Raw genomic sequence first — 57,671 nt, 5'->3', positions numbered from 1 at the left:
ACGGCGGTGCAAACCACGGAAAAACCAGCACGTGCCGTGCCCAGTCCCTGCATTGGAAAATGCGAACTCGACCCGCATCGGTCGTGCACCGGCTGCCTGCGCAGCATCGATGAAATCGCGCGGTGGTCGTCGATGAGCGAGCGCGAACGGCATCACGTCATGCACCACCGCCTGCCGCTGCGGGAACAGCTCCGATCTTCATTGGAAGGCTCGCTGGCCGATCATCAACGCCTGATGCGCGCGCTGCACCCGCTGGACGTGCCGCCGTTGGGGGATGGCTGGAACCGCAGCGAGCTGGAGGATCTGCTGCCGCCCGGACCGCTTGTCGAAGCGGCGGTGCTGGCCGGTATCGTGCCGCGTGCCACCGGCGCGCAGGTGATCCTGACCCGTCGCACCGAAGCGCTGCGCCAGCATGGGGGGCAGGTGGGTTTCCCCGGTGGCCGCACCGAAGCCGACGACGCCGATGCGGTTGCCGCGGCACTGCGCGAAAGCAACGAAGAGATCGCGCTGGCGGCCGGCCAGGTGCAGGCCCTCGGTTACCTGGACCCGTTCGTGACCATTACCGGGTACCGCGTGACGCCGGTGGTGGCGGTGGTCGATCCCGGCTTCAAGCCCATTCCATCACCTGATGAAGTGGCCGACGTGTTCGAGGTGCCGCTGGATTTCCTGATGTCACCGGACAACCTGCACCACGTCGAGATCATCCATCGTGGACGCGTGCGCCATGTCCTGGAATACAGCTGGCCGGGCCAGCGTATATGGGGCGCCACCGCGGCCATCCTGTACAACCTGCGCCGCCGCCTGGAGCAAGTGCAATGAACCATCTTGAAGCACGTTGGAACCCCCTTGTGGATGCCGCATCATTGGCCGCGATGCTCGATGCCGATGCCGATGCGCTGCGCGTGGTGGACGTGCGCGCCACGGCCAGCACCGCAGTGCGCGTGGTCGATGCGCGTTTTTCGCTGGCCGATGCGCAGGCCGGGGCAGCGCAGTATGCCGCCGGGCATATTCCCGGTGCGGTGTATGCCGACCTGGATCAGGATCTGTCGGACAAGCGCAAGGTCGGCCACGGCCGGCATCCGCTGCCGGACAGCGCGACCTTCGCGGCCACCGTCGGTCACTGGGGCATCGGCCCGGACACGCAGGTCGTGGTCTATGACGCGGCCGAAGGCAGCATGGCCGCCGCACGCTTGTGGTGGCTGCTGCGTCTGATGGGGCACACCCGCGTGGCCGTGCTGGATGGCGGCTTCGCAGCATGGCAGCAGGCGGGTCTGCCGGTGAGCACGGAGCTCGCCCGGCCTGCCGCCCTGCCACCGTATCCCGGCCAGCTGGAGGGTCGCCAGGTGGCCACCGCGGACGAGGTTTCGATGCGGCTGAAACATGCGCCCGGCTGGCTGGTCGATGCGCGCGCCAACGAACGTTTCCGCGGTGAAGTGGAGCCGCTGGATCCCGTGGCGGGCCACGTACCCGGCGCGGTCAACCGTCCGTTCGCGTTGAACGTGGTGGACGGCAGGATGCGCCCGGCCGATGAGCTGCGCGCCGAACTGCAGCAGGTGATCGGCGCGCACGACCCTGCGCAGGTGGTGCTGATGTGCGGATCGGGCGTGACCGCCTGCCATCTGTTGCTGGCGATGGAATCTGCCGGCCTGCATGGCGCACGCGTTTATGCCGATTCGTGGAGCGGCTGGATCAGCGACCCGGGCCGGCCGGTGGCGAGCGGCGCATAGCTCCCTGACCCGTAGTAGCGAGCTTGCTCGCTACGCGGTGACCTTGCTCGCTACGCGGTGGCGAGCAAGCTCGCCACTACGGCACGGCGTGCTGCAGCGGCACGGCGGCCAGCACCTGCTGCCAGGGAAACAGCGGGCCCGGATCGCGTTTGCGCGGCACCGTGATCGCGGGATCGTCGCTGGCCGGGACCCGCTCCAGGTCCAGCTCGTCGTGGCCCACGATGTGGCGCAACGACGGGTGGCGCGCTGCCAACGCGCGCACCAGGACCAGCAGCGCAGCGATCTGTGCCTCGGGGTAGGTTTCCTGCATAGACTGGCACCGGCTGTCGAACCAGTCCGGATAGCGGCCGATGTTGACCAGCTCGATGCCGATCGACGTCTCGTTCATGCCCCGCACGTGGTGGGCGATGCGGTCCGTGGCCACGTACTGGTACACGCTGCCATCGCGGTCGATGTAGAAGTGGCCGCTGTTGCCGGTCCCGCTTTCATACAGCGGCTTCTCACCGTACTGGCGTGCCGTGGCCAGGTCGGGCAGTTCGGTGCAATGCACCACCACCGTCTGCAGGGCGTGCGTTGCACGCAGTGGCAGCAGGTCGTGGTACGGCAGCGGCTGGATCTGCAGCCCGGGAATCAGCGGTTTCGGCATGTGCCGATGCTAGCATTGCGCGATGAACTGCATTCCCGAAATCATCCCTGCGCGCCACCGGCCGGTGCCCGCATGAGCCGTGGCCACTGCATCCTGTCGCATGGCTTCGAAAGCGGTCCGGAGGCCATCAAGGTGACCGCGCTTGCCGACGTGGCCGCGCGCCTTGGCTGGACCCACGAACGGCCCGACTTCATGGACCTGGATGCCAAAGCGGACGTAAGCCGGCTCGGCGATGTGCCGGCTCGGCTGCAGCGGCTGATCGTGCTGGCCACGGCCGCCGTGGCACGCGGCCCGGTGGTGCTGGCCGGTTCCAGCCTGGGCGCCTACATCTCCGCCATTGCCTCGCTGCAGGTACCGGTGGCCGGCCTGTTCCTGATGGTGCCGCCGACCACCATGGGCCCCATGCCGGCCCTGGATGCGGCGGCCGTTCCGACCAGCGTGGTGCATGCCTGGCATGACGAACTGATCCCCGCGGCGGGTGTCATCGAGTGGGCGCGCAAGCGCTCCGCTTCGCTGCTGCTGGTCAACGACGGCCATCGCCTGAACGACCACGTGGCCGAATCCGCGGCCGCCTTCGAAGCGCTGCTGCGCCGCCTGTAAAGCGTGGCGACCAACGGTCGCCACCCACCAAGGCCTGAAGGTGGGTGACGACCGTTCCCCACGGTGGGTGACGACCGTTGGTCGTCACGCTCTTTCCGGCCCCCTGACACCCTTCAGGGCGGGCCGGCCCACCAGCGATTACAATGGGGCCCCCGTGCCGCCGGCATGGGCGCGGGCCCGTTGCCAGGGCCTGCCCGATCCTGCGCCGCGCAAGCGGCCGCCCCACCTGCGAAACCGATCCCGTGAATTTCTTCGTCTCCTGCGCCAAGGGCCTGGAATACCTGCTTGCCGACGAGCTGTCGGCCCTGGGCCTTGCCAAGGCGACCGCCACCATTGCCGGCGCCAACGCCGAAGGCGACCTGGCCCAGGCGCAGCGCGTGGTGCTGTGGTCGCGCCTGGCCAGCCGCGTGCTGTGGCCGCTGGCCGAGTTCGACTGCCCCGACGAACAGGCCCTGTATGACGGCGTGCACATGATGCCGTGGCAGGACCACATGAAGCCGGAGATGACCCTGGCCGTGGATGCCCACGTGTCCGGCGACAAGATCACCCATGCGCGGTTTGCCGCGCAGCGGATCAAGGACGCGGTGGTCGACCGCATGCGCAGCGAGGGGCTGGAGCGCCCGTCGGTGAATACCGATCTGCCCGACATCCGCATCAACCTGTCGCTGCGCAAGGGCCGGGCCACGATCTCCATCGACCTCGGTGGCGGCCCGCTGCACCGCCGCGGCTGGCGTGGCGCCGCCCATGATGCGCCGCTGCGCGAGAATCTGGCCGCCGCCGTGCTGCTGCGTGGCCAGTGGCCGCGCCTGCACGCTGCCGGGGGTGGCCTGCTGGACCCGATGTGCGGCAGCGGCACGCTGCTGATCGAAGGCGCCTTGATGGCTGCCGACGTGGCGCCCGGCCTGATGCGCCATGGCAGCCTGCCGCCGAGCCGTTGGCTGGGCTTCGACAAGGACAGCTGGAAAGCCCTGTTGGCCGAGGCGCGCGAGCGCGAGACCGCCGGCCTGGCCGCGCTGAAGCCGGTGGTGTTCGGCAGCGATATCGATCCGCTGGCGATTGCCGCGGCGCGCGAAAATGCCGAAGTGGCCGGCGTCGCGCATGCGATCACCTTCACCCGCGCCGATATCGATGACCTGCCGGCGCCGCCGCTGGAGATCGGCACGGTGGTCTGCAACCCGCCCTATGACGAACGGCTGGCGGCCGATCCGGCGCTGTACCGCCGGCTCGGCGATGCGCTGCAGAAGGCGGTACCGCAGTGGCGCGCCAGCCTGCTGTGTGGCGATGACGAACTGTCCTTCGCCACCGGCCTGCGTGCCGGCAAGAAGTACCAGATGTTCAACGGTGCACTGGAGTGCGCGCTGATCGTGTGTGATCCGGTTGCCGTGCCCAAGCGCGACCCGGCCGTGCCACGCGAATTGAGCGAAGGCGCGCAGATGGTGGCCAACCGCATCCGCAAGAACCTGAAGAAGTTCAAGACCTGGCGTGCGCGCGAGCAGGTGACCTGCTTCCGTGCCTACGATGCCGACCTGCCCGAATACGCGGCGGCCATCGACGTGTACCAGGAAGACGGCGGCAAGGGCCGCACCTTCCTGCACGTGCAGGAATACGCCCCGCCGGCGACCATCCCCGAGAACGACGTGCGCCGCCGCCGCAACGAACTGCTGTCGGCTGCGCGCGAGGTGTTCCAGGTGCCGCCGGAGCAGGTGGCGCTGAAGTCGCGCGAGCGCGGCAAGGGCGGCAGCAAGTACGGTCGCTTCGAGCGGCGCGATGAGTTCCTCGTCGTGCGCGAGAACAACGCGCTGCTGCGGGTGAACCTGTTCGACTACCTGGATACCGGCCTGTTCCTGGACCACCGTCCGCTGCGCCGGACGATGGCCGAACAGATACGAGGCAAGCATTTCCTCAACCTGTTCTGCTACACCGGTGTGGCCAGTGTGCAGGCGGCGGTGGCGGGGGCGGCCAGCACCACCAGCGTGGACCTGTCGGCGACCTACCTGCAGTGGTGCTATGACAACCTGGCCTTGAACGGGCAGGGCGGCAACCAGCACCTGCTGGTGCAGGCCGATGCGATGGCCTGGCTGGAGGCCGATGAAGGCCTGTACGACGTGATCTTCTGCGATCCGCCGACCTTCTCCAACTCCGCGCGTGCCGAGGATTTCGACGTGCAGCGCGAGCAGCTGCGGCTGTTGCGTGCGGCCGTGGCGCGGCTTGCACCGGGCGGCGTGCTGTACTTCTCCAACAACTTCCGCCGCTTCAAGCTGGAAGAAAACGCGATCGCCGGGTTCGCCACGTGCCGCGAGATCAGCCCACGCACCATCGGGCCGGATTTCGAACGCAACGCGCGCATCCATCGCGCGTGGGAACTGCGCGCGCTGTGATCGCATCAGATGGGTCGCGCCCCGCGCGACCCCGGTAGTGACGGCCGCTGGCCGTCCTGCTTTGCGCACCCCGCCGAGCTTGGCTCGGCGCTCCCCCCGCGCCCGCCGTTCCCCGGTCGCGCCGAGCCAGGCTCGGCGAGCGCAGCGGTAGAAGCGTGACGACCAACGGTCGTCACCCCCCAAACGCGGTTCACACCAACGCGGCAACCAGCCCCAGCACCGAGAACGCCAGCGCCAGCGGCGCGATCCAGCGCGGCTTCCACGGATACAGCCCGAAGGCCAGCAGCAGCCCGGCGATGGTCATCGTGCCCAGCCACAGCACCGGCCCCATCGCCCAGCCGTGGTCCACCACGCTCAGGCCGAATGCCACACCCAGCAGCGCCCAGCCCAGCACCGACCATTGCCGGCGCCGCGACAGCGGCGCGGCCTGCTTGCCATGCAGCTCCAGCTGGTGCTTTTCCATCGCCAGCGACAGTGCGGTGAATGCGCTGAAGGACAGGCCCAAGGCCAACAGCATCATGCCTTCGCCTCCATCGGCACCGCACTGCCCCCGGTTGCCGCGGCCGCGCGCTTTTTCTTCTCTGCCGCGCTCAACGGTGGCGTCCAGCGCTGCATCCGCCAGCCGCACATCGCCAGCATCGCGCCGAAGGCCAGCATCACCAGGTCGAAGCCGGCCAGCACCCAGTCGCCGGCCGGAATGGTCACGCCAAGATGGGCGTGGGTGGTCAGCGCATTGAGCAGCGGCAACAGCGCGAACAGGGCGGCGCCGAGGTACAGCTGCCAGGTCCACATCATCCGCTTCGGCCAGATGAACGCTGCCAGCAGCGCCGCCCCCCAGGCGTAGAAGAACACGCTTACCTCCGCATCGGCGCGATCGGGCAGCTGCAACGGCAGCAGCCGGTTGGCCCAGAAGTACGATGCGAAGGCGATCGGCAGGCCGGCCACCGCGCCGATGTTCAGCGCGTCCACCAAGCGCAGGCCGAAGCCGATCCGGCCACTTCTGGCGTGCTTGGGCCGTTCCTTCACTGCCCACAGCACCACGCCGCTGGCAACCATCAGGCAGCCGGTCAGGCCGGACAGGAAGAACAACGCACGCAGTCCCCAGTCGGCGAAGCGGGCCAGGTGCAGCCCGTACATCACCCCGCGGGTCGCGGTGGCTGCGCCGGAGGCCGGTGATTCCATCAGCAGCGTGCCGGTCACCATGTCGTAGCGCAGCGCCGGCGTATCGACGGACAGGCGGCGGCCATCGCGCTGGCGGATGTCGATCACCGCATTGGCCGCGCCCGGGTGGGCGACGGTGAAGCCGGACACATCCACGCCTTTCCAGTGCGTGCGCGCGCTGTCCAGCAACTGCTGGATCGGCAGCGGTGCAACGCGCCCTTCGGCCGGTGCACTGACCTCGGGCATGCCGCCGAACGCCTCGCTGAAGAACGCATCTTCATCGGTCGGGTAGGCCGCCTTGATGCCCCACGGCAGGTACATCACCATCAGGGTGACGATGCCGGTGTAGGTGATCATCGCGTGGTACGGCAGCGCCATCACCGCGCTGACGTTGTGGAAATCCAGCCAGGAACGCAGGCCCTTGTCCTTGCGGAAGGTGAAGAAGTCCTTGAAGATCTTCTTGTGGGTGATCACCCCGGTGATGATCGCCACCAGCATGAACATCGCGCAGAAGCCCACCAGGTAACGCGCCCACAGCACCGGGATGTAGTGCAGGTCGAAGTGCAGGCGGTAGAAGAATTCGCCGCCCCGGGTGTCGCGGGCTTCCAGCTTTTCGCCGGTGTTCGGATCTACCGTGGCATCGCCGAAGCGTCCGCCACCGCGGCGGCGCCGCTCGCCTTCCACCGGCGGTTTGACCATCGATTCCGGATTGCGCCAGAACATCCGCATGGCCGGGTTGCGCGGGTCGGGCAGGGTGACAAACCAGGTCTCGGCGTGGCCGGCATGTTGCTGCAGGTAGTGCACCGCGCGCTCGGCGGCGACATCGGTACTGACCGTGGTGGCCGGCAGCTCCGGGCGCATCCAGCGGCTGATTTCCTCGCGGTAATAGCTGGCGGTGCCGGCCATGAAGATCAGCAGCAGCAGCCAGCCCACCAGCAGGCCGGTCCAGGTATGCAGCCAGGCCATCGACTGGCGGAATCCGTTCTTCATGCCCACGCTCCCAGCGCCCGCGCAACCGCAGCCATCACCACGGTGGGCAGCAGAATGCCGATCCACGCGCGCAACGCCGTGCGCGTGGCAAAGGCCCACAGCGCCGCGCAGGCACACACCACGATCGCCAGCAGCATGCCGGTCAGCACGCTCTGGCCGCGCGCGCCGGGCAACGCCAGCGCGCAGAACACGCTGGTCACCGCGGCCAGCGCGTAGCCACCGAGGATGGCGGCCATGCTGCGCGAAAACACCCCCCAGCCGGGGCGGGCGAAGAACGTGGCCAGGCGGGTGCTGGCGGTCGTGCTGGCAGTAGTAGGCGAGCGGTCCACGGTGATCCTGCGGTTGCGTTTGATGGCATCGCTGCCAGTGGAAAAGGGGGCCATCCGTGGCCGGCCACCGGCACATCGCCGGCGGCATCCGTCAGATCGTCAGAGCTTCCAGCGCAGCGTCATGGTCACGTTGCGCGGTTCGCCCCAGTACACGCCCTGGTAGAAGCCGACATTGTTGTAGTACGCCTTGTCCAGCACGTTGTTGATGTTGAGCTGCGCACTGAAGTTCTGATTGAAGCGGTAACCGGCCGACAGGTTCACCAGGTAGAACGCATCCTGTTGGATGCGCGCACTTTCGGTGCGGCCGCTGCTCAGGTAGTCCGCGCGCGGCCTGGTGCTGTTGTTCCAGATGCCGCTCTGCCACGTCGCGCCACCGCCCAGCCAGAACCGGCCGTCGATGCCGCCCGGGCGCCAGCTGGCGTTGAGCCGGAAGGTGTCCTGCGGGTTGGTGGTCTTCTGCAGCACGCCGGCACGGTTGCGGATGGTGGTGTGGGCAAAGCCGGCAGAGAGGTTCCAGTGCTCGCCGATGCTGCCCTGGGTTTCCAGCTCCCAGCCTTTCACCTTGTTGCCCTTGCCGGTGGAACGGTAGGCCTGGCTGCCATCGGGCAGCGACGACGGCGGGACCGAATCATCGATCTCGGCCACGTTGTCCTGCTCGCCTTCGAAGATCGCCGCGGAGGCATTGAGCAGGCCGCCGAAGAACTCGGCCTTCAGGCCGCCTTCCCACATCGTGCCGACCACCGGTTCCAGATGATCGCCATTGCGGTCGCGGTAGTTCTGCGGCTGGAAGATATCGGCGTAGCTGACGTAGCCGCTGAAGATCGCGTTGAAGTCGTACACCAGACCCAGGTACGGGGTCAGCGAATCGTCGGGCTTGTAGCCGGTGCGGGTGGTGGCGGTCAGGTTGCCGGCGGTGTCATGGGTATGACGCCAGGTCTTGGTTTCCCAGCTGCCATAACGGGCACCGACCACGGCCAGCAGCGGATCAGCCAGCTGCAACCGTGCGGCCACGTAGGCGGCGCGCTGCTTCAGCTCGTTTTCCGACGCCAGGTAGCCCAGCCGGGTGACCGGCAAGCGCGGCACATCGCCGCTCCAGTTGCGCCAGTCCGGCACCACCGCATAGGCGGCGGTGTAGTCGAAGTCGAGCGCATCGGATTCGCCCTTGCGCACCGACTGGCCCAGCCCGAACACCAGTTCGTGGTTGCGCCCGAACAGCTTGAACGGACCGCTGACGTTGAGGTCGACCACCTCCATCGTGCTCTGTTCGTTGAAGTGCGACACATAGGCCGACACGCCGGTGCCATCCGCGCGCGGATAGCCCTGGGCGCCGTACCAGACGCTGCCATCGGTATCGCGGTCGGCGTGGGTCAGGTTGGCCTTGGCCGACCAGCCGTTGCCGAGCTGCTGCTCCAGCCGCACGAAGCTGGTCTTTTCAATGATCGGCCAGGCACTCCACGATGCCGACAGGTTGGTCGAGCGCGGCAGGTTCGCCGGCTTGCCATCGGCGCCCCAGTACGGCACCACGCCCCAGGTCACCCCGGAGGTGTGCGGCGACTGGTATTCATAGCCCAGTTCCAGCAGGGTGCTGTCGGTGACGTCGGCCTGCACGATGCCGTAGAACACGTCCTTGTCCAGTTGGTACACATCGCGGAAGGAATCGCTCTGCTGCTTGGCCGCCACCACGCGCGCCCGGATGCGCCCGTCCAGCGCCACCGGACCGCCGAGGTCGGCTTCCAGTCGCTGGTTGCCCCAGCGGCCCACGGTCAGGTTGGCACCGGCCTGGAAGGTATCGGTCGGGCGCTTGCGAACGAAGCTGATGGTGCCCGATGGATCGCCGGCGCCGGTGGTCAGGCCGGTGGCCCCGCGGATCACTTCGATACGCTCGTAGATCACGCTGTCGGTGTTGGTCTTGATCGACCCGCCGAAGGTATTGAGCATGCCATCGACCTGGAAATTGGTGATGTTGTAGCCGCGCGACACATAGTTGATGCGCTCGCTGTCGGTGACCGAAACGTGCACGCCGGTGACCTGGCCCATGACATCGGACAACGCGAACAGGCCCATGTCGTCCAGCCGCTGGCGGGTGATCACGGTGACCGACTGCGGCGTTTCGCGCAGCGACAGGTCCAGCCTGGTGGCGGTGTTGGCGTGCTTCACCGTGTAGCCGTTCCTGATCTCCCCATCGGCGGTGACCTGCACTGCATCCAGGGTGCGCGCAGAGGCATCGGCCGGGGTGTCGGCGTGGGCGGTGGAAGCGAGCAACAAGCTGGTGATGGCAAGTGCGAGCAGCGAACGGGAGGGGAAGTTGAACAGCGACGACATGAGGGATGCGATTCCATGCAGGTAAAAAAGCCGGCGATGGAAGCGGCCGCGCAGGCGCGCAGGCTCAGCGAGGATGCAGCGCCCGCTCCCATCGTCGCCGCACCGGCTGGGGCGGCGAACGTTGCTGGTACACGGGGCGGCAACGGCGGAACGGGTCCGCGACTGACTGGCTGGGCGTACGTCGATGACTAAATGATAAGTATTCGCATTTAGTTAAGCAAGCGTTTTCAGTACGGTCATGCGCGTGTCCGCACGGGAGTTCAGCGGATGGCGCAGGCCCGGTGGATTTCCTGGTCAACCCGCTGTGGTGCGCTGCGGCCGGTGAACACTTCGGCCATTTCCTTGCGCAGGCGAGCGTCTTCACAGGCTTCGGGATCAACCACGTTGTCGATGACCGTGCCGCGCACGTCCGGCTGGTCGTAGCCAGCCCCCTCGCGGACCCAGCGACGCGCCTGCGACGACTCCTGCGCCACGCGCACGCGATCGGCGCTGGTCAGGTTCGGATCGCGCACCACCGGCCGGCTGACGCCGGTGTCCTGCTCCTTCGGGCAGGGCACCGACTGATAGGCCACCTGCTTGCCATCGCTGCATTTGTACACGCGTTGCGCGTGCGCCTGCGTTGCCAGCGCACACAGCGCCAGCGTCATCAACATCCTGGTCATTGATCCCCCCGGCGCACCGCCTTGGCGCGCGATGCGCGGGAGAATACCGTATTCAGGGAGCGTCGACACCTATGTTGGTGTAGAACCCGGAACAGTAGCGCTGCCCCTTGCGGCTCAGATTGAATCGCTGGCAGTTGGTGTCGTAGCTGGTACCTGTCGCGGTGATCAGGTAGCTGGACAACGTAACGCCGTTCAGGTGGTGCTGGCTGCCGTTGGATTTCAGCGACCAATGCTCATGCGGACCGGTCGAGGCGCCGCCATTGCACAACGCCTGGCCGCGGGTACTGGCCGGATTGGCAATCGGTTCATTGGCGGCCACCGTGGCGCCGGTGGCCTGGCGGATGTTCATCAGGTGGTAATAGGTCGTGGACCAGCCGCCTTCATGCACGACTTCGGCCATGCACGACGAATGGCGCTTGAACGTGCCCGCTGCGGATGACGAGACCCAGTTGTTGTTCTGGTTGCTGCCCCATCCTCCCCCTACCGACATGTCCAGCGATGACATCGGGAAGCGTCCGCTGCCGGAATTGGTATGGGCCCCGCCGACGTGCCATCGCGCGTTGAGGGGATACGGGAACTGCAGCAGATTGGTCGGAGGGGTATCGGCGCGAGGCTGAGGGAGGATCGTGCGCGAGCGCAGCGCCACCTGCCGGGGGCTTGTGAACAGCCGCCGGTAGACATCGTTGAATCCGACGTCGGCCAGCGCGGTCGCGCGCGTATCGTCCATGCCTGACAAGGCGTACAGGGTACGCAGCGGGTTGTCCGCGGACAGCGCCACCGGTCCCATGGTGCTGGTGTCATCGGCGTCGTACATCGCATCGCGCAGGGACTCGGCCACTTCACGCAGTTGCGGCCCGAAACCCGTGGTGGCGACCAGCGCCCCGAACGGCCGTTCCAGGCTGGCAGGCGACGCATCCAGATTGCCCACCACGCCGGTCTGCAATTCCATCAGGGCAAGCAGCACGCGCGGACTGATGCCGCTGTAGCCTGCCCAGTGCGAAAGTGTTTCGGCCTGGGGGCTGAGCTGGGGCGCGTGCCCGGCCAGCCACGTGGCGATATCGAAATCAAACATTTCGTCGTACTGGTACACCAGGTCCCGGCTTTGCAGGGAATGTGCGTCGGCGTATGCCGTGGACACTGTCGATGCCGCGCAGAGCACCGCGAGAAGCACCGGTTTCATCAATCGACGTGCAGGAGAGATCATGATTCGGATTCCAGGAGGGAGCTGAGCGGCAGGGGGATTTCAGGCCGCAACCTTCCCTGGACCCATGCACAAGGGACCATGTCGGGATGTCAGGGACGCTGGCTCGCTGCTGCCGCTATCGGCGGGCGGGCAAGGCCAATGCTAGGCAGGTGCGCCGCCGCCGGGTTTGTCGGCAATCACATAGTTGCCGGCGTTGGAAAGATCCATCGGTGCGCTTGGCCAGCGCTGCGCCATCAATGGGTTACCTCGCGACCACGCCTGCGCTCACGCCGGTAGCAACGTCGTGGCCGCATGCAGCAACAGCCCGATCAGCCCGCCGACCAGCGTGCCGTTGAAGCGGATGAACTGCAGGTCGCGGCCGACGCTCAGTTCCAGCTGTTCCACCAGATGGCGTTCGTCCCAGCCCTTCACCGTCTGCGCGATATGCGCGGTGACGCCATCGCGCAGGCGCGAGGTCAGCCGCTGCGCGCCCTCCAGCAGATGCTGGTTCAGCGCATCGCGCAGCGCCGGGTCCGACGACAGGCTGCGACCCAGCGCGGCCATGCTGCGTTCCAGGTGCCCGGCCAGTGCGGAATCTTCGCTCTGCAGGTCCGCACGCAGGCTGGCGTGGATGCGCGACCACAGGCCCTGCACGTACTCCTGCAGGGCCGGGTGGTCGATCATTTCCTGCTTCAGCTGTTCAATGCGGGTGGCCAGCGCCGGGTCTTCGCGCAGGCGCTGCACATAGCTGCCCAGCCACTGTTCGTAATCCTGCCGCAGCGGGTGCATCGGGTCGGCCAGCACCTGCTGCATTTCCTCCAGCACCGCACCGGCCAAGCGCTCGGCCAGGCTGTCGCCGATCTCGTCGATCGGCTTGATCCAGTTGACCGTGCTGGACAGGGTGGGCCACTCGCGCTGGATGTAGCGCACGATCAGCTGCGATGCCCGTTCCTTGACCTCCGGCTGTTCCAGCCAGCGCGCCAGCCGCTGCAGGCCTTCGTCCAGCACGCGCTGGTGGCGGCCATCGGCGGTCAGCAGGGCCAGCAGTTCACCGGCGGTGGAGGCCGCGTTCCACTGTCGCAGCTGCTGCACCACGAAGCCGTGCAGCTGCCTGCGCACGGCCGCTTCGTCGAAGAAATCCAGCGCCCGCAAGGCCCAGCTGCGCGCCATGTCGGCCAGCATGCGCACCTGCTCGGGCGCGGACAGCCAGCTGCCCAGGCGGGCGGCCGGATCGAACACTTTCAATCGCGCCAGCAGCATGTCCGGCGCCAGGAACTGGTCGCGCACGAAGACCGCCAGGCTGTCGCCGATGCGTTCTTTGCTGCGCGGGATGATCGCCGTATGCGGGATGGGCAGGCCCATCGGCCGGCGGAACAGCGCCACCACCGCGAACCAGTCGGCCATGGCACCCACCGCGGCGGCTTCGCAGAACGCGGCGACCCAGGCCCACACGCCGCGCTCGCCCTGCCAGTGGCTGACCGCGAAACCGGCCAGCATCACCAGCAGCATGCCGAAGGCGATGGCTTTCAGGCGCCGCAGCTGGGCGCGGCGTGGATCATCGGGAGTCGTGGTCATGCGGGCAGTCTACCGGGGCCGGTGTTGGGCCCCGTTGACGGGCAAGTGCATGCGGTAGCGCCGAGCCGTCCTCGGCGAGCGCAGCGGCAGCGTGATGCACGCCGCCCCACGTCCGCATTACGCGCTGAGCTGCGCGCGCAGCGCCGCCAGCTGCTGGCGCAGCGCATCGTTTTCGCGGGTCAGGCTGACGATGCGGGCGCGCAGCGCCGGGGCACCTTCGCCCAGCTGTTCCAGGGCGTGCATCACCTCGGCATCGCGCAGCGCCTGCTCGTCCTCGCTGACCGCTTCAGCCTGCACCGCCACGTCCGGCTTGGCCGCACGCGGCTTGCGGTTGGCTTCGCGGGCACGCTTGGCGGCCTGCTTCAGTTCGTCCTTGCCACCGGTGGCGGCCGCGCGCTGCTCGTCTTCCGGCAGCGATGCCACGGCTGCCGCCGCGCTGATCGACAGCTGGCCGTTCTTCACCGCCTCCACCACTTCCGGCGCCGCCTGCGCACGGATGCGTTCGATCATGCTGATCTGGTTGCTGCTCAGCTTCGCCTCACGGGCCAGTTCGGCGCGGCTGAAGCTCGGTGCCGGATCCCACGGCGGGCTGTCCTGGTCCTCGTCCTGGCCGTCGGCGGTGCCGTCGCTTTCGCGCTGCAGCTTTTCCTGCTCGATGCGCTTGCGCTGGGCCAGGATCTCGCGCTTGCGCAGCGCCAGTTCGCCCCGCTGGAAGTCCGACACGCTGCGCCGGCCAAGGTGCTGTTCGATCATCCACAGGTGGACATCGTCCATGCTCTGGAAGCGGGTGTTCTGCACCGTGTTGAACGGCAGATCATGCTTCTGGCAGATGCCATGCCGGTTGTGTCCGTCCACCAGCACATCGCCCCACAGCACCAGCGCATCGCGGCAGCCTTCGGCCAGGATGCTGCGCTCCAGCGCTTCGTACTCGTCCGCGGTGAGCGGGTCGATGTAGGCCTTCAGTTCTTCTTTGACGACGATGTTCATGGGCAACGGGCAGTCGTGGAGCGGAACCGCCCATTGTACCGGCTCGGGCTGGCGCGTCCCGGCTCAGGCGGTGGCGCGGATCATCGCGCCGAGAACGTCGGCGATCTGGTCGATCTGCGCCGGTTCCACGATCAGCGGCGGCGACAACGCGATGGTATCGCCGGTCTGCCGCACCAGCAGGTTGCCGTCGTGGAAGCAGCGCCGGAACACCTCGTAACCGCGGCTGCCCGGGGCATCGCGGCGCGGGGCCAGCTCCACCGCGCCGACCAGCCCGAAGTTGCGGATGTCCACCACGTTGGGCAGGCCCTGCAGGCCGTGCAGGGCACGCTGCCAGTGCTCGCCCAGTTCGATGGCGCGCTCGAACAGGCGCTCTTCGGCATACACATCCAAGGTAGCCAGCGCGGCGGCGCAGGCCAGCGGATGGCCGGAATACGTATAACCGTGGAAGAGGTCGATGGCCTGCGCCGGCCCCTGCTGCAGGCTGGAATGGATGGCATCAGCCACCAGTACGCCGCCCAGCGGCACCGCGCCGTTGCTGGCGCCCTTGGCAAACGTGATCAGGTCCGGGGTGACGCCGAAACGCTGCGCGGCGAAGGGCATGCCGACGCGGCCGAAGCCGGTGATGACCTCATCGAACACCAGCACGATGCCGTGGTGGTCGCAGATTTCGCGCAGGCGCTGCAGGTAGCCCGGCGCCGGCAGGATGACCCCGGCCGATCCGGCGATGGGTTCCACGAACACCGCCGCGATGGTGGACGCATCGTGCAGCGCGATCAGCCGCTCCAGCGCATCGGCCAACTCCGCCCCGTGCCGCGGCAGGCCCTGGCTGAAGGCATTGCGCTGCAGGTCCAGCGTATGCGGAAGATGCGCACTGCCGCCCAACTGCAGGCCGAACTGACGCCGGTTGTTGGGCAGGCCGCCGATCGCCATGCCACCGAAGCCGACGCCGTGGTAGGCCTTCTCGCGCCCGATGAAGCGGGTGCGCTGGCCTTCGCCGCGGGCACGATGGTGGGCCAGCACGATCTTCATCGCCGTATCCACCGCCTCGGAACCGGAGTTGGTGAAGAACACATGGTTCAGTCCGGCCGGGGCCAGCGCGGCCAGGCGCTGCGCCAGCACGAACGGCAGCGGCGAGCCCATCTGGAAGGTGGGCGCGAAATCCAGCGTGCCCGCCTGTTCGGCGATGGCCTGCACGATCTTTTTGCGGCCATGACCGGCATTGCAGCACCACAGCCCGGCGGTGCCATCGAGGACCTGCCGGCCCTCCACGTCCTCGTAGTACATGCCCTGTGCACGGACCAAAAGGCGCGGTGCGCCCTTGAACTGCGCGTTGGCAGTGAAGGGCATCCAGAAGGCGTCGAGGGTGTCCGGCTGCGTGGTGGCCAGGACGTGGAGCGGCGGGGTCGGGGAGGGCATGGCGGGCTCCGGAACGGCGGCGGTTTTTCTGACTGTAGCGTAGGGCTAAATCGCGCTGGCGTGACTTTAGGCGGGGAATGAGCGGTACGTGCAAGTGACACTCTGCGGTCCGCGCAAGCATCGGCACACCGAGCCCAACGTCGGACTTGACTCAGTCTGAACCAGCGATGACTATCAGCTGGCCGATAACAGGGGTGCAAGGATGCAGATCGTGAAGCAGGGCCGCTTACATGCGGCCGTGGCATGTGCGCGCGCAGGCGCGTGGGCAGGGACAGCGATGGTGTGGGCCGGCATGGCGGCAACGGCGTCTGCCCAGCCCATGCAGCCCTATCAGGAGTACGACAAGCGACTACGGACTGCAGAACAGGTGGGGGCCTTGACCTCGGATCTGTTCGGTGACGCCGTCAACGTCTACGACCAGAGCACCACCTTCAACCAGACCGATATCGATCTGCCGGGAACCAACGCGCTGCCGGTGCGGCTGAGCCGGTCGCTCAACATCCGCCCCATCCCGGCTGTCGGCCTTGCACCCAAGACTTATGCGGGTGCGGCAGACTGGAATATCGATGTTCCCTATATCTCCGGCGTATTCGACTCGGCGTTCCGCTGGAACGTGACCGTCACTGGCGACACGCCTCGCTGCAGTACGAATTTCTACCCCCGCACGGACGTCCCCAACAAGCTCGAAGACGTCTGGTCAGGCTACAACGTCAATCTTCCGGGCCAAGGTGCGCGCTCCTTGGTGGCCATGCCGCCGGACGAGTTCAAGCGCCCCGACGGGCAGGCCCATGCCTGGACCACCACCTCGTTGGATTCAATTACCTGTACCGCAATGGCAGGTGGATACCCCGGCGAAGGGTTTGTGCTGCAGACCACCGATGGCATCACCTATACCTTCAACGTGGCTACCGAGCGCGCGATGGGGCTCATGGCGCGGGATTCCGGAGGCGCCGGTCGCCAGCGTGTGGAGATCTTCCTGATGGCAAGCCGCATCCAGGATCGTTTCGGCAACTTCGTCGACATCAGCTACAACGGTAACGGGCATCCAACGGCCTTCAGCGCCAGCGATGGGCGCCAGATAACCCTCCAGTATTCGGGTGATCGGCTGGTCAGCGCCTCCGCCCATGGGCGCACCTGGACCTACGCCTACAGCGGCGAAACTCTGCAACGGGTAACCCAGCCTGACCAGGCCGCGTGGGAGTTCACGCATCTGGAAGATCGCCGGATCAACTATGAAATCTGGCGCGAAGATATCGGGCCGGGCTGCGGCAACGTCGCACCGATGGCCGACAAGCTTTACCGCCTGCAGATGCGCCACCCATCGGGTGCCTTGGCCACTTTCCGCTTCGACCATCAGCGGCTTGCGCGCTCCGGCGTGCCTGGCATCCTGTGCCAAGGCGAGGCGCAAGGAGGCAGTATCGGCACGGGGTTCCCGATCGTGCATTACACCCCGGTACCGACCTGGTTCGACGTGCTGGGCCTGACCGAGAAAACCATCGAAGGCCCAGGTTTGTCCTCCCCGCTGCGCTGGTACTACACCGACCTTGGTCAAAACTACGGCTCCTGGAGTGGCAACGTTCCGCCGTGCACCACCTGCGTGCAGTCCAAGGTGGTACGCATCACCCAGCCGGATGGCAGCAGTGTCGAGGAGACCTACGGTGTGGTGTATTCGAACAACGAAGGCAAGATGCTGGCGCGCAGTACCGTAGCCGCCAGCGGGACGACTCTGGAAAGCGAAACGCTGAGCTACGTCAGCAGCGTGCAGGTTCCGTCCATGCCATTCCCTGCGCGTTATGGCTCACGCTGGGGCGGTAGCGACGAGTCCTCGGTGCTGGTGCGTCCGCTTGCCAAGAAGGTCATCGTCCGCGACGGCACCACGCTGACCTGGGAGGCTACCGTCTTTGATGCCAAGGCGCGGCCGGTGAAGGTCACCCGCAGCAGCACGCTGGGCCACAGCCGGACTGATACCACTACCTACCACGACAACACTTCTGCCTGGCTGCTGGGCCAGACCGCCAGCGTGACCAACAACGATACCGGCCTGGTGGAATCCCAGACCAGTTTCAACGGGATGGCGCTTCCCGTGGAGCAGCGTCAATTCGGCAAGCTGGTGCAGACGCTGAACTATCATGCCGATGGCGCGGTGGCCAGTTTTGCCGATGGTCGTGGCAACACCACCACGCTCAACAACTGGAAACGCGGCACGCCGCAGACCATCGGCTTTGCCGACGGCAACGGGATGAGTGCAACGGTCGATGACAACGGATGGATCCGTTCGGTCACCAACGAACTGGGTTACCAGACCAGCTATGACTACGATGGGATGGGGCGCATCAACGCCACAGTGTTCGCCAGCGGTGATTCGGTCGCGTGGAATGCCAGTACCCAGGTGTTCGAGCGCGTGGATGCCGATGAACATGGCATTGCACCGGGCCACTGGCGCCTGAGCAGCAGCACCGGCAACCGTCGCAAGACCACCTGGTTCGATGCCATGTGGCGCCCGCTCATCACCCGTGAGTTCGACGCCGGCAATGTGACCGACACCGACCGCTACCAACGCTTCAGCTATGACCATGCTGGCCGCACGACGTTCCAGTCCTATCCCGGCGCAACCACCAACCTGACCAGTGGCCAGTGGAGTGAATACGACGCGTTGGGCCGTCCGACGTCCACTTCGGCCGACAGTGAACTGGGCCTGCTGACCACGATCACCGAATACCTCTCCGGCTTGCGTACGCGTACGACCAACCCGCGCGGGCAGAAAACGATCACCAGCCATCAGGCTTTCGATACGCCGAACTACGACGCACCGACGCGGATAGAGCACCCCGCTGGCGCCTTTACCGAGATCGCCCGCGACCGCTTCGGCAAGCCGACATCGATCAAGCGTCGTAACGCAGACAGCAGCGTCGCCATCACCCGCGCATACGTGTATGACGGGCAGCAGCAACTGTGCAAATCGGTCGAGCCCGAGTCCGGTGCGACGGTGATGGCCTATGATGCAGCGGGTAATCTGGCCTGGAGCGCAGCAGGGCTGGCCCTTACAGCAGCGAATGGCTGCGAGACCGCCACGGCACAGGCCTCCGGTCGCCGCGTGGACCGCAGCTACGACAGTCGCAACCGACTGAATCAACTGAGCTTCCCGGATGGCAATGGCAACCAGACCTGGAGCTACACTGCGGCGGGCAAACCGTCCCAGGTGGTGACCGAAAATGCGGGCAGCCGCCAGGTCATCAATACCTACGCTTACAACAAGCGCGGGCTGATCACCGGTGAAACCATGCAGCAACAGGGCGTGGGTATCTGGACGATGGGCTACGGCTACGATGCCAACGCGGCCATGGCCAGCCTGCAGTACCCCAGCGGATTGCAGGTAACGCTGGCGCCCAACGCACTCGGCCAGCCGACACAGGTAGGCAACTACGCATCGGCGGTGCGCTACTACCCGAACGGTGGGCTGCGTTCGGTCACCTATGGCAATGGTGTCACCCACAGCATGACCCAGAATGCGCGTGCGCTGCCCGCACGCGCCATCGATGCGGGCGTGCTGGACAACACGATCACCTACGATGCCAATGGCAACGTGGCAACCGTGACCGATGCGGTGGAAACCAGCAAGTCGCGTCAGATGCAGTACGACGCGCTTGATCGCCTGACCCAGGCTACCTCGGCTGCGTTCGGTGGAGGCGGCGTATTCCGCTATACCTACGACGTGCTGGACAACATCCGCAGCGCCAAGCTGGGCACCATCAAGCAGCACAATTATTACTACGACGCGCGCAACCGCATGACCACGGTGAACCGCGACGACGGCAGCGCGTTCATGGGCTTGGACTACGATGTCCAAGGCAACCTGGCCAAGAAGAACGGCGAGGTGTTCCGCTTCGACTACGGCAATCGGTTGCGCGATGGCGCGGGCAAGGAGCTGTACGCCTATGACGCCCACGGGCGCCGGGTCGGCAACTACAGCATCTCGCTGGGTGACATCCTGTCGTTCTACGGCAACGATGGGGTCCTGCGCCGGCAGCACAACAAGCGCACCGGCAAGGAGCTGGAGTACGTCAGCCTGGGCACCAGTCTGGTCGCAGAGCTGGAGAGCACGGTAGCAGTCGCTGTCCCGGCGTTGAGCGGGCCGGCCAACGTGGCTACCGGCAGCTACAGCGTCAGCTGGACATCGGTTGGCAACGCAAACCGCTATGAGCTGCGCTATTCCAGCAACGCCGGTACCAGCTGGTCTTCGGCCTATGCCGGCACCGCCACGTCGCATGCGGTAAGCGGCGCACCCACCGGGTCGCGCTCCTACCAGGTGCGTGCCTGCCAAGGTTCCAACTGCGGCGGCTGGAGTACCACGCTGGTGGTGCAGGTCGTACCGGTTCCTGCCTCGACGCCTGCCCTGGTGGTGCCGGCTGCCGGTTTGAATGGCAGCTACAGCATCAGCTGGCCAGCCGTGACAGGGGCCACGCGCTATGTCATCGAGGAGCGCGCCGGGGCGGGTGCGTGGGCATCCGTCCATAATGCCGCTGGGCTGAGTGTGGCCCTGAGTGGTCGAGCCGCTGGTGCGTACAGCTACCGCGGCCAGGCCTGCAATGTGTCTGGCTGCAGCGGCTGGTCTGCCGAACAGGCGATGACCGTCATCTATCCGTCAGAGTCCGCGCCCACCATCACCGCACCGACGAGCAACAACAGCGGCAGCTTCATCGTGAGCTGGACCGCCGTTACCGGAAGCAGCCGTTACGAGCCGCAAGAGCGGCTGGGGACCGGTGCATGGACCAACCTGGCGAACACAACGGCGACCTCGTTGAGCATCGCCGGCAAGCCCACTGGCAGCCATGGCTACCAGGTGCGGGCCTGCAACGTTGCCGGTTGCGGCCCGTGGTCGAACATCGTTACCACGGCCGTGCTGTTGCCGCCTTCCGCAGCGCCTGCAATTACCCTGGCGGCAAGCAATACCAGCGGCAGCTACAACGTCAGCTGGAATGCAGTGGGCGGTGCGGTGGAATACCGCCTGGAAGAGCGCACAGGTACCGGCAGTTGGGGCGCGCTGCAGGCCGAAGCGGCCACGCTGCGCGCGATCAGCGGCAAGGGAAACGGCACCTACGGTTACCGCGTACAGGCCTGCAACGCCGGTGGGTGCAGCGGTTGGTCGGCGGAGAAAACCACCACGGTGCTGCGTGTGCCGGGTGCCGCGGCAGTGACCACGCCAGCCACCAATAGCAGTGGTGCGTGGACGGTGAGTTGGGCGGCTGTGGCTACGGCAACCTCTTACCAGCTGGAAGAGCGGGTCAACGCCGGCGCTTGGGGGCTTGCATACACTGGTACGGCAGTGAACTGGGCAACCAGCGCTCGCGGCACGGGAAGTCATGGGTATCGCGGCCGGGCATGCAACGCCAGCGGTTGCGGTGCGTATTCTGCAATTGTCACCACGGTAGTAACGAGGCCGCCCGGTGCTGCACCGGCCTTGAGTCTGCCCGCATCGAACGGAAACGGCAGCTTCAGCGTGTCATGGGCCGCGGTGACCACCTCCACGCGTTACGAACTGGAAGAGCAGGTCGGAAGTGCGTGGACGCAGCAGCAGAACACTTCCGCGCTGAGCAAGGCATTCACCGGACGGGCCACCGGCAGCTATCGCTTCCGGGTACGTGCCTGCAACGCAGGTGGCTGCGGCGCATATTCGGGTACGGGTACCGTGGCAGTGCTGCTGGTGCCGCAGAGTGCGCCTACGTTGACGGTACCTGCATCGGCTCCCGGTGCTTACACCATCAGTTGGTCCGCTGTTTCCACCGCGACCAGCTACAACGTGCAGCAGAACATCAACGGTGGGGGCTGGGGCGCGCTTGGCAGCTATGGCAGCACCAGTGTCGGGCTGAATCCGGGCAGCTCCGGGAGCTACGCGTATCGCGTGCAGGCCTGCAATGCGACGGGTTGCGGTGGGTGGTCGGCCACCAAGACGGTGGCGGTGCAGCGCCCTCCAGCCACACCCAGCATTACCCATGCGCACCAGCACAACTACTATGCCGGTCCTCACAATGGGGAGTTCTCCTTGTGCAAAGTGACTTGGACGCCCGCGTCATATGCGAGCCATTATGACCTCCAGGCTCACGGCGGAGCGCTCCTCTACAGCGGAGCGGCCACGACTGTAGAAGGCCAGTACCTGACCATTCAATTCTGTGCGACGGTTTATGTTGTGCGCGCATGCAATGCGGCGGGCTGTTCGGATTGGTCCGCGCCAGTCCACCAGACATTGGAGCAGGACCCGTATCCGGGCGATGGGGAGGTGATCCCGTGAGCATTGGGACGATGATGATGACGAAGCTGCTCAAGGCATTCGGATTGCTGGTGGTCACGGCGGCCGTCACATGTATGGCGCCAGCCCAGGCGCAGACGACGGTGCGCTACCTGCACACCGATGCGCTGGGTACGGTGGTGGCGAAGACCGATGCCAATGGGAACGTGGTCGAGCGGACTACGTTCGAGCCGTATGGGGCTGTGGTGGGCGGTGCGGTGGCTGACGGCCCGGGGTATACGGGGCATGTGAGTGATGCGGCTACCGGGCTGAATTATATGCAGCAGCGGTATATGGACCCGCAATTAGGCGCATTTCTATCCGTGGATCCAGTGGGCGCATACGGAAGCCCTGTAGTTCAGTTCAATCGTTACAGATATGCCAATAGCAATCCATACGGCTTCACCGATCCCGACGGCCGGGAAAGTGGCGCCGCGTTTCGATTAGTCAACAACATTACGAACGGAGGGGCGGTGATGCCGCCTCCGCGTAACCCGGACGATTGGCTTGGACCGGCCATCGGGTACTCACTCGCAGGCGTGCTTGCTACTCCAGCTGTGGGATACGCCGGGGCTTGGGGTCTGGCCAACCCTGGTACCGCGGGCTCACTGGGGTCAAGCTTGGCGGACGTAGCTATGGGCGATGCGATGGGTGGCGCGTCGCTCTCTTTGGGTAGCGTAGCCTTATACAGAGCAGTGGATATGGCTGAGATGTCGAGCTTAAGGAAGCTCGGTCACTTCATTGCATCTCCCAATGGCGATAGCGTCAAGCGATTTGTAGACAATGCGGCCGATGCAGATGCACTAGCTCATGCTTACACTAGGGGATTCGGCTCTAAACACACTGTAGTTGAGGGGAGAGCCCCTGCAGGTCTGGTGAATTCGGCAACCAGGACGCCATTTAACGATACGGGTAAATCGATGCAGAGCATTCCAATTCCGAGCTCCCAAGTTCACAAAGTTACTTGTACTGGAACCCGAATAAAACAGAGCAGCTGCTGAGATGACAATCCCCTATCCAAATTTGAAACCGGTGCGCGCGGAGCTGCGACTGGACCTCGTGGATTCACGCGGCAACGCTGTTGCCGAAATGGCTGCATCCACCGCTCGCCCAATGGCGCTCTCTTTGATGGGGGATCCCATGTGGTACGGGTTCGTCTTGAACGACGATTCAATAGAGCGCCTGCTACCTGGTACTTCAAATTTATGTACCATTTCCTTCATTAGTCACGATAGCGCGAAGGAGGCACTCGTTATCGGCTCATCAGCTTTGTTTGGAGATGGCACTTCGACAAAGGGTGTGATTCGAATAGTTTCGTTCGACTGACTCAGCTTGACCCTTCGTGCGGAGATCGCGGAGAGCGGCTGGAAATTTCTGTGCGGATCGATTGTTGAGGATATCAACGGTGTGTAGCTATGGAGTGTCCATGAGGTCTTGGACGGAGGGGGCTTGGGCCTTGATCCTGAGACGGTCGTGGTAGGGGGAAGATTGGAAGCGATGGCGGAGGCTGCTTCACGATTGGGCGGCATGAATGGAGCGGTCTCTCGTGCGGTCGCGGAATTTGGAGTTTCTGCTAATGAACCATTATCCGACGTCGCAGCTTTTATCAGGAATATGGCTCATATTTCCCTGTGATAAATTATTGTTTGATTGCGTGCAGGTCGCGCGCTGCTCTAGAGTCCGCAAGGAAGGATATTAGGAGACTAGGTGAAATGTCTAGAATGTGAATGATATGAGAACAAACTATGATCCAATTGAAGATATGCCCGACTTTCGAGGGTGGGTGGCTGCAAACGGGTCTTCATTTGACTTTTCGGATTACATTCATGCGCAGGTTCTGCGGGGCGCATTGACGGCTGATGCGCTGATGTCTACTCCGAAGATCCTGACTTCTTTGAGCCGCTGCATGTGGACCATGCCGTATCGGGTGCCATGGTGTTCGCGCGCTACTTGGCGCTGCCCCCGGGGTGGCGATTCGTGATTGGCGCGGATGGCTATGAAGACGTGTGGTACGACGCGTCGTTGCTCGCGACTGAATCACTCTGAGGTGCGGTGACCTGCTTCAGGCCGTGCCCACGTGCTGCCAATTTCGCCGTTCAGTTAGCTGCTCATTTGGAGGGAGCACTACGCAGTAGGCCATGGAAGCTTGTTTGGGAGTCATGCCCAGCACGGGTTCCACATCGTGGTCTGTTTTACAGCACAGCAAGACCGTGACGTGGAAGGCGAGTAGCAAGTGACGAGGGATCGCCCTTTCAGGCTTCGCGGATCAGCTCCCGCGCCGCGATGATCAGCCCTTCCACCAGTTCTTCGTTCATCACCATCACATCATTGCCGCTGGTGTGGCTGACATGCACTGCATGCAGGATGTCCAGGATGACGATCACGCACTGTTGCCTGCTGTAGACGGGGGAACTGCCGGTGTCAGGCTGCTGCTTGGCCTGTGCTTTTGCGGCGGCAGGCGGAGGGTCGGCAAGCGGCTGCACCAGCCGCAGGCGGGGCGTGTCCTGGAACACGGGATGCGGCACGCCATTGGCGCGCAGGATCCGCTCCAGTTTGTCGATGAAGGGCGGCGGCAGGTCATGCATGGCATCGCCCAACAGGGAATACAGGCGCATACCGCTTAGGGTGTGATCGGACATGGGGCAACCTCGTAGCCGGATGGGCCCCCTGCGCCAAAGGCGCAGGGTGGCGGGCGGTGCGGGTTGGCATACCGGCCGTGTGATCAAAAAAAAACCGGCGGATCAAATCCCCACGCATCGCCCGCCGTATTTCCGGCGAGGTGATGCATTCTCCGCCGGGCCCAAGAGGGGCAGCAAGAGAGAGCAAGTGACCACACGTTTCAGGATGCCAATCCCGGCTGGCGCTTCTACGTCGCCAGCATCACCATCGTGCGTAACGCGACCCGGCGACGTACATGGGCAAAGCTGCAAAACGCGTCCGCCGCGACAAACCGGTCGCCTCAACGGCAGCTCGCGCTGACCTGATGTATCGCATCGCGCAGCGCCTGCCGATCCCGCTCGTCCACCGCATCCTGGAAGTACTGCAGGTCCTGCTTGCCCAGTCCGCAGGGGTCGTCGGTATAGCCTGGCGGCCACAGTCCTAGGAACTGCGCCACGCCGGCGATGATCTGCTGCGGACTCATCTGCGGACGCATGCGGAAGTAGCGCGGTCGCTCCTGGAAGGCCGCATGCACGGCGCGGCGTCCGATCAGTTTCGGGGCGAGGGTGGCAGCGTCGATGCCGTCACCGCCGCTGACCGCATCGCCGCGCAGGCGAAGGTCCAGTGGCGCGCTTGCGACCGGGTCAGCGATGTCCACCAGGCTCGCTGCATCGGGCGCGGAAATGACGGGCTGTCGCGGGCTGACCACGCGGCGGCTGCGTTGCGGGGGCGAAACGTCAGCGCTGCTGGGCTGCGCTGTGGGCGGTGGCGGCGGCAACCAGCGCACGCTCGTGCGGTGGGCATCGCTGGGCGCCAGGGTGGCGCGGGTGGTGGTCAGCAGCCACCAGCCGATAAGGGCATGCACGGCGATCACCAGCGCCCAGGCGATGACGTGGGGGGCAGCGGGGGAGAGTGACGGGCGGGACAGGGCCAGGGTCGACATCGGCAGTGCATCCTTGCGGTTACCTGATGAAGTGAGAGTAGGGGGAGGGGCGGAAAGTTTCGTTGGGGGGTTCAAGGGCTGCCGCTTCGCTCGCCGAGCATGGCTCGGCGCTACCAAAATCGAGCATGGCTGGGTGCTACCAGAAGCGGGCGTGGCCCGGCGCTACCGGGCGGTGTCGGCTGAAACCAATCTGCCCCCCGTCGGGAGGGGCGTGGCAGAATCCGGAACGCTCTCTGCTTGTTGATCCTGCCCATGTCGTCCACTGCTGCACCCGCCTCGATCCCGTCCACGCCGGCCAATTCGCCGCAGCGCGTGCTGCTGGCCAGCCTGATCGGCACCACCATCGAGTTCTTCGACTTCTACATCTACGCCACCGCGGCGGTGTTGGTGTTTCCGCATCTGTTCTTCCCGGAGAGCAGCGACAAGGCGGCCATGCTGCAGTCGCTGGCGACCTTCGCGGTGGCGTTCATCGCCCGGCCGGTGGGGTCGGCGGTGTTCGGGCACTTCGGCGACCGCATCGGGCGCAAGGCGACGCTGGTGGCGGCGCTGCTGACGATGGGCCTGTCCACGGTGTTGATCGGCCTGCTGCCCACGCATGCGCAGATCGGCCTGTGGGCGCCGGCACTGCTGGCGCTGTGTCGTTTCGGGCAGGGCCTGGGGCTGGGCGGGGAATGGGGCGGTGCCGTGCTGCTCGCCACTGAGAACGCACCGCCGGGCAAGCGTGCCTGGTACGGCATGTTCCCGCAATTGGGCGCGCCACTGGGCTTCCTGCTGTCGGCCGGCATCTTCCTGATCCTCGGCCGCCTGCTCAGCGCCGATGACTTCCTGCAGTGGGGCTGGCGCATTCCGTTCGTGGCCAGTGCGCTGCTGGTCGGCCTGGGCCTGTGGGTGCGCTTGAACATCCATGAGACGCCTGCCTTCCAGAAGGCGCTGGATGCGCATGCGCGGGTCAAGCTGCCGATGCTGACGGTGCTGCGTGACCACGCCGTGCCGATGCTGCTGGGCACGTTGGGCGCGTTCGCCACCTTCGTGCTGTTCTACCTGATGACCGTGTTCGCGCTCGGCCATGGCACGGCGGTGCTGGGCTACAGCCGCGAGCAGTTCCTGCTGCTGCAGATGGTCGGCATCCTGTTCTTCGCCGCCGGTATTCCCATTTCGGCGCGCTACGGTGATCGCTGGGGCACGCGCCGCACGATGATCATCGCCAGTGGCCTGATCGTCGCTTTTGGCGTGCTGCTGGCGCCGATGTTCCAGGCCGGCAGCCCGTGGATGGTGCTGGGTTTCCTGTCGCTGGGGTTGTTCCTGATGGGCCTCACCTACGGTCCGTGTGGCACCTTCCTGGCGGAGATCTACCCGGTGGAGGTGCGCTACACCGGCGCTTCGCTGTCGTTCAACCTGGCCGGCATCCTGGGCGCGGCGCCGGCACCGTACCTGGCGACATGGCTGGCCGAACGCTTCGGGCTGGTGGCGGTCGGTTATTACTTGTGCATCGCCGCGCTGGTGACCATCTGCGCGCTGCTGGCGTTGCAGCGCCGGGTGCGTTGATCAGCCGAAGAAGCGCTTCAGCGTGCGTCCCAGCCAGCTGCCGCCCTGGTGTTCGCGGGTGAACTGGTTGAGGTGGTGCTTGACCGTTTCCGCGTAGGCCTTGTCATCGCCGCGGATGTGGTTGAACAGCCAGCGCGAGAGCATGGTGCGTAGTTCATCGGTCACGTCTTCGCCGGCCTGGAAGCGCAGGCGGTAGTCGGATACGCGCTTGCCGAAGATTTCGTGCACGCGCTTGTGCGCGGCGCAGAACGGGTAGCCGGCTTCTTCCATCAGCTCTTCTTCGAAGGCGAAGTGGGACATGGTGTAGTCCACCAGTTCGTCGATCACCTCGGCCACGGCCAGCCGTTGCAGGCCCTGCTGGGCGACGTGCAGATGGTTGAGCATCTCCACGATCCGCCTGTGCTGGTTGTCGATGACATCGATGCCGATGTTGAGATCGTCCTGCCAGACCAGTAAGGCCATCTGCGTGCTCCCTGTATGCGATGGGAGCGAGTCTGGGCGGGCGTGCTGATTGCGACACTGATCTGGATCAAAGCGGGTGAAAGCGTGACCGGTAGCGCCGAGCCATGCTCGGCGGATGCCATCAACGTTCGCGGCAATGCACCCCGCGCACCCTCACTGCTTGACCGTGGTCACCCGCGTCGGCAGGTCCCACGCACCGCCCGCAGCGACCAGTCGACACAGGCCCGTGGTGGTGGCAGAGGTCGCCACGAAGCGTTTACCGTCCCAGCCCCAGGTGTTCATCGACCAGCAGTCACCCAGGCCTCGCCCCTTGTGCGATCCACTGATGCTGCGGCCGTCATCATCAGTGCCGAAGTGGGTGACCAGCTGCGGCTCGTAGGGTGCCTGCGCGTTGACTACCCAGTAGCCGCTGCCCGCGTTGTAGGCGCCACGCCAGCACAGGGCCGATACCAGCAGCTTGTCCGCGCTCAGGCGCTGCACCTTCAACGGCACGACAGGCTCATCCATCGACTCGGTCTGGTCGGGCTGCAGGGCCGCGCAGTCATCGGGCGGAGTGGCGGCCACCAGGGCGGCGCGCAGCGCACCGGAACCGGCCAGTGCGGCGTCGGACGGGCGCGCCGCGGCCAATTTCGCCAGCGCCACCACCGGCATCGGCAACGCTGCAGGCACCGATGATTCCGCGCGCTTGCCCTTGCGCATCACCGCGCCGGGCGTGCCCAGCCGACCCTGGAACTCATCCATTTTCAGCAAGACTGCCGAAGCGCCCCGCGCCGACAGCGTCCATTGCCGCTGATCGTCGCCGGTAAAGACGACATGGCCTGCGCCGGGACCGCTCACCGACGCCAGCAGGGCAGCTACCTGTGGCGCGCTCAACGTTGCCGTGCCCGCGCTGGCTGCGTAATCCAGTGGACCCTGGTCGCGTCCGTCGACCTGCATCCGCAGCTTCGCGGGCAGCACGGTTTCTTCGTACTGGCCCAGCATCAGCCTGGCGCTGATCGGCTGCTCCGGCCCGCCGTGGCGCGTCAGCAGCACCGATACCGGCAGCGGGTCGGCGGCTTCTTCGTTCTGGTAGCCCGCCGCGCGGCAGGTCCGCGTGTTGTCGCAGGCCAGGGTCCAGTCGTGATGGCTGAAGTCGATGCCTACCAGATCAGGCGGCGAAGCACACAGGGCGGACAGCGGGGCCAGCAGCAGAAGCAGCAACGAGGATAGGCGCATGGACAGCGAGCACGATGGAAGAGACCCGGGCATGGTGGCTGATGCGAGGGCGCAGGCCAAGATGGCAACAAGGCAAACCCCGATGGGCGCCCCCGTCCGTTCAACCGGACGTCACCCACGCAGGAGCGTCACATGGAAGGTCTGTCTCGCGGTCTGGTCATGCTGTGCATCGCGGTGCTGGGCATGGCAGCCGGTACCGCCGCCGACGCACAGCGCCCGCTGCCACCCACGCCACCCGCGCCACCCCCGTTGGCCGTGGCCGCGCCATTGCTGCAGGTGAAGGGCGCGGAAATGCCGGTGCAGCTGCAACGCGCCATGCTGGATGGGACGGTGGCCGCCGGCCTGGCCGAGATCCGCATCGAACTGGAGTTCCACAACCCCAATGGCCGCATGCTGGAGGGACAGCTGGAGTTTCCGCTGGCCGATGGCCAGCAGGTGGCGGGGTTCGCACTCGATATCGATGGCGTGCTGCGCGATGCGGTGCCGGTGCCGAAGGCACAGGGCCGGCAGGTGTTCGAAGCCATCGAGCGGCGGCGGGTCGATCCGGGTCTGCTGGAACAGACCGCCGGGAACCAGTTCCGCCTGCGCATCTACCCGATTCCGGCACACGGCAGCCGACGCGTGGCGTTGACCATCCGCCAGACCTTGCCAGTGGACACGCAGGGCCTGCGCTGGACGTTGCCGCTGCAGTTCGCGCGGGGCGCGCAGCAGGCCAGCGTGCAGCTGCAGGCCAGTGGCATCGGCGCTCCGCGGGCCTCGAACGGACTGCCATGGGCGTTCGCGCTGCGCGATGGCCGCTACCAGCTGCAATGGCAGGGCCGCGGCGCGGAGCTGCCGGCGCAGGCGCAGTGGTCGCTGCCGCAGGTGCGCCAACGCGACGTGGTGGCCGGGCTGCACGAGGGCCAGCGCTACCTGATGGCGCAGATCCCGGTGCCGGTGCAGGCCGTGGCGCGTGCCATGCCCACCCGCATCGGACTGCTCTGGGATGCTTCCGGATCGGCGGGCCAGCGCGACCGGGAGGCCGAGTTTGCCGTGCTGGATCGCTACTTCAAGGCCATCGGCGATGGCCAGGTAGAACTGACGGTGTTGCGCGACCAGCCCGAAGCAACACGCCGATTCGGCATCCGCGGCGGCGACTGGTCCGCACTGCGCGCCCACCTGCAGGCGCTGCCGCTGGACGGCGCCAGCGCGCTGGGTGCATGGACCCCGCAGCCGGCGGTGCAGGAATACCTGCTGGTCAGTGACGGGCTTTCCAACTACGGCAACCGCAGCCAGCCGGCACTCGCCGCAGGCCAGCGCCTGTATGCCCTGAGCGGTGCCGGCGCGCGCACCGACGTGGCGCGCCTGCGGGCTTGGACCGCTGCCCACCAGGGCGAGCTGCTGGTGCTGTCCACGAGCGCTGATGCGGCGTCGGCGGCAGTACGGTTGCTGCAGCAGGGGGCGGTGGTGCTGTCGCTGGAAGGCGAGGGGATCAGCGGCCTGGTGGCCGATGCCGGTGCGGCCGTGCAGGGCTGGTTGCGGGTGATGGGCAGGATCGAAAAGCCGGGCGGCAGCGTGCAGCTGCGCGTGCGGCTGCCGGATGGGCGCATCGACACCCAACGGGTGGGTGCTGGTGAAGCGCGGCTGCTGCCTGGCGGCCTGGTGGCACATGCCTGGGCGAACGGCCAGCTGGCCGACTGGGCGGGCGATCCGCTGGCCCACGCCGCAGCGCGACGCACGCTGTCCCAGGCGTTCGGGCTGGTTGGTGCGGACACTTCGCTGTTGGTGCTGGAATCGATCGAGGACTACCTGCAGCATGGCATCCGGCCGCCGTCGCCGCTGCGCGCCGAGTACGACCGTCGGCACGCGCTGGCCAGCGTCGACGTGGCGCGCGAGCGCAGCGAGCGCCTCGATGACATCGCACGGCAGTTCGCTGATCGTCAGCGCTGGTGGGAAACCCGCTGGCCCAAGGGCACCCCGCCGCAGGCGAAGCAGGAAAAGTCCAGTCCCGCCGCGGTCGCGATGGCAGCGCCTTCGGCAGCAGTGGAGGCCTTCGAGGCCCGGCCGGACGCCAGCGTCACCGCACCTGCGCCGCCGGCGCCCCCGGCGCCGCAGGCGATGCGGGCGCGCCCGGCCCCACGCGCCGAGCGCGATGCGATCGACGAGACAGCCAGCCGCGCCGCCAACCGTGGCGACATCACCATCGCGCTTGCACCCTGGGCCCCCGATGCGCCCTATGCCATGCGGCTGCGCGCTGCCTCGGCCGATGCGCTGTATCCGCTGTACCTGTCCGAGCGCGCACAGCATGCGGACAGCAGCGCCTTCTATCTGGACGTGGCCGACCTGCTGCTGTCCAAGGGCCAGCGTGCGCTGGCGTTGCGGGTGCTGTCCAACCTGGCCGAGATGCAGATCGAAAACCGCCACGTACTGCGCGTGCTGGGGTATCGGCTGATGCAGGCCGGTGCACCCACATTGGCGGTGCCCGTGTTCCGTGACGTCCTGGCGATGGGTGAGGAAGAGCCGCAGAGCTTCCGCGATCTCGGCCTGGCGCTGGAAGCCAGCGGCCAGTACCCGCAGGCACTCGCGGCGCTGTACGAAGTGGTGCTGCGCCCGTGGGACAGCCGCTTCAACGGCATCTCGCTGATCGCACTGGATGAGGCCACCAACCTGATGGCACGCGAAGGACTGGACGCCCGTGCCATCGACCCGCGCCTGCGCCGCGCCCTGCCACTGGACCTGCGCGTTGTGCTGGGCTGGGACAGCGACAACAGCGACATGGACCTGTGGGTGACCGACCCCAACGGTGAGCGCGCGTACTACGGCAACCGGCTGACCTACCAGGGCGGCCAGATGTCGCAAGACTTCACCGGCGGCTACGGGCCGGAGCAGTTCTCGCTGCGTGATGCCAAGCCGGGCACCTACAGGGTGGAGGCCAACTTCTTCGGCAGCCGCGAGCAGCTGGTGACCGGCGCGACCACGTTGAGCCTGCGCCTGAGCACGCACTGGGGCACGCGCCAGCAACGCGACCAGACGGTCACGCTGCGCCTGAAGGACCAGGCCGAGAGCGTGCTGGTCGGGGAGTTCACGGTGAAGTAAGACGCGCTATCGACGCGCCGGCGGCGGTCGGCGCGTCACCTGCCCGCGTGGCGCGCCGCGGCGGCCGCACCCCGAACAGCGGCCGAAGCAGGGCACTGCGCCGTATCAGTCGTTCGTGCAGCAGCGCGCACAGCGCGAAGGTGCCGGCGAGCACCAGCAGCTGCTCAAGCCACGGGCCCAGCGCCAGCGGGCGCAAGGCATACAGCAGCAGGATCAGCACCGTCTGGTGCAGGATGTAGATGCAGAACACCGCCTCGCGGGCATACGGCAGCCAACGGAACGGGCGGTCCAGCCAGGCGCGCGCCCAGCCGAACAGCGCCAGCAGTGCGGTCCAGGTGTACAGCGCACGTGCGAGCCGTTCGCTGGTTGCCCACGGCAGTGCCAGTACACACGGGTCCAGCCCTTCCACGCCGGGAAGGCGCCCCAAGGCGCGGATACCCAGTTCGACGCTCATCGCAAGCAGCGCCAGCGCAAGCGTGATCCGGCGCCAGCGCAGCAGGAGCTCCCAGCCCCGCTGCCAGTGTGCGGCGATGAAGCCGAGGGCGAACAGCGGCAGCGACTCGGCATGCACGAAGGCGTCATGCACCAGCGCGTGGGTGGGCGGATGCCGCGGCAGCAGATAGAGCACGGTCCAGGCCAGCCACATGACCGGAAGCAGCAGGCCGATCACCGCGACGGTGCGATCGGAGGGACTCCAGCGCGGCAGCGCCGATCGCAGGGGACGGAGCAAGGTGGCCAGCGCGATCAGCAGCAGCGAGTAGGGAATCAGGTAAGCCAGGTACCACAGGTGGTTCCAGGTGAAGCCGAACTCGGCGCCCGCGAAGCCCGCGCCGGGCCAAGGACGGAACTGCCAGTAGCGCAGCAGGAACGCCCACAGCCCGGGCGCGACTCCGCCGTTCTCCACCGCCTCGCAATACGCCTGCAGGCTGACGACCGCCACGATCCCGAACAGCAGGGGCAGCAACAGGGTCCCGCTGCGGCGCAGGGCAAACCGCCAGCGCCCGTGCACGGGCAGCGCCAACCCCAGCGCGATCCCGGAAATGACGAACAGCAACGGCATGCGCCAACGGTTGAGCGCGATCATCGGCCACTGCAGCCACTCGAAGGTATGGCTGCTCTTGAGGTGGAAGTCCCACTCGGCCACATAGGCCATCGCCACGTGGTACGGGATCAGCAGCAGCAGGGCGAAAACCCGCAGGGCGTCCAGGTCGTTGCGTCGTTGCATGGGCAGGTACTGTGCGGGACAGGAGCGGCCAGCGTGCGCGCGGTACCGTTCGCCACCAGCGCCGAAGGGCCGTGCTGCGCGCGTCCAGGGACCAATGGCGGCCGTGGGGGGACCAACGGCGCGGGCAAAACGGCACCGCCACGCCATAATGCGCGTCATGGAATCCACACCTGCCGCGCCGGATGGCGCGATGCCCGTCGACCGGCCCGAGCGCCGGGAGCGCCGTCGGGTCGCCGGCTTCTGGCTGGCCTTGTTCAGCGGCACGGCGACCGCCAACGTGCTGGTGCGTTACATGCGCGCTGCACGCGACCACGAAGCCTTCGACTGGTTTGCCGGCATCGTCGATGAGGGCAGTAGCGCGCTGGTGTCGCTGTTGCTGTTGGCCGTACTGATCCGGCTGGCGGCACGCTGGCCCCTGCATGCCGACACTTGGCGCCGGCTGCTGCCGGCCTACCTGATCGGGGCGCTGTCGTGGTGGCTGCTGCATGTGGGCGGCATGGTGGCGCTGCGCCAGCTCGCCCATAGCGTGGTGGGTGGACAGTACCGCTACGGGCCGTGGCCGACCCAATGGCTGTACGAGTTGTTCAAGGACCTGCAGACCTACGCCATCCTGGTCAGCGCGGTGCATGCGCTGGCCTGGTTCGGGCGCCGGCGGCAGGGCGAAGCGACCCTGCTTGCGGCGCCCGATGAAGGCGCGCCGGTGGAGCCGGTGGAGCGACCAGCCCACTTCCTGGTGCGCACGCTGGGCAAAGAGTTCCTGTTGGCCACGGCCGACATCGAGTACGCCCAGGCCGCCAGCAACTACGTCAACCTTCATGTGAGCGGGCACGACTACCCACTGCGCATCACCCTGGCCGCGCTGGAGTCCCGGCTGGATCCGGCGGTATTCCTGCGCTGCCACCGCAGCTGGCTGGTGAACCGGGCCTGCCTGCGCTCGATCGAGCCGCTGGACGGCGGTGAAGCGCTGCTGCACATGGCCGACGGAGCGCGAGTGCCGTGCAGCCGGCGCCAGCTGCCGCTGTTGCGGCAGGCGTTGGGTGGCGGCTGAAAACCGCGCAGGGGGCCCCGCGAGCGGACTCGCCAGCAGCAGCGGCTGCTGTGCTGGTATCATTACTGGTCATATTTCGAACACGAAACCGCCGACATGCTCGAGCTGAATCCTGTCCGCCAGCGAATCACCGATCTCACCGATCGCGTGGTCTCGCTCAGGGGGTATCTTTGACTACGACGTCAAGAAAGAACGCCTGGAAGAAGTAACCCGGGAGCTGGAAAACCCGGATATCTGGAACAAGCCGGAGTACGCCCAGAACCTGGGGCGTGAACGCTCGCTGCTTGAAAAGACCGTGGGCGGCATCGCCAGCATCCTCGATGGCCTGGTGGAATCCACCGACCTGCTGGAACTGGCCGAGAGCGAACAGGACCAGGAAACCGCCGATGCGGTGGTCGCCGACCTGGACAAGTATCTCAAGCACGTGGAGCAGCTGGAGTTCCAGCGCATGTTCTCCGGCGAGATGGACAGCTGCAACGCCTTCGTCGACATCCAGGCCGGCGCCGGTGGCACCGAAGCCCAGGACTGGGCCGAAATGATGCTGCGCATGTACCTGCGCTGGTGCGAAGCGCGCGGCTGGAAGACCGAACTGATGGAAGTGTCCGGCGGCGATGTGGCCGGCATCAAATCGGCCACCTTCCGCGTGGAAGGTGAGTTCGCCTACGGCTGGCTGAAGACCGAGATCGGCGTGCACCGCCTGGTGCGCAAGTCGCCGTTCGATTCGGACAACCGCCGGCACACCAGCTTCACCTCGGTGTTCGTGTCCCCGGAGGTCGATGACAACATTGAAATCGACATCAACCCGGCCGACCTGCGCACCGACGTGTACCGCTCCTCCGGTGCCGGTGGCCAGCACGTCAACAAGACCGAGTCGGCGGTGCGCATCACGCACATCCCGACCAATACCGTGGTTGCCTGCCAGACCGGCCGCAGCCAGCACCAGAACCGCGACACCGCGATGAAGATGCTGGCCGCCAAGCTGTACGAGCTGGAAGTGCAGAAGCGCAACACCGAGCGCGATGCCCTGGAAGCGACCAAGTCCGATATCGGCTGGGGCAGCCAGATCCGCAACTACGTGCTCGACCAGAGCCGTATCAAGGACCTGCGCACCGGCATCGAGCGTACCGACACGCAGAAGGTGCTGGACGGCGACCTGGATGAGTTCATCGAGGCCAGCCTGAAATCCGGCCTGGAAGCGGGCGCCAAACGCAGCGACGCCTGAGCCTGCGGGTCGCCTGCATGGTGACCCGCCCGGTGGCTGCAGCCGCAGCCACCCCCGGTCCGTCGTATCCTCGGCGGGCGCGAATCCCTGAAGACCCCCCCACAGACAACGACCGACCAAGCCCATGAACGAGCAGACCGCCGCGCCGCAGCCCCCCGTCGACGAAAACAGCCTGATCGCCGAGCGTCGCGCCAAACTGACCGCGCTGCGGGCCCAGGGCATCGCCTACCCGAACGATTTCCGTCGCGAAGACTTCGCCGGCAGCCTGCAGGCGGATTTCGCCGACGCCGAAAGCTGGACCGCCGAAGCCCTGGAGGCCAACGAGCGCCGGGTCAGGATGGCCGGCCGGCTGATGGCCAAGCGGGTCATGGGCAAGGCCAGCTTCGCCCAGATCCAGGACGAATCCGGCCGCATCCAGGTATTCCTGCAGGGCAACGTGCTGGGCGATGCCTACACCGCCTTCAAGGGCTGGGACGTGGGTGACATCATCGCGGTGGAAGGCGGCCTGACCCGCACCCGTACCGGCGAGCTGTCGGTGAAGGCCGAAAGCATCCGCCTGCTGACCAAGTCGCTGCGTCCGCTGCCGGACAAGTGGCATGGCCTGGCCGACGTGGAGCAGCGCTACCGCCAGCGCTATGTGGACCTGATCGTGACGCCGGAGTCGCGCGAGGTGTTCATCAAGCGCTCCCGGATCATCCGCGCCATGCGCGCCTGGCTGGACAACCGCGACTTCCTGGAAGTCGAAACGCCGATGATGCATTACATCCCCGGCGGTGCCACGGCCAAGCCGTTCACCACCCACCACAACGCGCTGGACCTGGACCTGTACCTGCGCGTGGCGCCGGAGCTCTACCTGAAGCGCCTGGTCGTGGGCGGGCTGGAGCGCGTCTACGAGATCAACCGCAACTTCCGCAACGAAGGCGTCAGCACCCGCCACAACCCCGAATTCACCATGATGGAGCTGTACGAGGCCTACGCCACGTACACCGAAGTAATGGACCTGACCGAAGGGGTCATCCGGGATGTCGCCCGCCAGGTGCTGGGCACCACCGAAGTGGAGTGGGACGGTGCCCGCATCGACCTGGCCCCGGCCTTCCGCCGCTGGCGCATGGACGAAGCAGTGCGCCACCACAACCCGGAAATCAGCCTGGCCGACTGCACCGACCGCGATGCGCTGGTCGCCCATTGCGAGCGCCTGAAGATCCGCATCAAGCCGTCCTACGGCTGGGGCAAGCTGTTGCTGGAGATCTTCGAAGCCACCGTCGAGCACACCCTGATCCAGCCGACCTTCATCACCGACCATCCGGTGGAAGTGTCGCCGTTGGCCCGGGCCAACGACGACGCGCCGGGTTACACCGACCGCTTCGAGCTGTTCATCAACGGCAAGGAACTGGCCAACGGCTTCTCCGAGCTGAATGACCCCGAAGACCAGGCGGCGCGCTTCCAGGCGCAGGTCGCCGCCAAGGACGGGGGCGACGACGAGGCGATGCATTACGACGCCGACTACATCCGCGCGCTGGAGTACGGCATGGCGCCGACCGGCGGCCTGGGCATCGGCATCGACCGCCTGGTCATGCTGCTGACCGGCAGCAGCTCGATCCGTGACGTGCTGCTGTTCCCCTACATGCGTCCGGAAGCCTGACCCGGACAGCCGGCGCTGCCTGCACGGGCGGCCCGGCGCTACCGTGCGGGCGGGCGCTGGAGTATGGTATCGGCGAGGCCGCTGAGTGGCCGGAATGACCCGATTGCCGGGGGGGAGGCGATGGGTCGCGTCCTTTACGCCTTCACAATGTGACGGCGATCAAGATCCGGGGAGCGCATGGCAGGTATCGGACAGGTGCAGGGTGCGGGCGTACAGAATGGCGGGTTATCCTCGCCGACCCTGATCCCGGGGTGGTCGAACAAGCAGGCGGAAGCAGCGTTGAATATTGTGATCGTCGACGACCAGACGTCCGCGCGGACGATGCTGCGCCATGTCATCGAAGACATCGCGCCGGAACTGAGCGTGCACGATTTCGGCGATCCGCTGGCCGCGCTCAACTGGTGCGAATCGCAGCCGGTCGACCTGCTGCTGCTGGATTACCGCATGCCGGAGATGGACGGGCTGGAGTTCGCCCGGCGTTTCCGTCGCCTGCCCAAGCACCGCGACATCCCGGTCATCCTGATCACCGTGGTCGGCGACGAGCCGATCCGGCAGGCCGCGCTGGAGGCCGGGGTGATCGATTTCCTGGTCAAGCCGATCCGTCCGCGCGAACTGCGCGCGCGCTGCTACAACCTGCTGCAGCTGCGCCAGCAATCGGAAAACGTGAAGCAGCGGGCGCTGTCGCTGGAGCAGCGGCTGCTTGCCAGCATGCACGAAGTGGAAGAGCGCGAACGCGAAACGCTGTCGCGGCTCGCACGTGCCATCGAATACCGTGATGCGGGCACCAGCGCCTACCTGGAACGCATGTCCCGCGTGGCCGGGCTGATCGCCGAGCAGCTGGGGCTTCCCGAAGAGGAGGTCAAGCTGATCGAGATGGCGGCGCCGCTGCACGACATGGGCAAGATCGCCATTCCCGATGCAGTCCTGCTGAAGCCGGGCAAGCTGACCGACGAAGAGCTGGTGATCATGCGTCGCCACCCGCGCATCGGCCATGAACTGTTGAGCGGCAGCCAGAACCGTTTCATCCAGATCGGCGCGCTGATCGCGCTGCGCCACCACGAGCGCTACGACGGCAGCGGGTATCCAGACGGCCTGGTCGGCGATGCGATCCCGCTGGAAGCGCGGATCGTGGCGGTGGCCGACGTGTTCGACGCGCTGATTTCGCCGCGTCCGTACAAAGAAGCGTGGACCTTCGACGCGACCCTGGCCTACCTGTACGCGCAGCGTGGCCGGCTGTTCGATCCGCGCGTGGTCGATGCGCTGCTGCGCGGTCGCGAGCAGCTGGCGCAGATCTGCGCCGAACACTCCACCGCGTCGGCGCGACCCGGGTTGTGAGCATGCACGCGCTGCTGCCCCGGCTGCGCAATCGCCTGGCCCAGCGCCAGGATTCCGAGCACGGGCAGCAGATCGTCCGCATCGTGCTGATCAGCCTGATCCTGGCCTATGTGCTGATGCCGGGCGTGCGCAACGACCTGCCGCATGACCAGTACGTGGGCGTGCTGGCGATCGTGCTGGGCGGACTGGGGCTGTCCCTGCTGGCCTTCGGCTGGCTGCTGTGGCGTCCGCAACGCTCCGACCCGCGGCGCATCCTGGGCATGCTGGCGGACTATGGCCTGATTGCCGCCGGCATGATCCAGATGGGCGAGCCGCTGTCGTGGGTCTACATCGTGGTGATGTGGGTCACGGTGGGCAACGGCATGCGCTTCGGCAACAACTACCTCTACCTCGCCGTTGCGATGGCGATGATCAGCTTCGGCTGTACCGCGCTGTACACCGACTACTGGGTCGACAACGCGCGGCTGGCGTTCGGGCTGTGGCTGGGCCTGGCTGCGGTGCCGCTGTACTTTTCCACGCTGCTGCGCCAGCTCACCGAAGCGATGGCCGAAGCACGCCGCGCCAGCGAGGCCAAGAGCCGCTTCCTGGCCAACATGAGCCACGAATTCCGCACGCCCTTGAACGGGCTGGCGGGCATGACCGAAGTGCTGGCCACTACCGAACTGGATGAAGAGCAGCGCGAGTGCCTCAACACCATCCAGGCCTCTTCGCGCAGCCTGCTGGCGCTGGTGGAGGAAGTCCTCGATATTTCGGCCATCGAAGCGGGCAAGCTGCGCGTGGTCGCCGAAGATTTCGCCCTGGGTGACGTGGTGCAGGCCATCGGCCTGATCCTGCTGCCGCAGGCCAAGGCCAAGCGGCTGGACTACCGCGTGCGGGTGGATGAAGCCGTGCCGCCCCGGCTGCGTGGCGATACCGGGCACCTGCGCCAGGTGCTGCTGAACCTGGCCGGCAATGCGGTGAAGTTCACCGACCACGGCAGGGTGGAGATCCGCATCGACGTGGTCAGTGCCGCGGCCGATGGCGGTGTCCGCCTGCGCTTTGAAATCATCGACACCGGTATCGGCGTGGCCGTGCCGATGCGTCCGCGGCTGTTCGAAGCGTTCGAGCAGGCCGATGTCAGCATGGCCCGGCGGCATGAAGGCACCGGCCTGGGAACCACCATCGCCAAGGGCCTGGTGGAAGCGATGGGCGGCGAGATCGGCTACCAGGAGAACCTGCCACAGGGCAGCCGCTTCTGGTTCGAAGTGCCGTTCGCCCCGCCGCTGCCGGAGCGCGTGGGGATCACCCCGGCGCTGGTCGGCAACCCGCTGGACAGCAGCAACGGCAACGTCATCGCCTTCGCCGATCCGTTCCTGCGGCACCGCGCGCGGGTGCGCAGCATGAGCATCCTGGTGGCCGACGACCACGAGGCCAACCGCATGGTGCTGCAGCGCCTGCTGCAGAAGGCCGGGCACCGCGTGCTGTGCGTCAACGGGGGCGAAGCGGTGCTGGATGCCATGGCCGAAAGTGATTTCGATGCGGCCATCGTCGACCTGCACATGCCGGGCATGAGCGGGCTGGACATGCTGAAGGAGCTGCGGGTGATGCAGGCCGGTGGCGCGCCGCGCACGCCGGTGCTGGTGCTCAGCGCCGACGTCACCCCGGACGCCATCCAGCGCTGCCAGCAGGCCGGTGCGCATACCTTCCTGGCCAAGCCGGTGGTGGCGGTGCGGCTGCTGGATACGCTGGCGGAGATCGCCTCCAACCGCGACCTCAAACCTTCCGCGCCGATCGTGCGCACCCTGACCGGCGGCACCGACGGCGTGCTGGATTCCGGCGTGCTGGATGAACTGGCTTCCCTGGGCATGGGCGACGGCTTTGAAAGAGAGTTCGTCCGCCAGTGCCTGGGCGATGCGGAGAGCTGCATGCGCAAGGCCCATGCGGAAGGCGAGGGGATGGACTGGGTGCAGTTCCGCGAGCAGGCCCACGCGATCAAGGGCGTGGCCAGCAACCTGGGACTGGTGCGGGTGTCCAACCGCGCCGGTGAGCTGATGCGGATGGCGGACTGGCAGCTCAAGGCCGAGTGGCGCCAGCGCCTGTCGGTGCTGGCGGGCGCGCTCAAGGAAGGTCGGCTGGCGCTGGCGGCGCGTGCCGCGCACCGCAACCAGCCCGGCGTGGACGAGGCCGACCCGCGCTGAAGACGGCGAGGAGGGCCCGGGCAGGGTGCGGCCGGTTGCGGAACGTGCCGGCCGGTCGCCGGCACGTGTCGGTTCAACCTGGGGGGGAGGGGGTGCTCAGGCCGCGTCAAGGCCTGCACGGCGGGTCTGGGCCTTGATCAGCCGGTCCATCGTGCGCAGCGAGCGATCGCCCAGGGCCAATGCCGAATCCACCCAGACCTTGGTGATTTCCAGCAACTCGTCATAGCTGACGGCCTGGGCCAGGTTGCGGGCGGCATTCATCGCCAGGTAGGACTGCGGGATGCGCTGGTGCTGGCGGATCAGGTCCTCCACTGCCTGGCGGCCTTCGCCCTTCCTGACCAGCACGTCGACCACGCCCATCGCATGCATTTCCTCGGCGCTGTAGATGCGTCCATCCAGGATGATCTTTTCGGCCAGCTGCGGCGCCACGCGGCGGCACAGGAACGAGTAGGCGCCCATGCCTGGGAACAGGCCGAACAGCACTTCGGGAAGGCCCATGCCGGCGCCTTCCTCGGCGACGATGGTGTGGCAGGCCAGCGCCATTTCCAGTCCGCCGCCCAGCGCATCGCCCTGGATCAGCGCGATCGAACGCACGTCACCGCCAAACCCGGTATGCAGGTGGTGCACGCCTTCCACGCAGCGCTGTGCATAGGCCAGCAGGCGGTCGCGATTGCCTTCGCGGATCAGCCGGGTGAACAGGTCCAGGTCGCCGCCCAGGTTGTAGGCGGTGGCGTCGGAAGCCAGCACGAAATGGCGCAGGCGCCCATCATGGCGACTGGCAGGCCCCCGGGTGACGGCGCTCATGTAGCTCCACATCTCATCGAGCATGTCCTTGCGGCAGCAGGGGCGGATACCGGTGGCGGCATCTGCGTGCATGAACAGCCAATGGGCGGCGCCAGCGGCGCTGTCCTCGGTGCGGATGGTGGTGTAAGGGCGGTTGACGGGCAGCTTTTCGATGGTGCTCATGGCAGGTTCCTCGGCATGGCGGGCCCGCGGGAAAATCGGTGGTCGGCGGGCCGAACGGGTCCACTCGCGGGGATGCTACACCGGCCCAGTCGCACCAAATGCAAAAGCCCGGGACGTTTACGCCCCGGGCTTTTCACTTTTCGCTCATCGTTGTGTCAACGGGGCTGGCGGAGGCCACCTGCCTTGCGGTGGGTGACGACCGTTGGTCGTCACGCTTGTGGCCTTTGCCGCTGCGCTCGCCGAGCATGGCTCGGCGCTACCCGATTGGATCAGGCCGGCGGCGCGTCGCGCAGCTCGCGGCGCAGGATCTTGCCGACGTTGGTCTTCGGCAGCTCCTTGCGGAACTCGACGATCTTCGGGTGCTTGTAGCCGGTCAGGTTGGCCCGGGCGTGCTCCTTCACCTGCTCGGCGGTGAGGCTCGGATCCTTCTTGACGATCACCACCTTGACGATCTCGCCGGACTTCTCGTCCGGCACGCCGACCGCCGCCACTTCCAGCACGCCGGGCATCATCGCGATGACGTCCTCGACCTCGTTCGGATAGACGTTGAAGCCGGACACCAGGATCATGTCCTTCTTGCGGTCGACGATGTAGCAGAAGCCCTGCGCGTCCATCTTCGCCATGTCGCCGGTGTGCAGCCAGCCGTCGGCATCGATCGCCGCGGCGGTATCTTCCGGGCGCTGCCAGTAGCCCTTCATGACCTGCGGGCCCTTGATGCACAGCTCGCCGACTTCATCCAGGCCCAGCACAGTGCCGTTGTCGTCCTTGATGCACGCATCGGTGGACGGAATCGGCAGGCCGATCGACCCGTTGTACTCGGCCAGGGTCAGCGGGTTGATGCAGGCCGCCGGCGAGGTTTCGGTCAGGCCGTAAGCCTCCACCAGGGTGACGCCGGTGGTCTTCTTCCAGCGCTCGGCGACCGCTCGCTGTACCGCCATGCCGCCGCCCAGGGTGACCTTCAACGTGGAGAAATCCACCTCATCGAAACCGGGCGTGTTGAGCAGGCCATTGAACAGCGTGTTGACGCCGGTGATGGCGGTGAAACGCACGCCCTTGAGCTCCTTTACGAAGCCCTTCATGTCGCGCGGGTTGGTGATCAGGTGGTTGCAGCCGCCGAACTTCATGAAGACCAGGCCGTTCGCGGTCAACGCGAAGATGTGGTACAGCGGCAGGGCGGTGATGATCCATTCCTTGCCCGGCTCGACGCCCGACGCGCCGATCCATGCCGACGCCTGCTGCATGTTCGCGACCAGGTTGCGGTTGGTCAGCATCGCGCCCTTGGCCACGCCGGTGGTGCCGCCGGTGTACTGCAGGAAGGCGATGTCGTCGTGGTCGATCTCGACCTTCGGCAGGTCGTGACGGCTGCCCAGCTTCAGCGCCTGGGTGAAGCGCACCGCACCCTTGAGGGTGTAGTTGGGGACCATCTTCTTGATGTACTTCAGTACGAAGTTGACGATCACGCCCTTCGCACCGAGCAGGTCGCCGAGGCCGGTGGTGATGACGTGCTTGACCTGCGTGTCGGCGATGACGGCCTGCACGGTGTCACCGAAGTTGTCCACCACCACCAGCGCGGTGACTCCGGCGTCGACCAGCTGGTGCTTCAGCTCGCGCGCGGTGTACAGCGGGTTGACGTTGACCACGGTGAGGCCGGCGCGCAGCACGCCGAAGGTGGCGATCGGGTACTGCAGGCAGTTGGGCATCATCAGGGCGACGCGGTCACCCTTCTTCAGCTGCAGTTCGCCGAGCAGGTAGGCGGCGAACTGCTCCACCAGTGCGTCGGTCTCGCCATAGGTGAGCACCTTGCCGAAGCTGGAGTAGGCGGGACGATCCCGGTACTTGGCCACCGAGGCGTCGAAGACGGAGGAGACCGAGTGGAACTCGTTGATGTCGATCTCGGCGGGCACGCCTTGCGGGTAACTCTGCAACCAGGGACGTTCCAGGCTCATCTTTCCCCCTCCAGGAAACTGTGATGTTTGGGTTGGTTCTGTAGCCAGTATCGGTCAGATCCAGCCTTGGCAGCATACCGTCCCGGATGAAAAACGCGAAGAGGCCCGCCAATGGCGGGCCTCTGCACTGATGATCGGTAGCGCCGAGCCATGCTCGGCGAGCGCAGCGGCATGCCTTTGGAGCGTGACGACCAACGGTCGTCACCCACCAAGGCAGGTCGTCACCCACCAAGCCAGGTCGTCACCCAGCAGGCCAGGTCGTCACCCACCAACGGTCGTCACCCACCAGGCCAGGGCGTCACCCACCAGGCCAGGCCATCACTACCTTATTTCCTGCGCGCCGGGGCGCCGTTGGCCTGGAAGTACGGGGCGGTGCTGCGCGGCAGCGGCGCCCGCCCGCGCAGCACGTCGGCCAGCTTCTCGGCCATCATGATGGTCGGGGCGTTGAGGTTGCCGGTGACCACCTGCGGCATGATCGAGGCGTCGATGATGCGCAGGCCTTCCATCCCGTGCACGCGGCCGTGGCCATCGACCACTGCCATCGGATCGGCGGCACTGCCCATCTTGTTCGAGCACGACGGATGGTAGGCGGTTTCGGCATGTTCGCGGACGAATGCGTCAATCTCCGCATCGGTGCGCAGCTGGCTTCCCGGTGAGATCTCGCGGCCGGTGTACGGTGACAGCGCCGGCTGGCCGAAGATCTCGCGGGTGATGCGGATACCGTCGCGGAACTCGCGCCAATCCTGCTCATGGGACATGTAATTGAACAGGATGCTCGGATGCACGCGCGGATCGGTCGAACGCACGTGGATGCGGCCCCGGCTGGGCGAGCGCATCGAACCGACGTGCATCTGGAAGCTGTGTTCCTTGATCGGGTTGGAGCCGTTGTAATTGATCGCCACCGGCAGGAAGTGGTACTGCAGGTTGGGCCAGGCGAATTCTTCGTTGCTGCGGATGAAACCGCCGCCTTCGAACTGGTTGCTGGCGCCGGTGCCGGTGCCGTTGAACAGCCACTCCGCGCCGATCGCCGGCTGGTTGTACAGCTTCAGTGCCGGGGCCAGCGAAACCGGCTTCTTGCATTCGTACTGCAGGTACATTTCCAGATGGTCCTGCAGGTTGGCGCCGACGCCGGGCAGGTCATGCAGCACCTCGATGCCGAGCCCGCGCAGCAGGTCGGCCGGGCCCACGCCGGACCGCTGCAGCACCTGCGGGGAGGCGATGGCACCGCCGCACAGCAGGACTTCGCGACGCGCACGCGCCTTCTGCGGTTCGTCGTTGCGCAGCCATGCCACGCCCACCGCACGCTTGCCGGAGAACAGGATGCGATCGGTCAGTGCATGGGTGACGATGGTCAGGTTCGGTCGCGCGCGCGCCTGGTCCAGGTAGCCGCGCGCGGTGCTTGAACGACGGCCGCGCGGGGTCACGGTGCGGTCCATCGGACCGAAGCCTTCCTGCTGGTAGCCGTTGAGGTCATCGGTGCGCGGGTAGCCGGCCTGGACGCCGGCTTCGATCATCGCCGCGAACAGTTCGTTGTTGCCGGCCTTCGGCGTGGTGACCTGCAGCGGGCCATCGCTGCCGTGGTAATCGTTGCCGCCGATGTCGCGGGTTTCGGCCTTGCGGAAGTACGGCAGGCAGTCGGCGTAGGTCCAGTCTTCCAGGCCCGGCATGCTGGCCCAGTTGTCATAGTCCATCGCGTTGCCGCGGATGTAGCACATGCCGTTGATCAGCGAGGAACCGCCCAGGCCCTTGCCGCGTCCGCAGTCCATCCGCCGGTTGTTCATATGCGGCTCGGGATCGGTTTTATACGCCCAGTTGTAGCGTTTGCCCTGCAGCGGGAAGGCCAGCGCGGCCGGCATCTGGGTGCGGAAGTCCAGGCGGTAATCCGGTCCGCCGGCCTCCAGCAGCAGCACGCTGACGTCGGCATCTTCGGTGAGGCGGGTGGCCAGCACGTTGCCGGCCGAACCGGCACCGATGATGATGTAGTCGTACTCGTTGGGGGTGCTCATGGTGTTGTCTCCTGCAGGCCGGGCAGCGCGCGGTCGCGCCAGCTGGCGGGGTAGGGTGGCCGGGCGTGGGGGGAGGGGCACGCCCGGCCGCAGCGACGGCCGCCCGGCCGCAGCGCTCGGATCAGAAAATGCTGGCGTAGTCGCCCAGTTCCACCTGCACCGACTTGATGCGGGTGTAGTGGGCCAGCGTGGAGATGCCGTTCTCGCGGCCCACGCCGGACTGCTTGTAACCGCCCACCGGCATTTCCGCCGGCGATTCGCCCCAGGTGTTGATCCAGCAGATGCCGGCTTCCAGGCGGTGGATGACGCGGTGCGCACGGGCGATGTCATTGCTGACCACGCCGGCGGCGAGGCCGAAGTGGGTATCGTTGGCGCGGGCGATGACTTCTTCCTCGTCGTCGTAGGCGAGGATGCTCATCACCGGCCCGAAGATCTCTTCGCGCACGATGGTCATGTCATCGCGGCAGTCGGAGAACACGGTCGGCAGGACGTAGGCGCCCTTGGCCAACGCACCGTCGGTGGCCCGCCCGCCGCCGACCAGCAGGCGGGCACCTTCGCGCTTGCCGGTCTCGATCAGGCGCAGCACGTTGTCCATGTGCGCAAAGCTGGTCATCGGGCCGAAGTTGGTCTGCGCATCCTGCGGATCACCGATGCGGATGCGCTTGACGCGCTCCACGACGGCCGCTTCGAACGCTGCCAGCATGGCGCGCGGCACGAACACGCGGGTGCCGTTGGTGCAGACCTGGCCGGAGCTGAAGAAGTTGGCCATCACCGCGATGTCGGCGGCGCGTTCCAGCGCGGCGTCGTCACAGATCACCAGCGGCGACTTGCCGCCCAGTTCCATGGTGACTTCCTTCAGCGAGGACGAGGCCGCCGATGCCATCACTTTCTTGCCGGTTTCCACGCCGCCGGTGAAGGAGATCTTCTCGATCACCGGATGTTCGGTCAGCCACTGGCCCACGTCGCGGCCCGGGCCCTGCACCACGTTGAACACACCGTCCGGCACGCCGGCTTCGGTGTAGATCTTCGCCAGTTCAATCACGGTCAGCGGGGTCACTTCGGACGGCTTGAACACCATCGCATTGCCAGCCGCCAGCGCCGGGGCGGACTTCCACAGCGCGATCTGCACCGGGTAGTTCCATGCGCCGATACCGGCGACCACGCCCAGCGGTTCACGGCGGGTGTAGAAGAAGCTGGATTCGCGCAGCGGCACCTGGTTGCCTTCGATGGCGGTGGCCAGGCCGGCGTAGTACTCCAGCACGTCGGCACCGGTGACGATGTCCACCGTGGTGGTTTCGCTGAGTGCCTTGCCGGTGTCCAGGGTTTCCAGTTGCGCCAGCGCGTCATTGCGTTCGCGCAGGATGTCCACCGCGCGGCGCAGGATGCGCGAACGTTCCATCGCGGTCATCGCCGCCCACACCTTCTGCCCTTCGGCGGCGCTGGCCACGGCGCGCTCGACGTCGGCCTGGCTGGCGATCTGCACTTCGGCGATCACCTCGCCGGTGGCCGGGTTGATGCTCTGGAAGGTCTGGCCGCTGGTGGCGTCGACCAGCTTGCCGTGGATATAGAGCTGCTGCAGGGGCAGGGTGGACATGGGAACTCCTGGAAGGGGAAGGGGAAGGGGAAGGGGAGAGGGGGGAGGGGGGAGCGGGCGTTCAAGCGCTTATAGCGCGTTTGCCTGTAACTGGAAGTCGATGTACGCGTAGGCGATGCGGCGTGCGTTGTCGGCGTTGAAGTCACCGCCGACCAGGCTGCCGCGCAGCCACAGGCCATCGACCATGGCGGCCAGCCCGCGGGCGGCCAGGGTGGCCTGTTCGCCAGGCAGCATGCGTTTGAACTGGTGGCACAGGTTCGAATACAGGCGCTGGTCGTTGGCGCGCTGCAGGCGGGCCAGTTCCGGCTGGTGCATGCTCGCTGCCCAGAAGGTCAGCCACACGCGCATCGCGGTGCCGTTGGTCTGGCTGTCGTCGAAATTGCCATCGACGATGGCCCGCAGCTGCGCGCGGGGATCGTCGGCACAGGTGTCGCGGAAGCGCGCCACCGCGGTCTTCAGCTCACGCAGGATCTGCCGCATGGCGGCGTTCAGCAGGCCGTCCTTGTCGCCGAAGTAGTGCGCCACGATGCCCGTGGACAGTCCGGCCTTGCGCGCGATGGTGGCCACCGTCGCGTCGGCCAGGCCGATCTCGTGGATGGTCTGGAAGGTGGCCCGGATCAGCTGTTCGCGCCGGACCGGTTCGATGCCTTTCTTGGGCATTGTCTCTCCATGCACTGCGACCGGGGGGTCCGGTGATGGGGACCACTATACTTTTTATTGATTGAACGTTCAATCAAGAAAGGCGTAGGATGCGCTCGCGTCCCCACGCCCTGGTCCCGGTCCCTTCGATCCGGCCGGACCCTGCGCCCCTCGGATCGGTGAGACAACACGATGTCTTCCAAGGCTTCCTCCGCGCCGTCGCCGCTGCGACTGAACGGTTTCGTCTTCTTCAGTTCGGCGCTGTCCATCGGCGTGCTGGGCCTGCTCACCGTGCTCAACCCGCAGGCCAGCGAGCACTGGTTGCAGGTCGCGCAGGCGCAGGTCTCCGCTGCGTTCGGCTGGTGGTACATGCTGCTGATCGTGGCCTGCCTGGGCTTCGTGCTGTGGCTGGCGTTTTCCCGCTACGGCAGCATCCGGCTCGGCCACAACGAAGAATCGCCTGCCTTCGCCTACGTGCCCTGGGTGTCGATGCTGTTTTCGGCCGGTATCGGCATCGCGTTGTTGTATTACGGCGCCTATGAGCCGCTGGACCACTTCCTGACCCCGCCGGGACAGCAGGGCGGCACGGTCGCGGCCAGTCGCGAGGCGATGGTGCTGACCTTCCTGCATTGGGGCCTGCACGGCTGGGCGTTGTACGCGCTGGTGGGTGTCGCTTTGGGCTACTTCGCCTACCGTCGCAACCTTCCGCTGGCATTGCGCTCGGCGTTGTACCCGATCTTCGGCGAACGCATCCATGGCCGGATCGGCGACATGGTGGACGGCTTCGGCATCCTGGCGACGCTGGTGTCGATGGTCACCAACCTGGGCATCGGGGCGCTGGTGGTGCAGTCCGGGTTGAGCTACCTGTTCAACGTGCCCGATACGCCGCAGACCCTGGTGATGATCGTGCTGGTGATGATGGTGGTGGCCACCATCGGCGTGGTGGCCGGGGTGGAGAAGGGCATCGCCTGGTTGTCCAACCTCAACGTTCGCCTGCTGTGCCTGCTTCTGTTGTTCGTGCTGGTGACCGGGCCGACCCTGCACCTGCTTGATGGGCTGGTGCAGAACACCGGTGATTACCTGGCCTCGTTCGTGCGCAAGAGTTTCGACGTCTACCTCAACCAGCCGGACGGCCGTGACTGGCTGGGCAGCTGGACGCTGTTCTACTGGGCCTGGTGGATCGCCTGGGCGCCGTTCGTGGGGCTTTTCGTGGCGCGCATCTCGCGCGGGCGCACCATCCGCGAGGTGATCCTGGGCGTGCTGCTGATCCCGCTGGGCTTCACCCTGGCGTGGCTGTCGATCTTCGGCAACACCGCCATCGACCTGGTGCTGAACCATGGCCAGGCGGTGCTCGGGGAGGTCGCCAAGGCCGACGCGGCGATGACCCTGTTCAAGCTGCTGGAGTACCTGCCGTGGGCCCCGTACGTGGCCGGTGCAGCGGTGGTGATCGGCTTCGTGCTGTTCCTGACCCCGGTGGATTCGGGCACGTTGATGATCGCCAACCTGTGCACGCGGCGCGTGGACGGTGGCGTGGAAGATGGCCATGACGCGCCGATCTGGCTGCGGGTGTTCTGGGCGGTGGTGATCACCGTGGTCAGCATCGGCCTGCTGCTGGCCGGCAATTTCGGGGCCATGCAGACCGCCGTGGTGCTGTGCGGCCTCCCGTTCTCGTTCACCCTGGCGTTCTACATGGTGGGCCTGCTGCGCGCCCTGCGCACCGACCCGGACGCGCCACACCGGCGCTGAAGCGGGACGACCATGGGTCCGGTGGACGACGACGGATAGCCCGGTGGGTGACGACCGTTGGTCGTCACGCTCTGGTAGCGCCGAGCCATGCTCGGCGGCTCCTGGGGTCCGGGGTCAGAGTCAGGACTCTGACCCCTTTTCAGGAAGCTGTTCGCAACGCCGCTTCCACCAGCGGCACGGCCCAGTCCGGTGTCTGCCGCAGCTGTGCCAGGTCTTCGGCGGACGGCCATTCCAGCTGTCCGCCGTCCATCTGCAACACAAGCCGTGGATCCGGCACCGCTTCGCCGGGCGCGGCCTCTGCGCTGTTGTCATACACCTGCAGCGCGGCCAGCACCGGCATCAGGCCGATCAGGTTCTGCTGCGCCAATGGCCAGCGGCGCCGGATGTCGGCTTCGTTGATCGGGTGGCCGCCGGCCTGCACGCGCGCCTTCACCCGCGCGATGTGCTGCTCCGGACTGGACAGCCCGCAGAACCACATGAGCACATCGTGCGTGCGGGTGGCCTCGTGCAGCATCGCGGTGATGGAATTGCCGCCCAGGGTGGTTTCGAAGGCATGGTTGCTGCCGTCTGCCAAGGCGGCCTGCAGGCGGCTGACGCCTTCCTGCCAGGCCTGTCCATTGGCCTCGGCCTGGCCGACGCCCAACTGGCGCACCAGCGCACGGGCGTAGGTGTCCGGATTGAACCAGTCCAGTCCCGCCTCACGCAGCAGGTGGCCACCGATGGAGCTCTTGCCGGCGCCGTTGACCCCGGCCAGCACGTACAGGAACGGACGCGTCATCAGTAGCCGGAACCGGCCTTGACCTTGCCGCCCAGGCGGGCAGGGTGACGCAGCAGGTCGCGTGCGCGCTGGCCGGCCTCGGCCTGCTGCAGCACGGCCAGGCGTTCGTCGAAGCCCTTGCGCAGTTCGGCCAGGGCGGGGGTCTGGCTGCGCAGTTCGTCCAGCGACTGTTCCAGTGCTTCGACCTTGGCCTGGAGGGCACGGTACTGGTCGGCGGAGATGATTACCGCTTGCGGTTCATTGTGGTTGGTGACCACGACCATGCGCTGTTCGCGGACTTCCTGCATGACCTTGCGCCAGTGTTCCTTCACCGAGGAGGCGGTGGTGCGGGTGAGTTCGGTGATCGGTTCGAAGGTGATCGGGGCGTGCAGCATGGCGGACTCCACAGGATGTGCCTTGGGGTCGAGATTACTCCTGTTTCGTCCTTTTTATATGAATTGTCTAAAATAAGAATTAATCATTTTTCCGGTGGCGCCTCGTTGCTGCGAGGGAGGGGGAGGGGCAAAGCAAAGCAGAGGCAGGTGCTGGAAGCACCTGCCTTTTCTATTTTTCATACGAGGCTGATGGCCCCCGGAAACCGTCCGGGCGACGGGTGGGGGGAGGGTGCGGGGGCGTTGAGCGCCATGGATGGCGCGAAACGAGGCCCGCAGGAGCGGTTTCTGCCGTCCCCCGGACCCTCCACCCACCCGTCGCCACCCCCGGAAACGAGCCCACCAGCCGCGAGGGGGCCCAGCCCGTTCGACCAGACCCGACCCCTCAGCGCCCCGCCAACTGACGCAACACGTACTGCAGCAACCCACCGTGGCGGAAGTACTCCACTTCCTTCGGCGTCAACAACATCACCGAAGCCTCGAAGGTCACCACCGTGCCATCGGCCTTCTTCGCGCTGACCGTCGCACGCTTGCTGGCGCCATCCTTCAGCCCGGTGATGTCGAACACTTCCGACCCGTCCAGGCCCAGCGACTGCGCGTTCTCACCATTGCGGAACTGCAGCGGCAGCACGCCCATGCCGACCAGGTTGGAACGATGGATGCGCTCGAAGCTTTCCGCGATGACCGCCTTGACCCCCAGCAGCAGGGTGCCCTTGGCGGCCCAGTCACGCGAAGAACCGGTGCCGTACTCCTTGCCGGCCAGCACCACCAGCGGCACGCCGTCGGCCTTGTACTTGATCGCCGCGTCATAGATCGCCAGCTTCTCCGGCTCGCCACCGCTGGCCGGGTAATACAGCGTGTTGCCGCCTTCTTCGCCGCCGAACATCAGGTTCTTGATGCGGATGTTGGCGAAGGTGCCGCGGACCATCACGTCATCGTTGCCACGACGGCTGCCGTAGCTGTTGAAGTCGGCCGGCTGCACGCCGCGTTCCTGCAGGAAGCGGCCCGCAGGCGATTCCTTCTTGATGTTGCCGGCCGGGGAGATGTGGTCGGTGGTGATCGAATCGCCAAACAGCCCCATCACCCGCGCGCCATGTACATCGTCGATGGTGCCGACCTGCATGGTCATGCCCTCGAAGTAGGGCGGGTTCTTGATGTAGGTGGACCCATCGTCCCACTCGTACAGATCGCCGTCGGGCGAGGCGATGGTGTTCCAGCGCGAATCACCCTTGAACACGTCGGCGTAGTTCTGCTTGAACATCTCCGGCCCCAGGGTCGCGGCGATCACATCGCCGATCTCCTTGTTGCTCGGCCAGATGTCACGCAGGAACACCGGCTGACCATCGCTGCCGGTGCCCAACGGTTCGGTGGTCAGGTCGATGTCGGTGGTGCCGGCGATCGCGTAGGCCACCACCAGTGGCGGGCTGGCCAGGTAGTTCATCTTTACTTCGGGGTGCACGCGGCCTTCGAAATTGCGGTTGCCCGACAACACCGAGGTCACCACCAGGTCGCCCAGCGCGATGCCCGCGCTGACTTCGGCCGGCAGCGGGCCGGAGTTGCCGATGCAGGTGGTGCAGCCATAGCCCACCACGTAGAAGCCGAGCTTCTCCAGTTCGGTCAGCACGCCGGCCTTGGACAGGTAATCGGTGACCACGCGCGAACCTGGTCCGAGCGAGGTCTTCACCCACGGCTGGCGGTTGAGTCCGCGCGCGGCCGCATTGCGGGCCAGCAGGCCGGCACCGATCATCACCGCCGGATTGGAGGTGTTGGTGCACGAGGTGATCGCTGCGATCACCACCGCGCCATCCTTCAGCCGGAACGCCTTGCCATCCAGTTCCACGTCAACCTGGCCCTTCGCCAGTTGTTCGTTGCCCACCGCGGTGCCGCCGCCTTCGTTTACGAAGGTTGAGACATCCACGTCCTTCTTGTCGCGGTTGGTGGTCAGCCCGACCAGCGCTTCACGGTAGTTGGCCTGCACGTCTTCCAGCAGCACGCGGTCCTGCGGGCGCTTCGGCCCGGCCAGCGACGGCTTGACCGTGCCCATGTCCAGTTCCAGCGTGGCGCTGTACTGGGCGTGCGCGGTATCGGCGTCGTGCCACAGGCCCTGCGCCTTCGCATAGGCTTCAACCAGCGCGATCTGCTCTTCCGGGCGGCCGGACAGGCGCAGGTAGTTCAGTGATTCGTGATCGATCGGGAAGATGCCGCAGGTCGCGCCGTACTCCGGTGCCATGTTGCCGATCGTCGCGCGGTCGGCCAGCGGCAGGTGCTGCAGGCCTTCGCCGAAGAACTCGACGAACTTGCCGACCACCCCGTGCTTGCGCAGCATCTGGGTGACGGTCAGCACCAGATCGGTCGCGGTCGCGCCTTCGGGCATCTGGCCGGTCAACTTGAAGCCGACGACCTGCGGGATCAGCATCGAAGAAGGCTGGCCCAGCATCGCCGCCTCGGCCTCGATACCGCCCACGCCCCAGCCCAGCACGCCGATGCCATTGATCATGGTGGTGTGGCTGTCGGTGCCGAACACGGTATCCGGATAGGCAACCTGGGTGCCGTCCTTGTCGACGGCCATCACCACGCGGGCCAGGTTTTCCAGGTTCACCTGGTGGACGATGCCGGTATTGGGCGGCACCACCTTGAAGTTGTCGAACGCCTTCTGGCCCCAGCGCAGGAAGCCGTAGCGTTCCTGGTTGCGCTGGAATTCGATCTTGCCGTTGAGGTCCAGCGCATCGGGCTTGCCGAACACATCCACCTGCACCGAATGGTCGATGACCAGCTCGGAGGGAATCTGCGGATTGATCTGCTCCGGGCTGCCGCCGAGCTTGACCACCGCATCGCGCATCGCCGCCAGGTCGACCACGCAGGGCACGCCGGTGAAGTCCTGCAGCACCACGCGCGCGGGCATGAAGGCAATCTCGATTTCCGGCTCGGCCTTCGGGTCCCACGTGGCGACCGCTTCGATGTGGTCCTCGCCCACGGTGACCCCGCCATCCTCATGCCGGAGCAGGTTCTCCAGCAGGATCTTCATCGAATAGGGCAGGTGGGAAATATCGAAGCGCTGGCCCAGCTTGGGCAGGCTGAAGTAATCGTAGCGCTTGCCGCCTACGTCCAGCTGGCTGCGCGTGGAGAACGAATCACTCATTGCAGATGACTCCTTTGCGAATTGGCTTGCAACGGCCGCGCACCAGGCGCGCCTGCTTGCTCAGCGTGAAATCTTACACATTCAGATGTAGCGCCGATGTCATCACGCCCCAAAAAGGGGACGGAGGGGATTAAGGCGTTTTCGGCCCCTTGAAGCCGGAAACGCCTTAATCCCCTCCGTCCCCTTTCTGAAAAGTATGTATAATTCGTACATACCGAAGAGGGCCTACCCATGGAAGCCACCGTAGCTGAACGCGGCCAGATCACCTTGCCCAAGGCGGTCCGCGATGCGCTGGGTCTGACCAAGGGCACCCAGCTGACCGTGGAGCTGGAAGGCGGCCGGATCATCCTGCGCAAGAGCGTGGACGACGCCATCTCGCGCGCCCGCGGCAAGTTCGCACTGGATGGCTTCGACTCGACCGATGCGGCTGTGAAGGCTGTCCGTGACGACCAGTAAGCCGGCCATGATCGCTGTTGATTCCCCGGTCCTGATCGAGCTGCTCAGCAACGGCCCGCAGGCCGATGCGGTGGAAGCCTGCCTGCGGCAGAGCCTGGTCGGCGGCCGCGTGGTGGTCTGCGGGGCGACCCTGGCCGAAGTCTGCGCTGCGCTGCGCGGCGGGGCCGAGGTGCTGGAAGCGCTGGAGGAAATGGGCGTGCATTTCAACGCGATGGAAGCCAAATCGGCCCTGCGCGCCGGCGAGATGCAACGCCGCCACCGCCAGCGCGGCAACGAACGCCGCAGCCTGGACGGCTTCATGGTCGGGGCCCACGCGCTGTTGCAGTGCGACGGCCTGATCACCTGGAACGACACGTTCTATCGGGATTATTTCAAGGGCCTGAAGCTGATCGTGCCGCAGGCCTGAGCCTTACCGCTTTACCGCTTCATCCAATCGTTGTATTCACCGCATTACCCGGGAGTTGTCATGTTGGAAGCCTACCGCCACCACGTCGCCGAGCGCGCTGCGCTTGGCATCCCGCCCCTGCCGCTGACCGCGCAGCAGACGGCCGATGTCATTGAACTGCTGAAGAACCCGCCTGCCGGCGAAGCCGATTTCCTGCTGGACCTGCTGACCCACCGCGTGCCGGCCGGCGTGGATGATGCCGCCAAGGTCAAGGCGTCCTACCTGGCCGCCATCGCCTTCGGCAGCGAGCAGAACCCGCTGATCAGCCGCGAGCGCGCCACCGAACTGCTGGGCACCATGCTCGGCGGTTACAACGTCGCCCCGCTGGTCCAGCTGCTGGATGACGCCAGCGTCGGCGTGATCGCCGCAGCCGCGCTGAAGAACACCCTGCTGGTGTTCGATGCCTTCCACGATGTGCAGGAAAAGGCCAAGGCCGGCAACGCCAACGCACAGTCCGTGCTGCAGAGCTGGGCCGATGCCGAATGGTTCACCAGCCGTCCGGAAGTGGCCCAGAGCATGACCCTGACCGTGTTCAAGGTGCCGGGCGAAACCAACACCGACGACCTGTCGCCGGCGCCGGACGCCACCACCCGCCCGGACATCCCGCTGCACGCGCTGGCGATGCTGAAAAACAAGCGTCCCGACGCGGCGTTCGTGCCGGAAGAAGACGGCAAGCGCGGCCCGATCCAGGAAATCCTGTCGCTGAAGGACAAGGGCCACCTGGTCGCCTACGTGGGCGACGTGGTCGGTACCGGTTCGTCGCGCAAGTCGGCCACCAACAGCGTGCTGTGGTTCACCGGCGAAGATATTCCGTTCATCCCGAACAAGCGTTTCGGTGGTGTCTGCCTGGGTTCGAAGATCGCCCCGATCTTCTACAACACCATGGAAGATGCCGGCGCGCTGCCGATCGAGCTGGACGTCACGCAGATGGAGCACGGTGATGTCATCGAGCTGCGTCCGTACGACGGCAAGGCGCTGAAGAACGGCGAAGTGATCGCCGAATTCCAGGTCAAGTCGGACGTGCTGTTCGACGAAGTGCGCGCCGGTGGCCGCATCCCGCTGATCGTCGGCCGTGGCCTGACCGCCAAGGCGCGCGAAGCGCTGGGCATGCCGGTCACCGACCTGTTCCGCCTGCCGGTGCAGCCGGCCGACACCGGCAAGGGCTTCTCGCTGGCGCAGAAGATGGTCGGCCGCGCCTGTGGCCTGCCGGAAGGCCAGGGCATGCGCCCGGGCACCTACTGCGAACCGAAGATGACCTCGGTCGGTTCGCAGGACACCACCGGTCCGATGACCCGTGACGAACTGAAGGACCTGGCCTGCCTGGGCTTCTCGGCCGACCTGGTGATGCAGTCGTTCTGCCACACCGCGGCCTACCCGAAGCCGGTCGACGTCAAGACCCACCACACCCTGCCGGAGTTCATCTCCACCCGTGGCGGCATCTCGCTGCGTCCGGGCGACGGCGTGATCCACAGCTGGCTCAACCGCATGCTGCTGCCGGACACGGTCGGCACCGGCGGTGACTCGCACACCCGTTTCCCGGTGGGCATTTCGTTCCCGGCCGGTTCGGGCCTGGTCGCCTTCGCTGCCGCCACCGGCGTGATGCCGCTGGACATGCCGGAATCGGTGCTGGTGCGCTTCAAGGGCAAGATGCAGCCGGGCGTGACCCTGCGCGACCTGGTCAACGCGATCCCGCTGTACGCGATCAAGGCCGGCCTGCTGACCGTGGCCAAGGCCGGCAAGAAGAACATCTTCTCCGGTCGCATCCTGGAAATCGAAGGCCTGCCGGACCTGAAGGTCGAACAGGCGTTCGAACTGTCCGATGCCTCGGCCGAGCGTTCCGCCGCCGGTTGCTCGGTGCACCTGGACAAGGCGCCGATCATCGAATACCTGACCAGCAACATCACCCTGCTGCAGTGGATGATTGCCGAGGGCTACCAGGATCCGCGTTCGCTGCAGCGTCGCATCGACAAGATGAAGGAATGGCTGGCTGATCCGCAGCTGCTGGCACCGGATGCCGATGCCGAGTACGCCGCGGTGATCGAGATCGACCTGGCCGACATTCACGAGCCGATCGTGGCGTGCCCGAACGATCCGGACGACGTCAAGATGCTGTCCGACGTCGCCGGTGCCAAGATCGACGAAGTGTTCATCGGTTCGTGCATGACCAACATCGGTCACTTCCGTGCGGCGGCCAAGCTGCTGGAAGGCAAGCGTGACATCCCGACCAAGCTGTGGGTGGCTCCGCCGACCAAGATGGATGCCTCCGAGCTGACCCGCGAGGGCCACTACGGCACCTTCGGCAGCGCCGGTGCACGCATGGAAATGCCGGGATGCTCGCTGTGCATGGGCAACCAGGCGCAGGTGCGCGAGGGCGCGACGGTGTTCTCGACCTCGACCCGCAACTTCCCGAACCGCCTGGGCCGCAATTCGAACGTGTACCTGGGGTCGGCGGAACTGGCGGCGATCTGCTCGCGCCTGGGCCGGATTCCGACCAAGGAAGAGTACATGGCGGACGTGGGCGTGCTGGAAGCCAGCGGTGCGGAGATCTACCGTTACATGAACTTCGATCAGATCGAGGAGTATCAGGAAGCGGGCAAGCCGGTCGCCGCCTGATTCATCTGCTTTCGTAGTGCCGACCTTGGTCGGCAGCTCGTGAGTTCCCGAACCCCTCTGGTGTGAACCAGGGGGGTTTTTGGGTTGGGGGTGGGGGGGGGGGGGGGGGGGGGGGGGGGGGGGGGGGGGCCCCCAGGGCCCCAAGCAGACGGAGGGAGGCAAGCAC

41 protein-coding genes and 1 pseudogene are annotated in these 57,671 nt (G+C 66.2%); 19 read left to right on the top strand and 23 right to left on the bottom strand.

What is annotated here, in order from left to right; genetic code table 11:
• The first annotated feature begins 6 nt into the window (after positions 1–6).
• Positions 7–819: a CoA pyrophosphatase gene (locus tag ABE522_RS04600; RefSeq protein WP_346590709.1), complete on the top strand. Its 813-nt coding sequence runs from the start codon at positions 7–9 to the stop codon at positions 817–819.
• Positions 816–1,727, top strand: a complete 912-nt coding sequence (locus ABE522_RS04595) for a sulfurtransferase (protein ID WP_346590708.1) — start codon at positions 816–818, stop codon at positions 1,725–1,727. Before ABE522_RS04600 ends, ABE522_RS04595 begins: the two co-directional genes overlap by 4 nt.
• Before the next feature lie 76 nt (positions 1,728–1,803).
• Here the strand turns inward: ABE522_RS04595 and ABE522_RS04590 are convergent, their stop codons facing one another.
• Positions 1,804–2,373: an N-acetylmuramoyl-L-alanine amidase gene (locus ABE522_RS04590; protein ID WP_346590707.1), complete on the bottom strand. Its 570-nt coding sequence runs from the start codon at positions 2,371–2,373 to the stop codon at positions 1,804–1,806.
• 72 nt (positions 2,374–2,445) lie between these two features.
• Here ABE522_RS04590 and ABE522_RS04585 point away from each other — a divergent pair, with 72 nt between their 5' ends.
• Positions 2,446–2,973, top strand: a complete 528-nt coding sequence (locus ABE522_RS04585; protein ID WP_346590706.1) for a hypothetical protein — start codon at positions 2,446–2,448, stop codon at positions 2,971–2,973.
• Positions 2,974–3,215: 242 nt separating this feature from the next.
• On the top strand, positions 3,216–5,351 hold the full coding sequence (gene rlmKL, locus ABE522_RS04580) for a bifunctional 23S rRNA (guanine(2069)-N(7))-methyltransferase RlmK/23S rRNA (guanine(2445)-N(2))-methyltransferase RlmL (RefSeq protein WP_346590705.1): 2,136 nt from the start codon (positions 3,216–3,218) through the stop codon (positions 5,349–5,351).
• A gap of 190 nt (positions 5,352–5,541) precedes the next feature.
• Here rlmKL and ABE522_RS04575 read toward each other — a convergent pair whose 3' ends face one another.
• The 9 genes from ABE522_RS04575 to aptA form a co-directional block, all read right to left on the bottom strand.
• Positions 5,542–5,871, bottom strand: coding sequence for a DUF3325 domain-containing protein (locus ABE522_RS04575; RefSeq protein WP_346590704.1), 330 nt, complete (start codon positions 5,869–5,871; stop codon positions 5,542–5,544).
• Positions 5,868–7,502: a PepSY-associated TM helix domain-containing protein gene (locus ABE522_RS04570; RefSeq protein ID WP_346590703.1), complete on the bottom strand. Its 1,635-nt coding sequence runs from the start codon at positions 7,500–7,502 to the stop codon at positions 5,868–5,870. Before ABE522_RS04570 ends, ABE522_RS04575 begins: the two co-directional genes overlap by 4 nt.
• On the bottom strand, positions 7,499–7,831 hold the full coding sequence (locus ABE522_RS04565) for a DUF3649 domain-containing protein (protein WP_406846308.1): 333 nt from the start codon (positions 7,829–7,831) through the stop codon (positions 7,499–7,501). The genes ABE522_RS04570 and ABE522_RS04565 overlap by 4 nt, the downstream gene beginning before the upstream one ends.
• Before the next feature lie 99 nt (positions 7,832–7,930).
• Entirely contained in the window at positions 7,931–10,153 is a 2,223-nt protein-coding gene (locus ABE522_RS04560; RefSeq protein WP_346590701.1) for a TonB-dependent siderophore receptor, read from the bottom strand.
• A gap of 260 nt (positions 10,154–10,413) precedes the next feature.
• Positions 10,414–10,800: a hypothetical protein gene (locus ABE522_RS04555; RefSeq protein ID WP_346590700.1), complete on the bottom strand. Its 387-nt coding sequence runs from the start codon at positions 10,798–10,800 to the stop codon at positions 10,414–10,416.
• A gap of 67 nt (positions 10,801–10,867) precedes the next feature.
• Entirely contained in the window at positions 10,868–12,019 is a 1,152-nt protein-coding gene (locus ABE522_RS04550) for a M23 family metallopeptidase (protein WP_346590699.1), read from the bottom strand.
• Between the two features lie 264 nt (positions 12,020–12,283).
• Complete coding sequence (locus ABE522_RS04545) at positions 12,284–13,573, bottom strand: DUF445 domain-containing protein (RefSeq protein WP_346590698.1); 1,290 nt, start codon at positions 13,571–13,573, stop codon at positions 12,284–12,286.
• A gap of 117 nt (positions 13,574–13,690) precedes the next feature.
• Positions 13,691–14,560: a ParB N-terminal domain-containing protein gene (locus ABE522_RS04540; protein ID WP_346590697.1), complete on the bottom strand. Its 870-nt coding sequence runs from the start codon at positions 14,558–14,560 to the stop codon at positions 13,691–13,693.
• Between the two features lie 63 nt (positions 14,561–14,623).
• Positions 14,624–15,976, bottom strand: coding sequence for an omega-aminotransferase AptA (gene aptA, locus ABE522_RS04535; RefSeq protein ID WP_346590696.1), 1,353 nt, complete (start codon positions 15,974–15,976; stop codon positions 14,624–14,626).
• A gap of 376 nt (positions 15,977–16,352) precedes the next feature.
• Between aptA and ABE522_RS04530 the strand changes: the two genes are divergently transcribed.
• The 4 genes and pseudogenes from ABE522_RS04530 to ABE522_RS17520 form a co-directional block, all read left to right on the top strand.
• Positions 16,353–22,262, top strand: a complete 5,910-nt coding sequence (locus ABE522_RS04530; protein WP_346590695.1) for an RHS repeat protein — start codon at positions 16,353–16,355, stop codon at positions 22,260–22,262.
• A gap of 11 nt (positions 22,263–22,273) precedes the next feature.
• Positions 22,274–23,260, top strand: coding sequence for an RHS repeat-associated core domain-containing protein (locus ABE522_RS04525; protein ID WP_406846304.1), 987 nt, complete (start codon positions 22,274–22,276; stop codon positions 23,258–23,260).
• A 1-nt stretch (position 23,261) separates the two neighbouring features.
• A complete protein-coding gene (locus ABE522_RS04520; RefSeq protein ID WP_346590694.1) occupies positions 23,262–23,585 on the top strand; it encodes a hypothetical protein in 324 nt (107 codons plus the stop codon).
• A 558-nt stretch (positions 23,586–24,143) separates the two neighbouring features.
• A pseudogene (locus ABE522_RS17520) lies at positions 24,144–24,305 on the top strand (immunity protein Imm33 domain-containing protein); the annotation flags it as partial.
• 206 nt (positions 24,306–24,511) lie between these two features.
• Here ABE522_RS17520 and ABE522_RS04515 read toward each other — a convergent pair.
• On the bottom strand, positions 24,512–24,898 hold the full coding sequence (locus tag ABE522_RS04515; protein WP_346590693.1) for a hypothetical protein: 387 nt from the start codon (positions 24,896–24,898) through the stop codon (positions 24,512–24,514).
• A gap of 320 nt (positions 24,899–25,218) precedes the next feature.
• A complete protein-coding gene (locus ABE522_RS04510; RefSeq protein WP_346590692.1) occupies positions 25,219–25,860 on the bottom strand; it encodes a hypothetical protein in 642 nt (213 codons plus the stop codon).
• A 252-nt stretch (positions 25,861–26,112) separates the two neighbouring features.
• On the opposite strand from ABE522_RS04510, the gene ABE522_RS04505 reads away from it, so the two are divergent.
• Positions 26,113–27,405 carry an MFS transporter gene (locus ABE522_RS04505; protein WP_346590691.1) on the top strand — a complete coding sequence of 431 codons (1,293 nt, stop codon included), beginning with the start codon at positions 26,113–26,115 and terminating at the stop codon, positions 27,403–27,405.
• Here ABE522_RS04505 and ABE522_RS04500 read toward each other — a convergent pair whose 3' ends face one another.
• Both ABE522_RS04500 and ABE522_RS04495 read right to left on the bottom strand, forming a co-directional pair.
• Positions 27,406–27,867, bottom strand: a complete 462-nt coding sequence (locus ABE522_RS04500) for a bacteriohemerythrin (protein WP_346590690.1) — start codon at positions 27,865–27,867, stop codon at positions 27,406–27,408.
• A gap of 153 nt (positions 27,868–28,020) precedes the next feature.
• A complete protein-coding gene (locus ABE522_RS04495) occupies positions 28,021–29,082 on the bottom strand; it encodes a DUF1176 domain-containing protein (RefSeq protein WP_346590689.1) in 1,062 nt (353 codons plus the stop codon).
• A 132-nt stretch (positions 29,083–29,214) separates the two neighbouring features.
• On the opposite strand from ABE522_RS04495, the gene ABE522_RS04490 reads away from it, so the two are divergent.
• Entirely contained in the window at positions 29,215–32,157 is a 2,943-nt protein-coding gene (locus ABE522_RS04490) for a VIT domain-containing protein (protein WP_346590688.1), read from the top strand.
• Here the strand turns inward: ABE522_RS04490 and ABE522_RS04485 are convergent.
• Positions 32,144–33,382, bottom strand: coding sequence for an acyltransferase family protein (locus tag ABE522_RS04485; protein WP_346590687.1), 1,239 nt, complete (start codon positions 33,380–33,382; stop codon positions 32,144–32,146). The two genes, ABE522_RS04490 and ABE522_RS04485, sit on opposite strands and share 14 nt — an antisense overlap.
• Positions 33,383–33,539: 157 nt before the next feature.
• On the opposite strand from ABE522_RS04485, the gene ABE522_RS04480 reads away from it, so the two are divergent.
• From ABE522_RS04480 to ABE522_RS04460, 5 genes are all read left to right on the top strand, one after another.
• On the top strand, positions 33,540–34,430 hold the full coding sequence (locus ABE522_RS04480) for a LytTR family DNA-binding domain-containing protein (RefSeq protein WP_406846303.1): 891 nt from the start codon (positions 33,540–33,542) through the stop codon (positions 34,428–34,430).
• Between the two features lie 96 nt (positions 34,431–34,526).
• Positions 34,527–35,652 (top strand): peptide chain release factor 2 gene (gene prfB / locus ABE522_RS04475; protein ID WP_101099674.1). Its coding sequence is split into 2 segments (ribosomal slippage): positions 34,527–34,601 and positions 34,603–35,652, totalling 1,125 coding nucleotides; the frame shifts between segments, so codons are not numbered across the junction.
• Positions 35,653–35,776: 124 nt separating this feature from the next.
• Positions 35,777–37,294 carry a lysine--tRNA ligase gene (gene lysS, locus ABE522_RS04470; RefSeq protein ID WP_182657496.1) on the top strand — a complete coding sequence of 506 codons (1,518 nt, stop codon included), beginning with the start codon at positions 35,777–35,779 and terminating at the stop codon, positions 37,292–37,294.
• 195 nt (positions 37,295–37,489) lie between these two features.
• A complete protein-coding gene (gene rpfG / locus ABE522_RS04465) occupies positions 37,490–38,629 on the top strand; it encodes a cyclic di-GMP phosphodiesterase response regulator RpfG (RefSeq protein WP_346590748.1) in 1,140 nt (379 codons plus the stop codon).
• A 2-nt stretch (positions 38,630–38,631) separates the two neighbouring features.
• The gene (locus tag ABE522_RS04460) at positions 38,632–40,806 is read left to right on the top strand and encodes an ATP-binding protein (protein WP_346590686.1); all 2,175 of its coding nucleotides are present in this window, start codon (positions 38,632–38,634) and stop codon (positions 40,804–40,806) included.
• 96 nt (positions 40,807–40,902) lie between these two features.
• Here ABE522_RS04460 and ABE522_RS04455 read toward each other — a convergent pair whose 3' ends face one another.
• The 5 genes from ABE522_RS04455 to betI all read right to left on the bottom strand — a co-directional run bounded on the left by ABE522_RS04455 (position 40,903) and on the right by betI (position 47,978).
• The gene (locus tag ABE522_RS04455; protein WP_346590685.1) at positions 40,903–41,772 is read right to left on the bottom strand and encodes a crotonase/enoyl-CoA hydratase family protein; all 870 of its coding nucleotides are present in this window, start codon (positions 41,770–41,772) and stop codon (positions 40,903–40,905) included.
• A gap of 269 nt (positions 41,773–42,041) precedes the next feature.
• Positions 42,042–43,718, bottom strand: a complete 1,677-nt coding sequence (locus ABE522_RS04450; protein ID WP_346590684.1) for a long-chain fatty acid--CoA ligase — start codon at positions 43,716–43,718, stop codon at positions 42,042–42,044.
• Between the two features lie 326 nt (positions 43,719–44,044).
• Positions 44,045–45,724 (bottom strand): choline dehydrogenase, encoded by a 1,680-nt coding sequence (gene betA / locus ABE522_RS04445; protein WP_346590683.1) that lies wholly within the window; start codon positions 45,722–45,724, stop codon positions 44,045–44,047.
• A gap of 121 nt (positions 45,725–45,845) precedes the next feature.
• The gene (gene betB / locus ABE522_RS04440) at positions 45,846–47,318 is read right to left on the bottom strand and encodes a betaine-aldehyde dehydrogenase (RefSeq protein ID WP_346590682.1); all 1,473 of its coding nucleotides are present in this window, start codon (positions 47,316–47,318) and stop codon (positions 45,846–45,848) included.
• A gap of 69 nt (positions 47,319–47,387) precedes the next feature.
• Positions 47,388–47,978 (bottom strand): transcriptional regulator BetI, encoded by a 591-nt coding sequence (gene betI, locus ABE522_RS04435; protein WP_346590681.1) that lies wholly within the window; start codon positions 47,976–47,978, stop codon positions 47,388–47,390.
• A 171-nt stretch (positions 47,979–48,149) separates the two neighbouring features.
• Here betI and ABE522_RS04430 point away from each other — a divergent pair, with 171 nt between their 5' ends.
• Complete coding sequence (locus tag ABE522_RS04430) at positions 48,150–49,703, top strand: BCCT family transporter (RefSeq protein WP_346590680.1); 1,554 nt, start codon at positions 48,150–48,152, stop codon at positions 49,701–49,703.
• A gap of 139 nt (positions 49,704–49,842) precedes the next feature.
• Here ABE522_RS04430 and ABE522_RS04425 read toward each other — a convergent pair whose 3' ends face one another.
• From ABE522_RS04425 to acnA, 3 genes are all read right to left on the bottom strand, one after another.
• Positions 49,843–50,481 carry an ATPase gene (locus ABE522_RS04425; RefSeq protein ID WP_346590679.1) on the bottom strand — a complete coding sequence of 213 codons (639 nt, stop codon included), beginning with the start codon at positions 50,479–50,481 and terminating at the stop codon, positions 49,843–49,845.
• Positions 50,481–50,855, bottom strand: coding sequence for a type II toxin-antitoxin system Phd/YefM family antitoxin (locus tag ABE522_RS04420; protein ID WP_346590678.1), 375 nt, complete (start codon positions 50,853–50,855; stop codon positions 50,481–50,483). The genes ABE522_RS04425 and ABE522_RS04420 overlap by 1 nt, the downstream gene beginning before the upstream one ends.
• Positions 50,856–51,237: 382 nt before the next feature.
• Positions 51,238–53,991 carry an aconitate hydratase AcnA gene (gene acnA / locus ABE522_RS04415; RefSeq protein WP_346590677.1) on the bottom strand — a complete coding sequence of 918 codons (2,754 nt, stop codon included), beginning with the start codon at positions 53,989–53,991 and terminating at the stop codon, positions 51,238–51,240.
• A gap of 231 nt (positions 53,992–54,222) precedes the next feature.
• Here acnA and ABE522_RS04410 point away from each other — a divergent pair, with 231 nt between their 5' ends.
• From ABE522_RS04410 to acnB, 3 genes are read left to right on the top strand one after another with little or no spacing between them, the layout of a single operon-like run.
• On the top strand, positions 54,223–54,447 hold the full coding sequence (locus ABE522_RS04410) for an AbrB/MazE/SpoVT family DNA-binding domain-containing protein (RefSeq protein WP_346590676.1): 225 nt from the start codon (positions 54,223–54,225) through the stop codon (positions 54,445–54,447).
• A 7-nt stretch (positions 54,448–54,454) separates the two neighbouring features.
• A complete protein-coding gene (locus ABE522_RS04405) occupies positions 54,455–54,853 on the top strand; it encodes a type II toxin-antitoxin system VapC family toxin (RefSeq protein WP_346590675.1) in 399 nt (132 codons plus the stop codon).
• 60 nt (positions 54,854–54,913) lie between these two features.
• Positions 54,914–57,505, top strand: coding sequence for a bifunctional aconitate hydratase 2/2-methylisocitrate dehydratase (acnB, locus tag ABE522_RS04400; RefSeq protein WP_346590674.1), 2,592 nt, complete (start codon positions 54,914–54,916; stop codon positions 57,503–57,505).
• Positions 57,506–57,671: the final 166 nt, after the last annotated feature.

The organism is Stenotrophomonas lacuserhaii (assembly GCF_039674585.1).
Taxonomy (GTDB): Bacteria; Pseudomonadota; Gammaproteobacteria; order Xanthomonadales; family Xanthomonadaceae; genus Stenotrophomonas; species Stenotrophomonas pennii_A.
The sequence above is the reverse complement of the archived record's forward strand: the minus strand, read 5'-3'. Positions and strand labels throughout refer to the sequence as shown.

Excerpts from the sequence above, each read along its gene's own strand:
- ABE522_RS04525 (WP_406846304.1), top strand. The coding sequence starts at position 22,274 with ATGATGATGACGAAGCTGCTCAAGGCATTCGGATTGCTGGTGGTCACG.
- ABE522_RS04420 (WP_346590678.1), bottom strand. The coding sequence starts at position 50,855 with ATGCTGCACGCCCCGATCACCTTCGAACCGATCACCGAACTCACCCGC.
- ABE522_RS04595 (WP_346590708.1), top strand. The coding sequence starts at position 816 with ATGAACCATCTTGAAGCACGTTGGAACCCCCTTGTGGATGCCGCATCA.
- betA (WP_346590683.1), bottom strand. The coding sequence starts at position 45,724 with ATGAGCACCCCCAACGAGTACGACTACATCATCATCGGTGCCGGTTCG.
- betB (WP_346590682.1), bottom strand. The coding sequence starts at position 47,318 with ATGTCCACCCTGCCCCTGCAGCAGCTCTATATCCACGGCAAGCTGGTC.
- ABE522_RS04555 (WP_346590700.1), bottom strand. The coding sequence starts at position 10,800 with ATGACGCTGGCGCTGTGTGCGCTGGCAACGCAGGCGCACGCGCAACGC.
- ABE522_RS04560 (WP_346590701.1), bottom strand. The coding sequence starts at position 10,153 with ATGTCGTCGCTGTTCAACTTCCCCTCCCGTTCGCTGCTCGCACTTGCC.
- ABE522_RS04485 (WP_346590687.1), bottom strand. The coding sequence starts at position 33,382 with ATGCAACGACGCAACGACCTGGACGCCCTGCGGGTTTTCGCCCTGCTG.
- ABE522_RS04585 (WP_346590706.1), top strand. The coding sequence starts at position 2,446 with ATGAGCCGTGGCCACTGCATCCTGTCGCATGGCTTCGAAAGCGGTCCG.
- ABE522_RS04520 (WP_346590694.1), top strand. The coding sequence starts at position 23,262 with ATGACAATCCCCTATCCAAATTTGAAACCGGTGCGCGCGGAGCTGCGA.
- aptA (WP_346590696.1), bottom strand. The coding sequence starts at position 15,976 with ATGCCCTCCCCGACCCCGCCGCTCCACGTCCTGGCCACCACGCAGCCG.
- ABE522_RS04570 (WP_346590703.1), bottom strand. The coding sequence starts at position 7,502 with ATGAAGAACGGATTCCGCCAGTCGATGGCCTGGCTGCATACCTGGACC.
- acnA (WP_346590677.1), bottom strand. The coding sequence starts at position 53,991 with ATGAGTGATTCGTTCTCCACGCGCAGCCAGCTGGACGTAGGCGGCAAG.
- ABE522_RS04505 (WP_346590691.1), top strand. The coding sequence starts at position 26,113 with ATGTCGTCCACTGCTGCACCCGCCTCGATCCCGTCCACGCCGGCCAAT.
- ABE522_RS04510 (WP_346590692.1), bottom strand. The coding sequence starts at position 25,860 with ATGTCGACCCTGGCCCTGTCCCGCCCGTCACTCTCCCCCGCTGCCCCC.
- ABE522_RS04540 (WP_346590697.1), bottom strand. The coding sequence starts at position 14,560 with ATGAACATCGTCGTCAAAGAAGAACTGAAGGCCTACATCGACCCGCTC.
- ABE522_RS04410 (WP_346590676.1), top strand. The coding sequence starts at position 54,223 with ATGGAAGCCACCGTAGCTGAACGCGGCCAGATCACCTTGCCCAAGGCG.
- lysS (WP_182657496.1), top strand. The coding sequence starts at position 35,777 with ATGAACGAGCAGACCGCCGCGCCGCAGCCCCCCGTCGACGAAAACAGC.
- ABE522_RS04575 (WP_346590704.1), bottom strand. The coding sequence starts at position 5,871 with ATGATGCTGTTGGCCTTGGGCCTGTCCTTCAGCGCATTCACCGCACTG.
- ABE522_RS04495 (WP_346590689.1), bottom strand. The coding sequence starts at position 29,082 with ATGCGCCTATCCTCGTTGCTGCTTCTGCTGCTGGCCCCGCTGTCCGCC.
- ABE522_RS04515 (WP_346590693.1), bottom strand. The coding sequence starts at position 24,898 with ATGTCCGATCACACCCTAAGCGGTATGCGCCTGTATTCCCTGTTGGGC.
- ABE522_RS04460 (WP_346590686.1), top strand. The coding sequence starts at position 38,632 with ATGCACGCGCTGCTGCCCCGGCTGCGCAATCGCCTGGCCCAGCGCCAG.
- ABE522_RS04480 (WP_406846303.1), top strand. The coding sequence starts at position 33,540 with ATGGAATCCACACCTGCCGCGCCGGATGGCGCGATGCCCGTCGACCGG.
- ABE522_RS04500 (WP_346590690.1), bottom strand. The coding sequence starts at position 27,867 with ATGGCCTTACTGGTCTGGCAGGACGATCTCAACATCGGCATCGATGTC.
- ABE522_RS04455 (WP_346590685.1), bottom strand. The coding sequence starts at position 41,772 with ATGAGCACCATCGAAAAGCTGCCCGTCAACCGCCCTTACACCACCATC.
- ABE522_RS04545 (WP_346590698.1), bottom strand. The coding sequence starts at position 13,573 with ATGACCACGACTCCCGATGATCCACGCCGCGCCCAGCTGCGGCGCCTG.
- ABE522_RS04430 (WP_346590680.1), top strand. The coding sequence starts at position 48,150 with ATGTCTTCCAAGGCTTCCTCCGCGCCGTCGCCGCTGCGACTGAACGGT.
- ABE522_RS04450 (WP_346590684.1), bottom strand. The coding sequence starts at position 43,718 with ATGAGCCTGGAACGTCCCTGGTTGCAGAGTTACCCGCAAGGCGTGCCC.
- betI (WP_346590681.1), bottom strand. The coding sequence starts at position 47,978 with ATGCCCAAGAAAGGCATCGAACCGGTCCGGCGCGAACAGCTGATCCGG.
- ABE522_RS04405 (WP_346590675.1), top strand. The coding sequence starts at position 54,455 with ATGATCGCTGTTGATTCCCCGGTCCTGATCGAGCTGCTCAGCAACGGC.
- ABE522_RS04425 (WP_346590679.1), bottom strand. The coding sequence starts at position 50,481 with ATGACGCGTCCGTTCCTGTACGTGCTGGCCGGGGTCAACGGCGCCGGC.
- ABE522_RS04490 (WP_346590688.1), top strand. The coding sequence starts at position 29,215 with ATGGAAGGTCTGTCTCGCGGTCTGGTCATGCTGTGCATCGCGGTGCTG.
- ABE522_RS04550 (WP_346590699.1), bottom strand. The coding sequence starts at position 12,019 with ATGATCTCTCCTGCACGTCGATTGATGAAACCGGTGCTTCTCGCGGTG.
- ABE522_RS04590 (WP_346590707.1), bottom strand. The coding sequence starts at position 2,373 with ATGCCGAAACCGCTGATTCCCGGGCTGCAGATCCAGCCGCTGCCGTAC.
- acnB (WP_346590674.1), top strand. The coding sequence starts at position 54,914 with ATGTTGGAAGCCTACCGCCACCACGTCGCCGAGCGCGCTGCGCTTGGC.